The sequence below is a fragment of the Bradyrhizobium sp. I1.14.4 genome, assembly GCF_050435825.1.
In the GTDB taxonomy this organism is placed as follows: domain Bacteria; phylum Pseudomonadota; class Alphaproteobacteria; order Rhizobiales; family Xanthobacteraceae; genus Bradyrhizobium.
Map to the genome: position 1 here is coordinate 56,157 of NZ_JBNDLA010000026.1, position 42,291 is coordinate 98,447.

Sequence of the window (42,291 nt, forward strand, 5' to 3'; positions counted from 1 at the left end):
GTGGAAACAGAACCGGCGCAATCCGCGCGGGTTCCCGCCGCGGCATTACGTTTCGGCAAGCATTACATTTCAGCAATATGACTACGGTATCTCGTACACCACGAGCTTGTCGGCAATGCCGCGCAGCGCCGCTTCCTTTTGAATCGGCTTGATCGCCGCGCGATCGAGGATGCCCGCGACCTCCGCCGATTCCATCACCGGCTGGGTCAAATGGATTTCCTGTGACGTCGACAGGCTCTGCACCCGCGCCGCGATATTCACGGTCTGGCCGAAATAATCCTGCCGCTCGTTCAACGTCACCGCGAGGCACGGCCCTTCATGGATGCCGATCTTGACGATCAGGTCCTCCTTGCCGCGCTCGGTGTTGAGTTGCTTCATCGCGGCCCGCATGCGCAGGCCCGCCGACAATGCATGCTCGGGCCGGACGAAGGTCGCCATTACCGCGTCGCCAATCGTCTTCACGACTGCGCCGTGCTCGGAGGCGATGATCTCAAGCAAAGCGTGGAAATGCGCACGCACCAGATCGAATGCGACGAGATCGCCGACCCGCTCATAGAGCGCGGTCGATCCCTTCAGATCGGTGAACAGGAAGGTCAGCGCGGTGATCTTCAGCCGCTGGTCGACGGTGAGGTTGTCGGCCTTGAACACATCGCGGAAGGTCTGATTCGACAGCATCCGCTTCGCGGTGAGGATCGGCTTGCGCTTGCCGAGCAGCTCATGCAGCGCATCGGCTGCAACCCACACCGCTGGCAGCACGCGGGTGTCGGTCTGGTTGTCGAGCGACAGCCGGAGCGGCCCCGGCCGCAATACGGTGGTGCCGGTCGGCGCCTGCAGCTTGTTGAACACGATCGAGAACTGCTGACGTTCGGTGGTCGGCTCGCCCTGCACATCGAAGAAATGCGCCGAATGCGTCACCGGCTCGAACACGATCAAGAACTGCTTCGGCAATTGCAGCGATAGCAACGCCTTTTCACCGGCCGGCAACTCCAGCGATTCCAGCGTCACCTCTTTGAGCAGGCGCTCCAGCGAGCCTTCGTTGAGCTCGATGCCCGAGCTCCAGAACATCTGTCGGACATATTCCCAGATTGGCAGCGTGTTCGGATCGTGCGCGCCAATGCGGCGCACGCGCGGACTGACGGTGAAGGCGACCTCAACGAGGTCGTCGACGGAAGCCTCATAGCCGGCTGCGCAGAGTGCGCAGTTGTAATCGTCATGGCGCAGCGACTTCAGCGTCGAATGCGCATCGAGCACGCCGCCGCAGCCCGGACACAGCACGTTCCAGCTCATGTCGAACAGACCGAGCCGGGAGGCATGCAGGAAGCCGGAGATCACCTTCTCCTGATCGAGACCAGTACGGCTCGAGAAGTCCAGCAGGTTGATGCGGTTGAGATCCCGATCATGACCATCGACGATCAGCTGCTGCATGGCATCGACGACGTCCGGATCGGTCGTCTGCCTGAGGACTGCGAAATGGGCCTGCGTATCGCTCATGGTGAGCCCCTAGATGAGCATTGGGACACTGCCGCGCAAGGTCAGCGCGGCTTGATCGTAAACACCGGGGAGCGGTTCGGCTGGGTCGTCACCACGCCGATCGGCAGCACCGGATCCTTGTCCGCCAGCGCGACGCGGAACGCGCCGATGATCTTCGCAAGCGCGAGCGTCGCCTCAACCAGCGCAAAGTGTGCTCCGATGCAGACCCGCGCGCCGACCCCGAACGGCAGGTAAGCGAAGCGATCGGGCGGCGTCTCCGTCATGAAGCGCGCCGGCACGAACGCATTCGGATCGCGCCACAGCCTCTCATGCCGGTGCAGCAGCCACGGCGCGATCAGGATTACGTCATGCTTCCTGACCGGACGGCCCACGATGGTGTCGGGACCGCCCGCCGCACGCACGATCAGGAACGCCGGAGGATAAAGCCGCATGGTTTCGTCGATTACGGCGCGGGTGAACTTCAGCCGCTCGATGTCGAGCGGGCCTGATGTCGCCGCGCTGCTGACTTCTGCCGCCAGTTGTTCCTGGGTGTCGGGATCCAGCGCCAGCAGATAGAGCGCCCAGAACAACGCGGTCGCAGTCGTCTCATGGCCCGCCAGGATCATAGTCGCGATCTGGTCGCCGAACTGGGCATCGGTGAAGGCATCGCCGGTTTCAGGATCGCGCGCGGCGCCCATCAGATCGAACAGGTCGCGGGCCGGCGCGTTGTCATCCTTGCCGGCGGCGCGGCGCTCGGCCATCAGCATGCCGACGAATGCGGTCCAGCGTTTGCGGAAGCGAGCACGCCGGAAATCCTGCGGAGTAGGCCAACTCAAGGGCAGCAGCAGGTCCAGCATATGCGGCCGCGCCAGCGTGTCGCCATACTCCATCACGAACTCACGCAGCGCGGCGCCATGGCGATCCATGCCGAACGAGAACATGGTGCGGCCGGCGATCTCCAGCGTCATGCGCTGCATCACCTCGCGCAGATCGACCGGGCAGCTGCTCGCGGACTTCAGCTTGGCGATGGTCTCGTCGACAGCCTCGATCATGTAAGGCACCAGCGTCGTCACCGCGCGCGGCGTGAACGCCGGCGCCAGCGTGCGGCGCTGATGCTTCCATGCGCGGCCTTCGGCGATCAGCAGTCCCTCCCCCAGCATCGGGCGCAGCACGCGAAGGCCGGCCGGCGTACGGGTGTAGTTCTCGTAATTGTCGACCAGCACATGGCGGATCGCATCCGGCGTGTTGAGGATGAAGCTCGAGCGGCCGAGAAAGCGGCCCTGAACGATGTCGTCCTCATAGGCGCGCTGCCCCCAGGTCTCGATCGGCGAGTTGCGCATCACCCGCATGCGCTGGAGCCCGGTCATATCGTCGGGCGCGCGCGGCGGGGCCGGCGGGACCAGGGGCCGCCGCGTGATCGGGATATCGTGGACTTCGGCTATGCTCATGGTCCTCGCTTCCTGCCTCACGCAACGGCCGATCCGGCCATGCGATCCCGGCGCCATGAAGGCGCGCGGACCCGTTACCAGACCTAATAAGTCAGCTCGGCGACCGCAATCCGATTCTCCGACGCCGGCCAGGTCCGCATCACAATGCGTTCCCCGTTGAAGATCGCCGCGACCGGGCGGCCGGCCTCGGCCGCAGCGAACCGCAATGTCGTCACCGCATCGGTCGGCACGCCGGATTTGACATCGGTGGGCTCCTTGCCGTCGAACAGTACGATATCGCGCGGCAGCCCGAAATAGCCGCGCGGCCGCGACATCAGCACAATGGCGCCCGCACCGGAATCGGCGGGCGAAAGCGGCCGCGCCGCGCGCAGATGCACGATCCCGGACGAGCGTCGAAACGGCGAGCGATAGATGTGCGTCGTCACCGCACCTGGCGAAGTCAGCACGAATTCGAGCGGCCAGGACGGATCGACCTGCGCCGGACCCCAGCGGCCGTCGGCGCCGGTCTGCGAGCTGTGCAGCGGGCCGCCGATGCGCTCGCCGGTTTCCGCCGAGACATGATAGATATCGACCGTGGCACCCGGCACCGGCCGGTTGGTCGGCACGCCGCCGGGCATGCCGGTGACGAGGCCACTGAGCTTCACCGCCGCCTCCGGCACGATCTCGATCCGCGACGGCTCATGCCCCGCGATGAACCTGTAGATCTCGCGAAAAGCGCGCGGATGAAATCCGGTCTCGCGGTGATCGAGCGCACCGAGCACCAGATTGGTCGCGCCTTTCAGCGCCGGACCTTCGGTCGTGACATTGGTCGGCGTGCCCGGCTTGCCGACAAAGCGGCCGTCGGCTTGCGCATATTTGTCGAGACCATCGCTGCGCAAGGTCAGGAATGCGGTGCCAACAGTCACTTCACTGTCGCCGTCGTTCAACCCGCGCAGGAACGCACCGCGCCCGTTGAACTCGTTGCCGAGCCCGTCGTCCCACGCATACACACCGTGGTTGGGCGTGCCGCACAGCACCGCGTGGCTTGTGTCGCCGCCGCCACCATTCTTGACGTAGTTGCGGATCGCATTGCCGCCACGGGAATTCCCGACCAATGCAATACGTGCGGCACCGCTGCTTTGCTTGAGCTGCCTGACCGCCTCGGCGAGCTCGCGCCGCTGGTCCTCGGTCGAGGAGCGGCTGGCCTGCTCGACCTTGTCATCCGTGCGCGCCAGGGGATCGGTGAAATTGATCGCGGCCATGCGCTCGCGCGGCACGCCGTTGGATTCCATCCGCCACAGCGTCGTCATCCAGAGCGCTGCGTGATCGCCATTGCCGTGCACGAACAGGATCGGCGGGATGTCGCCGGCCTGCGCCGGCTGCGCCAAGGCCGATTGAGCCAGGGCCGACTGAGCCAAGGCCGGGGCGGCGAGCCGGCCGGCCAACAGGGCGAGAGCACCGGCCCCTTGCAAGATTCTCCGCCGCGACAGCGCCATTGGTCCCCTTCCCCAGGCCTTCCTCAGGTCTTTCAGTGCTTTAGCTGTGTCCTGGATCCGCCAAACATAGCGTAATCGCTGGACAGGACACGCGTTTCGCGGGCATCAGTTGATGCAGCCGGAATCATTCAACTAGCCATAACAGGCCAACCGGAACCGGATATGACCGAACCGCGCAAGCGCTCCGACAGTATCACTGCACCCTTGCGGCATTCAATCTTCCGGCGAATCTGGCTCGCCAGCCTGCTCTCCAATCTCGGCATCCTGATCCAGGGCGTCGGCGCCGCCTGGGCGATGACCCAGATGACCTCGGAAGCCGACAAGGTCGCGCTGGTGCAGACCGCGCTGATGCTGCCGGTGATGCTGATTTCGATGCCGGCCGGCGCCATCGCCGACATGCATGACCGCCGCATCGTGGCGCTGGTGTCGCTGGCGATCGCGCTCTCCGGCGCCACCACGCTGACGGTGCTGGCCTGGCTCAATCTGGTGACGCCGAACATCCTGCTCGCGCTGTGCTTCGTCGTCGGCAGCGGCATGGCGCTGTTCGGCCCGGCCTGGCAATCCTCGGTCAGCGAGCAGGTGCCGTCGGAGACGCTGCCCGCTGCGGTCGCGCTCAACGGCATCAGCTACAACATCGCGCGCAGCTTCGGCCCGGCGATCGGCGGCATCGTGGTCGCGTCCGCAGGCGCTGTGGCAGCCTTCGCCGCCAATGCCGTGCTGTATCTGCCGTTGCTCGCCGTGCTGTTCCTGTGGAATCGGGTCAGCGAGCCATCGCGGCTGCCGCGCGAGCGGCTGAACCGCGCCATCGTCTCGGGCGTGCGCTACATCACCAATTCGCCGTCGATCAGGATCGTGCTGACCCGCACCATGGTGACCGGCATCATCGGCGGCTCGGTCTCGGCGCTGATGCCGCTGGTGGCGCGCGATCTGCTGCATGGCGGCGCGCAGACCTACGGCATCATGCTCGGCGCCTTCGGCATGGGTGCCGTGATCGGCGCGCTCAACATCAGCGAGATCCGCAGCCGGCTCAGCGGCGAGGCCGCAGTGCGCACCTGCGCGCTCCTGATGGGCGTCGCGATCGCGATCGTCGCGGTGAGCAAGCAGCCGGTCATCACCGCGGCCGCGCTGGTGGTTGCCGGCGCGGTGTGGATGCTCGCGATCGCGCTGTTCAATATCGGCGTGCAGCTCTCGGCGCCGCGCTGGGTCGCGGGCCGTTCGCTTGCGGCCTTCCAGGCCTCGATCGCCGGCGGCATCGCGATCGGAAGCTGGTGCTGGGGCCGCATCACCGACGTGGGCGGCGTCGAGATGGCGCTGTTGATTTCTGCCGGTCTGATGCTGCTGTCGCCAGTGCTCGGGATCTGGCTCAGGATGCCGCCGGTCGGCGCGCGCAACGAGGACGCAACCGATACCCTGGCCGATCCCGAGGTGCGGCTGCAACTGACCGGGCGCAGCGGGCCGCTGGTGGTCGAGATCGAATACCGGGTGGCGCAGGACAATGCCCGCGCCTTCCATAATGTGATGCAGGACGTGCAGCTCAGCCGGCAGCGCAACGGCGCCTATGGCTGGTCGATCGCGCGCGACATCGCCGATCCCGAATTGTGGACCGAGCGCTATCATTGCCCGACCTGGCTCGATTTCCTGCGCCAGCGCAGCCGCGCCACCCAGATCGAGCGCGAACTGCATCAGAAGGCGGCCGACTTCCACATCGGCGCCGATCCGATCCGCGTGCGCCGCATGCTGGAGCGGCCGTTCGGCTCGGTGCGCTGGAAGGACGAGACCCCGGATCGCGCCGCCAAGGAAGTGATCCCGGTGGTCGCCACCGCGGCGGGCAGCAGTACGTAGTCTCGATCGTCATTCCGGGGCATCGCGCAGCGATGAACCCGGAATCTCGAGGTATTAGCGCGCGATTCCGGGTTCGATGCTTTCGCATCGCCCCGGAATGACAGTTGGTGGGTTTATTGCCCGTGATCGGCGAGTGTCTGCTGGCAGGCCTTGCTGAGACGGCTGCGGTGCTCCCTCAGGCAGGCCAGCACGGCCTGATCGCCCTCGCCGAGATGGGCGCGGCAGAACCGGGAGGCGTCGCGTGAGCAGGCATCACGCCCCTGCTGCTGTGCCGAGGCGGCCGACGTCAACAGAACCAGTGCAACGACGGCGAACAGAAATCGGGTCATCTCTCAAAGCCTCTAAGGAATGCGACGCTGATTCTATAGCGTTTCAGTGCCGCGAAGAAGCTTGAAACGGAGGAGCGAGCCGGCCGGGTTCGCCCCGCACGGGTGCGAGCCCGCGCACTGTGACGGTCATCACGCCGGTATAAGGCCCGCTTTTTGTTGTCGTTCCGGCGCCTTGTTGGGATCGCGTTAAGACCTTGTTGGCATTAATCGCTCGTTACGGCTGTGGCGTATCCTTGAGTTCCGAGAGAGTGTGTAGCGATGCGTAGTGCGTTGGGCCTGATGCTGGCCAGTGTTGTGGCGGCGATCGTGATCGCCGGTGTGTGGTTCTGGACCTCCTCCCCGCGTGCCGACGCGGCTCCTCCGCAGACAACCGCCGCCGCCAAGGCCGAGCCGCTTCCTGCGGCAGCGGCCAGGCAGGCTGCCAGGGACGATGTCGAGACGACCGCCGCGCTGTCGAAGCGCGCCGATGCCACCCAGGCGGCAGCCCCGGCCGCGGCACCCGCAGCGGCGCCGATGCCGGCCCCCGTCGCGGCCGCGCCCAAATGCGCCAATCCCGATGCGCTCGGCATCAGCCGCACCGTCGTGGTCGACACCACTGGCGGCCCGGGCTTCGGCTTCCTGCAGTACAAGCAGTATGACTTCCTGACCGACAAGGAGGTCGTGCTGACCTTCGACGACGGTCCATGGCCGACCACGCCCGCCGTGCTCAAGGCGCTGGCGGACGAGTGCACCAAGGCGGTGTTCTTCCCGATCGGCCTGCACACCACCTATCACCCGGACATCCTGCGCCAGGTCGCCGCCGCCGGCCACACCATCGGCGCCCACACCTGGTCGCACGCGCACCTGGCGAGCAAGAAGCTCACCGAGCAGCAGGCCAAGGACGAGATCGAGAAGGGTTTTAGCGCGGTGAAGCTGGCGCTGGGTGCGAACCCCGCGCCGTTCTTCCGCTTCCCGGCGCTGGCGCATACGCCGGCGACGACCGCCTATCTCGGCAGCCGCAACATCGCGATGTTCTCGGTCGACGTCGATTCCAACGACTTCAAGTCCAAGAGCTCGGACGAGGTCATCAACAACGTGATGACCAAGCTCGACAAGGAGCACAAGGGCATCATCCTGATGCACGATCTGCAGAAGCACACCGCCCAGGCGCTGCCGACGCTGCTGCGCCGGCTGAAGGCGGGCGGCTACAAGGTGGTCTGGATGAAGGCCAAGACCCAGCTCGAGACGCTGCCGGAATACGACGCGATGATGGCGAAGACCGAGAAGCCGATCGCATCGGGCCGGCCCGTGGGCAACGTCGTGCAGACGGTCGCCGAGTAAGCGCGCGAAGCATCAGGCCGAAAGCGTTTGAAACGTCGTCATGGCCGGGCTCGTCCCGGCCATCCACGTTTTTGCGGCAACGACTCAAGACATGGATGCTCGGGCCAAGCTAGGCCAAGCCCGAGCATGACGAGCCACGGAACGTGGGGCGATAGCCGCCTTCGCATGGGCGCATGCCAAAATATCGAAAACAACCCCATGCAAAGTAGCCGGCGGCTGCCGGCGTTCGACACGGCAACTTGACACGTCGGGCAAGTCAGCGGCACAATTCCATTATTCCGAAATCGTGCAAGCGCCCCTCGCCCCGGCTATCGCATGTGGCGTTTGCGGACTTCTGCAGCCGACATTTCCACGTCGTCGTGCCCGGGGCCATGGGACGTGGCCGTAGCCATATACGGTTGCCCTGCCCGCAAGCGGGAGAGGGAGCACAGTCCTTTTCGGCGTTACCAATAAATCCCGTGACGATGCAGCTCGCCGATGATGCGGCCCTCGGTCCAGCGCCCGGCGTAACGACCACGGCTGGATTTTGTACGTGTAGCTAGGCTTGTCGTCGTAATATTCGTCATTTCGCGCCGACGATGACGGCTGCACGTTGGACTGTTGCGCACTCGGCTGCGGAGCCGGTGCCGGTGCCGGCGTCGTTGCAGCCGCCGGCGCAGCAACCGCCGAAGGCCGGCGCCACCGGCAGATCAGCAACCTTGCCCGCTGTAGTGACCGAGTTCGATGCTGCTGCCGGCAGCGACTGTGCTCCGCCCAACGACAGGCTTCGTTCGCCGGCCTGCGCGGCAGCGGAAGCCAAAATCATCGCCGTGATTAGGATGAGTTCGCGCATTGTTGTGCTCCCGTTGGTGGCCGGAAGACTAGCCACGCCGCAAGAGCGGCTATGTGAGCTGCTTCACGCGGCCCGGCCTCGTTCAGCGATCCCCGATCCTCGACCGCCTCTCCGGCAGTTGAATATGTAGTTGATTTCAGCCTAAGGTGGATATCACCGTTATAAAGCAGCGGGGGATGCAATGCTGATGTTGGAGTCTGAGGCTCTCACGAAGGATGCCTGGCAATGGTTCGGAGCAGGGCTAGGAGTAGCCTTCCTCGTCACAATAGCATTGATTGTCCTATTCTTCTGGTACAGCGCCTACCATGCCGAAACTGAACAAGATGCACTCGATCTTGGCGTTTTAGGATTGATCTTGCTTCTGGTGACGATCTTCTATCTCGTGGCGTTTTCGTTCCTCGTGGCCGCTTCGACGAAGGGCCTAGACGTCAAACTGCTCGTGGCCGCGGTTGATGCATTTGTTTTGATCGGAAGTAAGCTACTTGCGCCAGAGTTTTTACGTTACTTGAACGAGGAGCCAATCGGGGGGCCGACGAAGAAGTAACCGAACAGACGCTCACGACTTCGCTGATTTTGGTCAACGATTGATCGTCGCGCGCAAGGCTCTCGTAAATGGATCGAATTGGTTAGGTCGAATTCTGCGGGAGGCACCGGATGGCTAATGAGAACCAAATGTGGGGAATTCATGGGGGGCGTACAGGCGATGCCAATACTCTCTTCCTCAAAGAGGGCTGCGTTGCGCTCGGATGGCACAAGGTCGGTGATCTGAGTAAGCTTGCGCCGAACAGAGAGGCTTTTAAGGCAGAGCTCGCGAGCAAATTTCCGGATAAGAAGGCCGGTGCAATTCCAGTCGAGGCCGGTCAACTGTTTCGGTTTGCACATGAGGCGAGGGTGGGGGACATTGTCATCTATCCTTCTAAAGCCGATCGCCACATTCACGTTGGCCGTATCAGCGGTAACTACTTCTACAACGACGAGGGAAAGACGACCTATCCGCATAGGCGGCCGGTCGAGTGGCTAAAGGGGCAGATGGTGGCGTAGATATTTTGGCGCACAAAGACGAACTCGGGTTTGAGCCACCAATCATTAAGGTGCAGGTGAAGAGTAAGGAAGGGACGAGCGGTGACCCCGAGGTGTCTTCGCTTTATGGCAAGTGTGACAAGGACGAATATGCACTGTTCGTGACACTAGGCGATTTCTCGAATCAGGCTATTAGCTTCGCCAGAAGCAAACCAAACCTTCGGCTCGTGGCTGGTGACGAACTGGTCAATATTATTCTCCAGCATTATGAGCAGTTTGATAGCCGATACAAAGGGCTTCTACCGCTAAAGCGCGTTTATGTACCCGATCCTGAAGATACAGAAGAATAGTCTATCGCTAATGTTTCCGAACCTGAAAACGGACAAGTGTTACACGCTGTTTGGGCGCAGAAGTCTGCGGCGAGGTCCACACGCATTGAGATGCGTAGGGAATTGACGAACCCTGCAGCGCGGTCCGTTTTCGGATTTTGAGGTCGGCGGCCCAAGACGTGCCCAGAATAGTATGCCAAGCTGAGCCGCTGATCATGGAAGCACTAGCCAGCTTGTCAGCATTGCCACGCTGGAATGAAGATATTGCTCTCCATCCGCCACGAAGCGCCCAGCACGTGTTGCGAAGTCATTGAGCGATCGCCCGCTGCTTACCAACAAGGCGTCCTTAACACTCATTATCGCTGCCAATATGCAAGTCATCTGAAGTTGTGGTGCCGCAAGAGGGACTCGAACCCCCGACCCCGTCATTACGAATGACGTGCTCTACCAACTGAGCTATTGCGGCGAACCGTTCGGCAACGGCCTGACAACGCGCCACCTGATATCGGGCATGACCCCGATTGGCAAGGAAAACGCGGTTACTGAACCGCACAGCCGTTACCTAACCGCGAATCAGCTTCCCAAACGTGACAGAAATCCGCGCCAACCGCCCGTCTGGGCCTTGGCGGGGCCGATTTGTTCCGCAAATTCGTCCACGGCGCCGTCCTCGTCGATCCCGGGGTCGTCGGGGGCCCGGACGATCGGGATCACGGCCGGAATCGGCGCCGGTGCGGCCTTGGGCAGGTCGGTCCGGGAACGGAACAGGGGGGCCGCTGTGGGGGCTGCCGATTCGGCGGCTGGCGGCGGAGCCGGCTCCGGCGGGGCGGGCTCGGCCGGGGCCAGCTCGGCCTCGAGGGCTGCCGGCAGCGGGGCGTTGTCCTGCACGGTCGGTACGGCCGGCTCCAAGGGCTTGATCTCGACCGGCTTGGTCTCGACCGGCTTGGTCTCGACCGGATTGACCTCGACCGGCTCAGCCGGCCTGGCGTCCGCCGGCTCGCCGGCCACGTCCTTTGGCGGCTCGACCCGCCGCGGCGCCAGCATCGCCTCCTCGAACGGCGAGGGCTCGATCGCATGGCCCTTGTCGGACGGCAGTGCCGCGACCGGGGTCTGCCACTGGAAGGCATCGAGACGGCCGCTGACCGGCGACACCGGACGCCAGCGATCCGAGACATAGCCGTCCGCGGTCCACACCGGATCGTGCAGCGCCCGCACCGCGCGCAAGGTCCAGGCCCGCGCCCGGCCGCTGTCGCCATGCTCGGTGCGCTCGATCTCGGCCATCAACAGCGCGACGCGCTGCGTCGGCGCCGCTGTGAACGGCTCCAGCGCCGCACGCGCCTTGGCGAATTCGGCCGCATCGATCGCGGCGCGGGCGATCGCCAGCGCGCCTTCGATGTGGCCGGGTGTTTTCGCCGCCAGCGTCTCGACGCGCACCAGGCGCTGGCGCGCGGAATCGCCGAGCCGCACATGCGAATAGGCATCGGCGAGATCGGGATGCGGCTGCGCCAGCCACGCGGTCTCGACGATGCGCATCGCGCGGCGCAGCTGATGCGCCTCGCTCTCGAATTTGGCCGCCAGCACCGCGGCCGGAATCAGCGTCGGCGCCAGCTTGAGCGCCTCCATCGCGCTCGAGCGCGACAAATCGCGGTCGATGGTCTCGAACTCCAGCGCACGCGCCGTCAGCAGCACGCCGCGTTGCCGCCGATAGGTCGCCTTGTCGATCAATCCGGCGGTCTGGTTGTTGTCGATGATCGACAGCGCGCCGGCCCAATCGCCCTTGGCGCAGCAGAAGCCGAGCACCGCATGAGAGGCCCATGACGAGGACGGCGACATTTTCAGCGCTTCTTCGGCAATCATCACGGCCGCCACCGGATCGTCGGCGCGCTGCGCCTCGATGAACAGACCACGCAGGCCGAGCAGCCGCGTGTCCGCGCGCTCGGCCATGGCGCGGAAGGCGCGTTGCGCGCCGTCGCGATCGCCGTCAAGCTGCGCCGATTGCGCATGCAGCAACAGCGCCAGCGGATCGCCTCCGGCATGGCGCCGCGCCATTTCGGCATGCGCGCGCGCCGCAGAAGAGTCTCCATGCCCGATCGCGAGCAGGCCTTGCGTGATGGCGTGACGTCCGCGCGCGTGACGCCGCTCGCGCCGGCTGCGGCGGATTTGGCCCGGGATCTTCCACAGCCCGCGCAGGATCACGCCGGCGATCATCGCAATGACGATGACGAGGCCGAGCAGGTACATCGGCTGCTTGGAGGTGAGGCGCAAACCGCCCCACGACAACACGAGATCGCCGGGCTGATCGGCCATCCAGGCGGCACCCGCTGCAGCGAGCGCGATCAGCAGCAGGAACAGAATGATCCGGATCATCAAGAACCTATTGCAAAGACTTACTGGTTGACCGTGGCGAGCGCCGCCATGGCGTTGTCGGCAAATTTACGCGACGCGTCGAGCGCGGCGCGGCGCGCGTCCACCTTGGCGAGCCAGGCTTGCGCCGCGGTGCGATCGGCCGGCGACAGCGACTTCAATTCACGCTCGGTCAATGCGAGATCATTATGCACGGCGGCCGATGTCACGCGCGCGACGATGCTGCCGCGATCGCTGCCGGTGCCGTCGGTCCGCTCGATGCGGATCAGATTGGAGGCGCCGGCCTTCAGACGATCGACCAGCCCGGCGCTGGCCGCCGCAGCTTCAGGCGCCGGCGGCGCAAGTCGCGGCACGATCTCGATCAGCTCGCGGCACAGCGCGTTCGGATTCGGCACGCCTGACGCAGCGAAGACTTCAAGCGGCTTCAGCACGTCAGGATTGTCGGCGATCGCCCTCGCGGCGTCGAGGGCGGAGCCATAGGGATCGCCGTGACGAACCGCGACATCGAGCAGCGATGCCGCAACCACGCGGCGCAGCGGCACATCGTCCGCCTTCGCCTCGGCCTTGCTGTCGGCGATCTTGCCGTCCTGTTTGGCGATCGCGGCGCCCTGCGCCTTCACCGCGCCCTCGACCCTGTCGATGCGCGCCGTGATGCCGGAGATGTCGGGCGGGGCCGCGCCATCGCGCGGCGCGGTCTTCGCGTCGTTGACGGCAGCGGCAAGCTTGTCGGACTGCGCCCGCGTTGCGGCGAGTTCGGTGCGCAGCGCGGCGATCGATTTGTCGAGCGCCTCCAGCCGTGCCGACGCCGCGGGATCGGCGGCCGCAGCGGCCGACCTGCCGGCTTTTGATTCAAGCGCGGTCAGGCGCATGCCGAGGTCGTCGACCATTGCGGCATTGGGCTGCGGCGCGGACACAGGCTGCACCGCGGGCCAGCCGAGCAGCCAGCCGACGCCGATCACCAGCGCCGCGGCGACCGCGCCTGACACCGGCGCCACCACCCAGGGCGATACCGGCCTCGACGGCTCGGCTTCCGGCGCGGCCGAGGCGGTCGCGGGCTGCGGCTCCGGTTGAGGTGCGGGGTCGCCTTGCGGCTCCGCCTCAGGCGCGGCTGCGTCCGCAGACGCCTTGGCAGCGTCATTGGCAGCATCCTTGACGCCTTCCTTGACACCTTCCCTGGCGGCTTCCTCGGTCCCTTCGGTCTTTGGCGGTTCGCTCGAGATCTTGGTCGCCTGAAGGTCGATGGTCGGCGGCGCGCGCTTGGGCCGGGAATCCGGCGAAGGTCCTGGGTCGTCGGGCCTATCTTCAGCCATCGCGAGGGTCCTCAAAACTACTGGCCGCACATCCTACCAGAATCGGCCCCAGTTCTTAGAGCACGATCCGAAAAACCGGGCATTGCCTAACATCATGGTGAGACGAAAGAATTATGCCGCCGATGGCCGCAAGGTGCGGCCGAGCGCCTCCAGCAGGGCGTTTTCGTCCGGCCGCGCCGCCACCACCACCTTGGTCGCGCCGGCGTCATGGAGCACCGAGGCGACCGCCGCCGAGATGCAGCATTGCGGCAAGGCCAGCGCCGAAATCTCTAGACCGTCGGCCCGTATTGCGCCCAGAAACGCCTGCGCGCTGCGGCGGGAATAATGCAGCACCGCGGTGATCCGGTTCGCCATGAAGGCGTCGCTGACCTCCCTTGGGAAGCCGGCCACCGGCGCCATCCGGTAGGTGGTGTGGGTGACGACGGTCAACCCCTTTTCGCTGAGTTCGCCGGCCAGATCGCGCGACAGGTCGGCGCCGGCCAGATAGAGCAGCGTGGCCGAAGCCGCCAGTTCGCCGGCCTTGACCCGCGCGAGCACGAGATCGCGCAAGCTCACCGCGTCACGCGCCACATCGCCCTTGGCCACGATCACCTTGTCGAAGCCCGCGGCGCGCGCGGCCTCGGCGGTGTGCGCCCCGACCGCGAACAGCGGCAACCGCAGCAGCCGGCTGCCGGCGAGATCGCGCGCGCGCAGCGCATTGGCGCTGGTCAGGATGACCGCGTCATAGTCCGCATCGTCGTCATCATGGAACGGCAACGGTTCGAAGCGCAGCACCGGCGCCGACAGGGCCTCGAAGCCGCGTTGGCGCAGCGTCGCGAGCGTCGCGTCATTGTCCGGATGCGGTCGTGTGACAAGGATGGTCACGCCTCAGGCCTCCAGCCCTGTAAATTCAACCTTGCCGACCGATTGCACTTTAAGACCTCGCAATGCTACCCCGGAGGGGACATTTTGATGAACATGATCTTGCCGGAAACCGGTTCCGGCCTGTCCGGATCATGCTGGTAGCACAAGGGCCGAAATTGGGACACGAACCACCGATGCTGGTGTTGGGGATCGAGACCACCTGCGATGAGACCGCAGCCGCCGTGGTCGAGCGCCAGGCTGACGGGCAGGCGAAAATCCTCTCCAACGTGGTGCGCTCGCAGACCGACGAGCACGCCCGCTTCGGCGGCGTGGTGCCGGAGATCGCGGCGCGCGCCCATGTCGACCTGCTCGACGGTATCGTCGCCTCCGCGATGAAAGAGGCCGGCGTCGGCTACGGACAATTGTCGGCGGTCGCGGCAGCCGCAGGCCCCGGCCTGATCGGCGGCGTGATCGTCGGTCTCACCACCGCGAAGGCGATCGCGATGGTACACGATACGCCGCTGATCGCGGTGAACCATCTCGAGGCGCACGCGCTGACGCCGCGGCTGACCTGCGCGTTGGCGTTTCCCTATTGCCTGTTCCTGGCGTCGGGCGGCCACACCCAAATCGTCGCCGTGGTCGGCGTCGGCGAATATGTGCGGCTCGGCACCACCGTCGACGATGCAATGGGCGAGGCGTTCGACAAGGTGGCCAAGATGCTGTCGCTGCCCTATCCGGGCGGGCCGGAGGTCGAGCGCGCGGCCGCCGGCGGCGACCCGACGCGGTTTGCCTTCCCGCGCCCCATGCTCGGCCGCCCCGATGCGAACTTCTCGCTGTCGGGATTGAAGACGGCGGTGCGCAATGAAGCGAGCCGGCTGGAGCCACTCGAGCCGCAGGACATCAGCGATCTCTGCGCAAGTTTTCAGGCCGCGGTGCTGGAATCGACCGCGGACCGCTTGAGCGTCGGACTGAGGTTGTTCCAGGAGCGGTTCGGCACGCCGCGCGCGCTGGTCGCGGCCGGCGGTGTGGCCGCCAACCATGCCATCCGCAGCGCGCTGCAGGATGTGGCGGCAAAAGCGCAGACCACGCTGATCATCCCGCCGCCGGCGCTCTGCACCGACAATGGCGCGATGATCGCCTGGGCCGGCGCCGAGCGGATGGCGCTCGGCCTCACCGACACGATGGAAGCGCCGCCGCGCGCACGCTGGCTGCTCGATGCCAACGCCAAGGCGCCGGCCGGCTACGCCAATAGCCGCGCCGGACATTGAACCGAGGGTTTTGATGCCCGCGCATAAGTCAGTCAGCGTGATCGGTGCCGGCGCCTGGGGCACGGCATTGGCCGATGTCGCGGCACGCGCCGGGCGCAAGGTGACGCTGTATGCGCGCAATGCCGAGCATGCCGCGCAGATCCAGGCGACGCGGGTCAATCCGAGGTTGGCTGGTGTTCAACTCCACCCCAGCATCATGGTGACGTCGGATATCGCCGCAGCGGCGCGCGCAGACATCATCCTCGCGGTGACCCCGGCGCAGCATTTGCGCGCCGCGGTCGGCCATCTGGCGCCGCATCTCAAATCTGACACGCCAGTGATCGCCTGCGCCAAGGGCATCGAGCACGGCACGCACAAATTCATGACCGAGGTGATCGCGGAAGCAGCACCTGGTGCCGTGCCCGCGATCCTGTCGGGACCGAGCTTTGCCGACGACGTCGCGCGCGGCTTGCCGACCGCGGTGACGTTGGCCACCAGGGATGAGACATTGGCGAGGGCGCTGGTGCAGGCGCTCGGCTCGGCGACCTTCCGGCCCTATCACACCACCGACGTGCGCGGCGTCGAGATCGGCGGCGCGGCCAAGAACGTGCTGGCGATCGCAGCCGGCATTGTCGCCGGCAAGAATCTCGGCGCATCCGCGCTCGCCGCGCTGACCACCCGCGGCTTCAGCGAGCTCGCGCGATTGGGCCGCGCCTGCGGCGCGCGCGCCGAAACCCTTTCTGGCCTGTCGGGACTGGGCGACCTCCTGCTCAGCTGCTCGACCGCGCAATCGCGCAACTTCGCGCTCGGCCTCGCGCTCGGGCGGGGTGAAGCAGCCCCGGTCGGCAAGCTCGCCGAGGGCGCGTTCACCGCACCGGTTCTGTGCGAACTCGCAGCCGCGCAAAAGGTCGATATGCCGGTGTCAAACGCGGTTGCCGCGATCCTGAGCGACCGGCTGACTGTCGATGCGGCGATCGAGGGCCTGCTGACACGGCCATTCAAGGCGGAGGAATGATCGTCACGCCGCCACGAAGGCGACGAGATCGCTCAATCCCGATCCCATTCCGTCGGGCACGACGCCAAGCTCCTCGACTGTCGCATCGGCGCGATTGATCCAAAAAGTTGGATAGCCGAACCACTTCGCCCCGGCGACATCCCAGCCCGCGAATGCCGCAAAGACGATCTCCTCTTTGCGCAGCCCGAACGCGTCGACACCCATCTGGTAGGCGCGGGCGTCGGGCTTGAACGCCTGAACCCTGTCGGTCGAGAGGTGGGCCTCGAACAGCCCCTCAAGCCCGGAATTCATGACCACTGCATCGAGCATCGGCACGGTGAGGTTCGACAGGAACGCCAGGCGCATGCCGGCCGCGCGGATTTGCCTGAGCGCCGGCAGAACATCGGGCCACGCCTTCAGCTCCAGATACGTCTGCATCAGACGGTCGCGTTGCTCCGACGACAATTCGATCTTCGCCGCCCTGGCCGCGAAGACCAGCGCATCCTCGGTGACGCGCCAGAAATCGGTGTAGCGTCCGCCAAGGGTCCTGAGCCAGCCATACTCGAACTGCCGGGCGCGCCAGGAGGCGCTCAACTCGGCGCCCTTGCCCGGAAACATCTCCTCCACGCGCGCGAATACCGGACGTGGATCGATGATCGGAAAACCGTCGAAGGCGATCGCCTTGAAGGGCGGGCGCCCTGCGGTGCGCGCCTGGTACGGCAGCACTGCCGCCGTCGCCACTGATGCTGCGGTTAAAACCGTGAACGTGCGGCGATTCATAAGCATGTGATCTCCTGCGAGACGAGCCAGCACCCGTTCACAGAAAAGGCGCCTCGGCACAATTGCCAGATTTCGCCAGAGATCATTCCAGATTTCAGAACAATCGACGCCTGCTGACGCGACCATTCAAGACGGCGCAGCGCACGTCACAGGCGAGCGAGGCGGAGCTTCACGATCCAGGCGCGCCGTAATAGCGTGGCGGCGAACCGTCGGATCCCGGTCGAACAAATCGAAAAACGGACCCCAAGGGAAAGACCCATGCGTCAACGGCATCGCGCCATCCTTCTGATCAGCCTTGCAGTCGCCCTCGCCGCCTCATCCACGGTAGCCCGCGCCCAGACCGCAGCCTCATACGATGACCTTGCCAGGATCGAGGCGGCCGCCAATGCCAGTGACGGCAAGCGGGTCGCCCCGCTCAAATCGATCGGCAATCCCACCAGCGACGTCTCCCCGGAGATGCAGGCGATGATCGGCGCGCCCTATCCGCCGCATTTCAACGCCGACCCGAAGACGCCTGCGGAATGGAAGGAGTTGATCGATCGCCGCGCCAAGCTCTTGATCGCGGGTATTCCGGCGATGAAGGCGAAGCTCGGCGTCAAGGTCGAGGAAACCAGGCTTGCCGGCGTGCACTGCTACATCGTGACGCCGAACAAGATCGCGCTCGAGAACCGGCGCCGCCTGCTGATCCACGTGCACGGCGGCGGCTACGTATTCGGCCCCGGCGAAGCCGCGTTGCCGGAAGCCATCATGATGGCCGGCTTTGGCGGCTTCAAGGTGATCTCGATCGACTACCGGATGCCGCCGGATTTCCCTTATCCGGCCGCGATGGACGACGCGATGGCGGTCTGGAAGGAGGTTCTGAAGTCGCACGAGCGCCACCGGCTGGCGATCTTCGGCACCTCGACAGGCGGCGCGATGACGCTCGCGATGGTGTTGCGGGCGAGGGATGAGAAGCTGCCGCTGCCGGCCGCCATCGCGCCGGGCACGCCATGGTCCGACATCGACAAGATCGGCGACAGCTACGCGAGCAATGAGTGGGTCGACAACGTGCTGGTGACCTGGGACGGCTGGCTCGGCCGCGCGGCCAAGCTTTATGCAAACGGGACCAGCCTGAAGAATCCCTACATTTCGCCGATCTACGGGGACTTCAAGGGTTTTCCGCCGACCATCCTGACATCGGGCACGCGCGATCTGTTCCTCAGCAACACGGTTCGCACCCATCGCAAATTGCGGCGCGCCGGCGTGATCGCCGATCTCAACGTCTATGAGGGGCAATCCCACGCGCAGTACCAGATGAACGTCGATGCGCCCGAGACGAAAGAGGCGTTCACCGACATTGCCAAATTCTTCGATCGATATTTGAAGCAGTGAGCGCAGGATCAGATGCCCGCGCTTGTCGCGGGCATCTGCGTGCCTGTAGATTGCGCGCAATCGGCGTTCAGGAACGGGGTAAGTTGCGATGAATTACTGGCTGGTGAAATCCGAACCGTCGGCCTGGTCGTGGGACCAGCAGGTCGCCAAGGGCGCGAAGGGCGAAGCCTGGACCGGCGTGCGCAACTTCACGGCGCGGCAGAACCTCGTCAACATGAAGAAGGGCGACAAGGCGTTCTTCTATCATTCCAACGAGGGCAAGGAGATCGTCGGCATCGCCGAGATCATCAAGGAGGCCTATCCCGATCCGACCGACAAGACCGGCAAGTTCGTCTGCGTCGACATCAAGGCCGACAAGCCGCTGAAGACGCCGGTGACGATGGCCGCGATCAAGGCCGACAAGAAACTCGCCGACATGGCGCTGGTGAAATATTCGCGGCTCTCGGTGCAGCCGGTGACCGCGGAAGAATGGAAGATGGTCTGCAAGATGGGCGGGCTGTAACGTCCCACGAACTCTACTGTCGTCCCTGCGAAAGCAGGGACTCATAACCACAACTCTCTCAGTCACACAGGGCTGTGGCCCCAGCGTTCTACATCTTGGACATTCGTGGTTGGGTTCCGGCTCGCGCTTCGCTTGGCCGGGACGACGATAGGGATGCGGTGACTTACGCCCCGGCCGCCATCACCACCTGCGCCAGCAATTGCTCGCGCTTGCTCTGGGTGCGGTAACCTCCCATCGTCGCGGCGAAGCGTTCGAGAATGCCGTCCTCGAAGGCGGTGACGATGGTGTCGTGGACATAGCTCTTGCGGCAGATCGCCGGCGTGTTGGAAAGCTGATCGGCGGCGGCGCGGATCGCGTCCAGCACCTGGCGCTTGCGGCCGCGCTGGCTGGTGGCCGGCGTGATCCGCGACAGCGATTCCACCACGACAGCCGACGCCATCAGGGTGCGGAAATCCTTCAGCGAGATCTTGATGCCGGCGATCTCGCGCAGGAACGCGTTCACCGCCGTGGTGGAGGCGGCCCGCACGACACCGGAGCGATCGTAATACTGGAACATGCGCTTGCCCGGAACACCGCGCAGAATCCCGATCGCACGCACCAGCTTGGCCGCGTCGCACTCCTTGCGCACGGCCTTGCCGCCCTTGGCCTTGAAGGTCAGCACCAGGCTATCGTCTTCCAGCGTGACATTGGACTTCAGCAGCGTGGTGGCGCCGCGGGTGCCGTTGAGGCGGGCATAGGATTCGTTGCCGGGCCGGATCGCGGTACGCGCGATCAGTTCGATCACCGCCGACAGCGCGAATTCGCGCGTCGGTTCATCGCCGGACAGAAACGCCGAGACCTTGCGCCGGATCTTCGGCAGCGCCGCCACGAGCTTGGCCAGGCGATGCGCCTTGCGCTGCTCGCGAACCTTCTCCCAGTCGGCATGATAACGGTACTGCAATCGGCCCGCGGCATCGCGGCCGACGGCCTGCAGATGCGAGCTCGGATCGCTGGAATAGCGCACCTGGCGATAGGCCGGCGGAACCGCCATCGCGTGCAGCCGGCGGATGGTGCGCGCGTCGCGGACGTGCGAACCGTTGGCGCGAACGAAAGAATAGTTTTTGCCGCGCTTGATGCGGCGAATGGTCAGCTCGTTCTGGTCGCCGAGCCGCAGGCCCAGGTCACGCGCCAAGTCCTCGACTGAAGTCTTGATGGCGGCGGGAGCATCGAGCTTGATCTTTGCGCGCGGCGGCTTGGACGGCCATTGGCCCAGCGCCTTAGCCAAGGTGATAGCGGGATCGGCGGAAACGGGCCGCACAGCCGCGATATTCTGCTGATCCATCATTCTCGCAAAACGCCTTGTTCCGCTGTTCTCCCGGTAATGCCGTTGCTTCGGGCTTCGTTCCGGCGGGCCATCCGGCCTCGGATTGGCGATTTAGGGCGTCGAGGCTGACATTGCGAGTCGCGAATCGGTTACCTACGGTCTCTAATTACCTTTCATGGGTGCTATTCGCCCGCTAACCTTGATTTTGGGCTGTCCGGCGTCGCTCAAATTGGCGCCGGCGCCGCCCGGGAACCGGTTTTGGGGCAGGCCCATCAGGCTGGGCTGGACACGCGCGGATCAGGCCAGAGATCGCGCCCATGGTGCGCAATGCCGCGATGGCGCGCTGCCCGATGCCGGCGGCCGCCGGCTGGCTGAACCGCTAGCCCGCCAACTGCATTGGCAAGTTTCTGGCTGGCCCGACCGTCAAGCCGCACGGATCGCCGGTGGAGCAATTGTTGACGCAGATCATCGCGGCCGCCTCCGACAATTCGTTCAATTGTGCCTGAAGCCGTCCATCCAAATCGGCATCAGGGTATCGTCATCGTACCCGACATTGCCGCGGTGACGCTCCTCGCGGCGTAGAGAACGATACCACTACGACCAAGAGACCAGTGACCCGGAGCAGACGATGGCGCATAGGTTTCTCTCACCGATGCGTTGCGGTAAGCCGTCCTGTCACAAGCGGAATCCGGCGGGATGCCCGGCGGTTTCCACGCGACGAAAGTGACAGTCCTTTTTCCTTGCCGGGCCGGAATGCGACAACGCATAATCGCCGCAATGATCAAGACGGCTTGAATTAAAAGGCTTGTCTGCGCGTTGTTTGCGATCGGCAAGGAGTGGAGGAAAACGATGTCCGAGAAGATCTATGACGTTTCGGCCGACTGGGCCAAGCGCGCCTATATCGATGACGCCAAATATCGCGAGATGTACGCGCACTCGGTCAAGGACCCGAACGGCTTCTGGGGCGAGCACGGCAAGCGGATCGACTGGATCAAGCCCTTCACCAAGGTCGAGAACGTCTCCTTCGCGCCCGGCAACGTCTCGATCAAATGGTTCGAGGACGGCGTGCTGAACGTCGCCTGGAACTGCATCGACCGCCATCTGGAGAAGCGCGGCGACCAGACCGCGATCATCTGGGAGGGCGACGACCCCTCCGAATCCAGGCACATCACCTACCGCCAGCTGCACGACGAAGTCTGCAAGATGGCCAACATCCTGCGCACCCGGAACGTCAAGAAGGGCGACCGCGTCACGATCTATCTGCCGATGATTCCGGAAGCCGCCTACGCCATGCTGGCCTGCGCGCGGATCGGCGCGATCCACTCGGTGGTGTTCGGCGGCTTCTCGCCGGACAGCCTCGCGCAGCGCATCAAGGACTGCGATTCGAAGGTGGTGATCACCGCCGATGAGGGCCTGCGCGGCGGCAGGAAGGTGCCGCTGAAGGCCAATGTCGATGCCGCGATCGCCAAGATCGACGCTAAGGAGTCCGGCGGCGTCGACTGGGTCGTGGTGGTGAAGCGCACCGGCGGCAAGATCGACATGAACCCGACGCGCGACCTCTGGTATCACGAGGCCGCCGCCATGGTGACGACGGAATGCCCGGCCGAGCACATGCATGCCGAGGATCCGCTGTTCATCCTCTACACTTCCGGCTCGACCGGAACGCCGAAGGGCGTGCTGCACACCTCGGCCGGCTATCTCGTGTTCGCGGCGATGACGCATCAATACGTGTTCGATTATCACGACGGCGACATCTACTGGTGCACCGCCGACGTCGGCTGGGTCACCGGCCACAGCTACATTCTCTACGGGCCGCTCGCCAACGGCGCGACCACGCTGATGTTCGAAGGCGTGCCGAACTACCCGGACAATTCGCGCTTCTGGAACGTGGTCGACAAGCACAAGGTCAACATCTTCTACACCGCGCCGACCGCGATCCGCGCGCTGATGCAGGGCGGCGACGAGCCGGTGAAGAAGACCTCGCGCAAATCGCTGCGCCTGCTTGGCTCGGTCGGCGAGCCGATCAATCCGGAAGCCTGGGAGTGGTATTACCGCGTGGTCGGCGACAGCAACTGCCCGATCGTCGACACCTGGTGGCAGACCGAGACCGGCGGCATTTTGATCACGCCGCTGCCCGGTGCGACCAAGCTGAAGCCGGGCTCGGCGACGCGGCCGTTCTTCGGCGTGGTACCGGAGATCGTCGACGCCGACGGCAAGACGCTGGACGGCGAGACCTCGGGCAATCTCTGCCTGGCCAAGTCATGGCCGGGTCAGATGCGCACGGTCTATGGCGACCATGCGCGGTTCGAGCAGACCTATTTCTCGACCTACAAGAACAAATATTTCACCGGCGACGGCTGCCGGCGCGACGCCGACGGCTACTACTGGATCACCGGCCGCGTCGACGACGTCATCAACGTCTCCGGCCACCGCATGGGCACCGCCGAGGTCGAGAGCTCGCTGGTCGCGCACGAAGCGGTGTCGGAGGCCGCGGTTGTCGGCTATCCGCACGACATCAAGGGCCAGGGCATCTACGCCTATGTCACGCTGATGAAGGGCACCGAGCCGAGCGAGGCGCTGCGCAAGGAGCTCGTCGCCTGGGTCCGCAAGGACATCGGCCCGATCGCCTCGCCGGACCTGATCCAGTTTGCGCCCAGTCTGCCGAAGACGCGCTCCGGCAAGATCATGCGCCGCATCCTGCGCAAGATCGCCGAGGACGAGCCGTCGAGCCTCGGCGACACCTCGACGCTCGCCGATCCGGCCGTGGTCGACGACCTCGTGCACAACCGCCAGAACAAGAAGGGCGCACCGGCCTGATCCGGCGGCGGCAATATCAGGAAACCAAGGAAGGGCCGCGCGCGATCACCGCCGCGGCCTTTCGCTTTTCCCATTTCGCTCGGAAATACTCCGGAATTGCCCGTTTCACGGGATTGTCAGACGCAAGGCGCCACTGCGGCGCGTTTGTGGCCAAGTGTTGTTTTCAGGTCATTTACTTTAATCCGAACTTTTCATTCTCTCCCACCATCGGGACGTGTCTCGCGGCCGGTGTGAAACCACCCGGTTAAGATACGCGGTTAATATTGCGCGCGTGAGACCGGCAGGCCCGGTTTTCAGGGCTCTGCACCTTCGTTTTTGGCTCCCTCGTGGGAGCTGTTGGTAAGTGGAGAGGTTGATGTCGATGAAGATTGCGGTGGCGTTGGCTGCCACGGCTGTTGTTACCCTTGGCGCGAGCGTTTTCGTGTCACAGCCGGCCGAAGCGCGGCCGGAAATGGTGGGAATGCACGGCGATGCCTATTCGCCCGGCACTATCGTGGTGAAGACCAACGAACGGCGGCTCTATCTCATCCTCGATTCCGGCCACGCGATGCGTTACCCGGTCGGCGTCGGCAGGTCCGGCAAGCAGTGGGCCGGCACCACGCAGATCGACGGCAAATATCGCAACCCGGCCTGGTCGCCGCCTGCCGAGGTCAGGCGCGACAAGCCGAGCACCCCGAACGTGATCGCCGGCGGCTCGCCGCATAACCCGATGGGCGTCGCTGCGATGACGCTGGCCGGCGGCGAATATGCGATCCACGGCACCAACGTGCCGGGTTCGGTCGGCGGCTTCGTCTCCTACGGTTGCATCCGCATGCTGAACACCGACATCACCGATCTCTATTCGCGCGTCGAGGTCGGCACGACGGTCGTCGTCACCCGCTGATCACGCGCAAAACTTCGCCGAAGAAAAGCCGCGCGGCCGCGCGGCTTTTTGTTGGCCCGTCCTGCGCCGTCGTGGCCATGACTTGCTGCTCAGCGCGTAAAATATCCGCACCAGCCGAAGCGGTGGCCGCCATTGTAGGCGCGCGCATGTCCGGCCGCGAGCAGCGCAGCCGAGACGTTGTCGGTTTTCTTCGTCGCGACGTCGGCGACGACGCGTCCCTGATATTTGTCGGGACCGACATTATAGATCGCAACATCGCCCTGGCCGAGCAGATCGCGTAGCGCCACCGTCGCTGCTTGCGCCATTTGCAGTTCGCGCGCGCAGGACGCCTTCAGCTCCGGCGCATCGATGCCGCGCAGCCGGACCCGCGTGTACAGGTCGGGGCCTGGCAACAGATGCACCCGGGCCTCGAAGGTGTCGCCGTCGATCGTCCTCACGACATCAACGCTATGTCGAACGTCGGGCGCGCCTGCCCGCTGCCAGACCATGTCGCTATCACGCGACCGGCTTAGCGACCAGTGCGACGGCCAGTGTACCCATTGACGGATCGGCAACGTGCTGCCGACGGCGATCCCGAGAACGAACACCCACGGCAGCGCCGCCGAGACGCGGCGGCCCCAAATCGACCGTGGAGCCGTCCTGCGGAAAGGCGGACGCCCCGTCCCACGATAAGCATTTATTCTCTCGTGTGGGGACATATTCCCAGATTGGCTTGAGTCGGGCCGTCAGGCAAGACACTCCAATAGACTGTCAGAAGTCCGAGGCGATGCCCTTAGTCTCCCAGTCACCGTAACGCGTCGGTTCCGGACCCTTCGGTCCCTGGAATTCCTTCGGCCGCTCGGCCGCGCTCTGCGCGGCGGCCTCCAAGGCCGCCTTGCGCCGTGCTTCGGCCTCGGCGAGCGCGCGCTGTGCCGCCGGCGTCAGCGGCTTGCGCGGCGCGGGTTCCGGCGGCGAGGGCGGTGGCGATTTCTCAGGCATGGCAAAACTTTCTGCCTACGCGTTTCGTATCTCTGTTCTGGCTCAGTGACGGCATCACGATCGCGAAATCCCGCAAGGCGATTCTTACATTTGGCATATTCGCATGCCAGAGGTGTTTTCGAGTTGATGGGCATGAGCCGAATGTAACTCAGCACCTTCGAGATATTTCCGCTTCATGCCCCCTTCAAGATTTGCAGTTCCTGCCGAAGTCCCCGGTCTCGCGGCGCGCCGGATCGCGGCCGACATCCTCGACGGCGTGCTGCACAAGCACCGCACGCTCGACGACCAGCTCGACGGCGCCGGCGCGCATCCCGGCCTGAAATCGCTCGCCGATCGCGACCGCGCGCTGATGCGCCGGCTGGTGTCGACCATCCTGCGCAAGCTCGGCACGCTCGGCCATTTGCTGTCGCGCCTGCTCGACCGCGGCATTCCGACCGATGCGCCGCGCGCGCAGAGCGCGCTCCTGATCGGTGCCGCGCAGATCCTCTGGATGGACGTGCCGGATCACGCCGCGGTCGATCTGTCGGTGCGGCTCGTGCAGTCCGACCGGCGCGCGGCGAAATATGCCGGGCTCGTCAACGCCGTGCTGCGCCGCTGCGCGCGCGAGGGCCAGGGCCTGATCGACGAGACCAGCATGCAGACGCTGGACCTGCCGCAATGGATGCTGGCGCGCTGGATTGCGCATTACGGCGAGGCCACCGCGCGCGACATGGCGCTTGCGCTCGGCCACGAGCCGTCGCTCGATCTCACGGTGAAGTCGGACGCCGCGCAATGGGCGAGCCGCCTGCACGGCGAGACGTTGCCGACAGGGACCGTGCGCACGCTGCTGCAGGGCTCCGTGACGATGCTGCCGGGCTTTGCCGAAGGCCAATGGTGGGTGCAGGACGCCGCCGCCGCACTGCCGGCGCGGCTGTTCGGCGACATCAGGGACAAGGCGGTCGCGGATCTCTGCGCTGCGCCTGGCGGCAAGACCGCCCAGCTCGCGCTGGCCGGCGCGCACGTCACCGCGGTCGACCGCTCGCCCGCGCGCGTCGCGCGGCTGCGCGACAATCTCACGCGACTGGCCTTGCAGGCCGAGAGCGTCGTCGCGGACGCCGCCGAATGGCCGGTGGAGGCCGAAAGCTTCGACGGTATTCTGGTCGATGCGCCCTGCACCTCGACGGGAACCATCCGCCGCCATCCCGACGTCGCCTGGCTGCGGCAGGAAGGCGACATCGCCGCACTGTCGGCCCTGCAGAAGCGGTTGCTGCAAAAGGCCGCCAATCTGCTGAAGCCCGGCGGCACGCTGATCTACTGCACCTGCTCGTTGGAGCCGGAGGAAGGTGAGCACGCGATTGCCGCGCTGCTGGCGAGCGAATCAGGCCTGCGCCGCGCGCCGGTCGAGAGGAGCGAGATCGCCGGCCTCGACGACATTATTACCGCCGATGGCGACCTGCGTACCCTGCCCTGCCATTTGCCCAACGCCGATCCGCGGCTGGGCGGGCTGGACGGATTTTACGCAGCCCGGCTGGTTAAATCCTGATTTTAAACTTCAGTCTTCTAAGCTCGAAGTGATTCGTGCGGTATCAAGAGGGTGTCTTGGCCGCGTTTCCGGATTAAATAAGGATTCGTTGAAAATTCCCTCCCCGCAAGGTTAGGCGTGTCGGTCGCTCAAAGCAGACGCATCTCGACGCTGATTGCTGGCCGCTTTGCCCGCAGCATGATCGCGCGCGCCAGCGGAAGCACGGTGGCGCTGTCGCGGCTCTGGCCCGGCCGCACCGACCGGCTGATCATCGCCCCGCATGACCTCCGGACCGCCGACGCCACCCGTGCCGCCGAGATCTATGCCGGACGGTTCGTTTTCGCCGGCAAGATCGTCACCTGCCACGGCCGCTCGATCTTCGATCTCGAGCCGCCGTCGGAGGATTGGGAAGCCGCCCTGCTCGGCTTCGGCTGGCTGCGCCATCTGCGCGCCGCCGACACCGCGCTGACCCGCGCCAACGCCCGCTCGCTGGTCGATGACTGGATCTCCAACCAGGCCCGCAGGCGGCCGCTGGAGCGCCGCGCCGATGTGCGCGCACGGCGGGTGATCTCGCTGTTGTCGCAGGCGCCGCTGGTGCTCGGCGACACCGACGGAAAATTCTACCGCAAATATCTGCGCGGGCTGGCGCGCGAGATCCGCTATCTGCGCCACTCCATGCACGACAATGACGGCGTTCCGCGCCTGCAGGTGCTGATCGCGCTGTGCTACGCATCGCTCTGCCTCGCCAATCAGGCGCGCAACATCAAATCGGCCACGCGCAGGCTTTCGGACGAATTGCAGCGCCAGATCCTGCCCGATGGCGGCCACATCTCGCGCAATCCCGGCGCGCTGGTCGAGCTGCTTAGCGACCTGCTGCCGCTGCGGCAGACCTTCGCCGCACGCAATATCGCGCCGCCGGCGGCGCTGCTCAACGCGATCGACCGCATGATGCCTATGGTGCGCTTCTTCCGCCACGGCGACGGCAGTTTCGCGCTGTTCAATGGCATGAGCACCGCGCCATCCGATCTGGTCGCGACGCTGCTCGCCTATGACGACACCCGCGGTGTGCCGATGGCGAGCATGCCGCATACCGGCTTCCAGCGCCTCGATGCCGGCAACATGACCCTGATTATCGATACCGGCCAGCCGCCGCCGGCAAGCGTCAGCCAGGACGCGCATGCCGGCTGCCTGTCGTTCGAGCTCTCCTCGGGTCCGAGCCGCATCGTCGTCAATTGCGGCATGCCGTCGACCGGCCGCGACAATTGGCGGCCGTTCGCGCGCTCCACCGCGGCGCATTCGACACTGACCTATCGCGACACCTCGTCGTGCCAGTTCGTCGAGCTGTCGGCGATGAAGCGCCTGTTGCGCGGCGCGCCGATCACCAGCGGCCCGAGCAATGTCGAGAGCTACCGCGAAGCCGTTCCCGACGGCGACGTGCTCACCGCCTCGCATGACGGCTATCTCTCGCGGTTCGGCGTGATCCACCGCCGCGTGCTGATGGTCTCCCAGGACGGCACGCGCCTCGAAGGCGAGGACCAGCTGTCGCCGGCACCGGGCGGCCGCATCAAGGGCAGCGAGGCCGATTTCGCGCTGCGCTTCCATTTGCACCCCTCGGTGAAGGCGAGCCGGCTGTCGGATGCCCGCGGCGTGATGCTGGTGCTGCCCAACCGCGACGTCTGGACCTTCGAGGCCATGGACGACAAGGTCGACCTCGAGGACAGCGTGTTCCTGGCCGGCAATGACGGCCCGCGCCGCACCTCCCAGATCGTGATCCGGCAGGACGCCCGGCAGGCCGCCACCATCCGCTGGAGCTTCGTACGCTCCTCGACCTCGGCCACCGCCACCAACGCGCGCCGCAACGCCCGCCGCGAGCCGGAACTGCCGCTGTAATTTTGTGGCCAAATCGGCCCTTCGCGGTTCCGAACCCTGCCAAACCATGCTACCCGGCTGCCTTAACAGCCAGGGATTTCCTAGATGACCGAACAGCTTCGCCGCGTGACCCGCGCTCTGTTGTCCGTTTCCGACAAGGCCGGACTGATCGATTTCGCCAAGGCGCTTGCCGACCACGGCGTCGAACTGGTCTCGACCGGCGGCACCGCCAAGGCGATCGCGGCGGTCGGGCTGAAGGTCAAGGACGTCTCCGAGCTCACCGGTTTCCCCGAGATGATGGACGGCCGGGTCAAGACGCTGCATCCGAAGGTGCATGGCGGCCTGCTCGCGATCCGCGACAACAAGGAACACACCTCTGCGATGGCCTCGCACGGCATCGCGCCGATCGACCTGCTGGTGGTAAACCTCTATCCGTTCGAGGCCACCGTCGACAAAGGCGCCGGCTTCGAGGAGTGCATCGAGAACATCGATATCGGCGGTCCCGCGATGATCCGCGCCGCGGCGAAGAACCATGACGACGTCGCCGTGGTGGTCGAGGCGCAGGACTATCAAGCCGTGCTCGACGAGCTCGCCGCGCACAAGGGCGCGACCTCGCTTGGCCTGCGCCGGCGGCTCGCCGCCAAGGCCTACGCGCGCACTGCGGCCTATGATGCCGCGATCTCGAACTGGTTTGCCGTGCAGCTCGACACCAAGGCGCCTGACTTCCGCGCCTTCGGCGGCAAGCTGATCCAGTCGCTGCGCTATGGCGAGAACCCGCACCAGACCGCGGCATTCTACGCCACGCCGGAAAAGCGGCCGGGCGTTGCGACCGCGCGGCAGCTGCAGGGCAAGGAACTGTCCTACAACAATATCAACGACACCGACGCCGCCTTTGAATGCGTCGGCGAGTTCGATCCGAAGCGCACCGCGGCCTGCGTGATCGTCAAGCACGCCAATCCCTGCGGCGTCGCCGAGGGTCCCGATCTCGCCACCGCCTATGCCCGCGCGCTCGCCTGTGATTCCACCTCGGCCTATGGCGGCATCATCGCGGTCAACCGCAAGCTCGATGCGGATGCGGCGCGCGCCATTATCGGCATTTTCACCGAGGTGATCATCGCACCCGACGCGACCGAGGAGGCGATCTCGATCATCGCCGGCCGGCGCAATCTGCGCCTGCTGCTCGCGGGCGCCCTGCCGAACCCGCGCGCGGTCGGCCTCACCGCCAAGACCGTTGCCGGCGGCCTCCTGGTGCAGAGCCGCGACAACGCGGTCGTCGAGGACATGAACCTGAAGGTCGCGACCAAGCGCGCGCCGACCGACGCCGAGTTGCGCGATCTCAAATTCGCCTTCCGCGTCGCCAAGCACGTCAAGTCGAACACCATCATCTATGCCAAGGATCTCGCCACCGTCGGCATCGGCGCCGGCCAGATGAGCCGGGTCGATTCCGCGCGAATCGCCGCGCGCAAGGCACTGGATGCGGCGGCCGAGTTGAAGCTCGCCGAGCCCCTGACCAAGGGGTCGGTGGTTGCCTCCGACGCGTTCTTCCCGTTCGCCGACGGCATGCTGGCCTGCATCGAGGCCGGCGCCACCGCGGTGATCCAGCCCGGCGGCTCGATGCGCGACGACGAGGTGATCAAGGCCGCCGACGAGCACGGCATCGCCATGGTGTTCACCGGCGTGCGGCACTTCCGGCACTGATGCATCAGTTGTCGTCCCTGCGAAAGCAGGGACCCATACCGCGCGATCTATCGAAGGCGCGCTGGGGTTAGTTGTCCCTCGCCAAGCATGGCCGGTGGTAATGGGTCCCGGGTCCCGGCCCCCGTGCGCAACTGCGCACTTGGCCGGGACGACAGCGGTGGTTTACTCCCGCACCTTCGCCAACAGCGCCAGCCCCACCACGAAGAACGCCACCAGCACCGCCATGCCGTACTTCTGGCTTGCGGTCGCAGCCGTGATCGCACCGATCAGGAGTGGGCCGATGAACGACGTTACCTTCCCGGTCAGCGCGAACAGGCCAAAATACTGCGCGATGCGATCCTTCGGCGCGAGCCGGATCAGGAGCGAGCGCGAGGCCGCCTGCAGCGGCGCGCCGGTGGCGCCGATCAGGCAGCCCAGCACGATGTAGGCGCGCTCGGCGGCGCCCGCGAACAATGGACCACCAGGTACCGGCGGCGCGACCGGGATGAACAGGATGGAATCCTTGTTCACGGTGAGGATCACGACGATCGCAAACAGCAGGATCACGAGGCTGCCGGTGATCACGCGCTTCGGACCGAACGCATCGTCGAGCTTGCCGCCGAGCCAGCCACCGAGCGTGCCGGCCATGGCCAGGATGATGCCGAAGGTGCCGATCCGGATCGTGTCCCAGCCGAACGTGCCGGCGGCATAAATGCCGCCGAAGGCGAACAGCGAGATCAGCCCGTCGGTGTAGATCATGTTCGCCAGCAGAAACCGCGCCAGCGATTTCCGCTTCGGCAGGCTCGCCAGGGATTCCCTGAGCTCGCGCAGGCCTTCGCCGAGCGCTTCCCGCATCGGGCGTTTCGTCGGATAGTCCGGCGTGAACAGGAACATCGGCGTCACGAAGATGATGAACCACAGCCCGGTCAGTGGCCCGGTGATGCGATCGCCTTCATGCATGACGGGATCGAGACCGAACAGCGGCGTGAAGCCGAACAGCGTGCGGCCGGTCTCAGAATTGGCGGCGAGGAAACCGAGCACCAGCACGAGGCTCAGGATGCCTCCGACATAGCCGGTGGCCCAGCCGGTGCCCGACAGACGCCCGATCCTGTCCGGCGGTACCAGCGTCGGCATCATCGCATTGTTGAAGACGGTCGCGAACTCGACGCCGACGCTCGCGATCGCATAGGCGAGCAGCAGCGCGGGGACGATGTCGGGATTGCCGGGCTTGCCGATCCACATCGCGCTCGAGCCAATCACCAGCAGCGCGCCGAAAACAGCGATCCACGGCTTGCGGCGGCCGCTGGCATCGGCGATCGCACCCAGCACCGGCGACAACAGCGCGATGGCAAGTCCCGCAGCCGCGGTGGCAAAGCCCCACAGCGCCTGCCCGCTCGCGGGATCTGACGCGACGAAGCTCGCGAAATAGGGCGCGAACACGAAGGTCGTGATCAGCGTGAAATAGGGCTGCGCGGCCCAGTCGAAGAAGATCCAGCTGATGACGGCGGCGCGGCCCGGATAGGCCTTCGTTTCATCAGTGGCCGTCTGCATTGTTGCCGTCATCGCGAAAGATATTCCTCAAGTCGAACCACAAGCAGGCTTTCGCCACTTCGATCCGCTCCCATATAGCATGGGCCGGTTTGCTGAGACGGCGATGAACAGGGCAGGACACTTCGATGGCGCTGACAGCAACGATGTCACGACGGCTGTTTGCCGCTCTTCTGGTTATTGGCATCGCTGCGCCGGCACTCGGTCAGGTGCAGCGTCGCGCCTACGAACCGCCGGTCGCTGATACGATTCGGAGCATTCGCGCCGAAAACGGCATGGTGGTGGCGCAGGAGAGGATCGCCGCGCGGGTTGGCACCGACATCCTGCGGCAGGGCGGCAATGCGGTCGACGCCGCGGTCGCCACCGGCTTTGCGATGGCGGTGACCTATCCACGCGCCGGCAATATCGGCGGCGGCGGCTTCATGGTGATCCACCTCGCCGGGCGCAATGAAGACGTCGCGATCGACTATCGCGAGATCGCGCCGCAGGCCGCAACGCGCGATATGTTCCTGAACGCCGACGGCAAGCCTGATCCGGACAAGTCGCGCAATTCCGCGCTCGCGATCGGCGTGCCGGGCACGGTCGCGGGCCTTGCGCTGGCGCTGGAGAAATACGGCTCCGGCAAGTTCACGCTGGCGCAGATCGTCAAGCCCGCCATCGATCTCGCCCGCGACGGCTTCACCGTCACCGACGATACATCGGACACGCTGCCGGACATGTATCGCCGCATGTCGCGTTGGGCGAATTCGGCCAAGACGTTCTCGCACGCCGACGGCACACCGCTGCATGAGGGCGACCGCCTGATCCAGGGCGATCTCGCTGGCGTACTGACGGCGATCGCCGAACAGGGACCGCGCGGCTTTTACGAGGGTGCGATCGCCGAAAAGCTCGTCAGCGGGATCAGGAATGCCGGCGGCATCTTCAGCCTCGAGGATCTGAAATCCTACCAGCCGATCATTCGCACGCCGATCCGCGGCAGCTATCGCGGCTACGACATCGTCTCGATGCCGCAGCCGTCTTCCGGCGGCGTCGTGCTGCTGGAGATCCTCAACATCCTCGAAGGCTTTCCGATGTCGGACATGAAGCAGGGCTCGGCCGCCTCGCTGCATGTCATGATCGAAGCAATGAAGCGGGCCTATGCCGATCGCGCACGCTATCTCGGCGATCCCGCCTTCGTCGACGCGCCGACGCAGCTACTGATCGGCAAGGATTATGCCGCCAGGCAGCGCGCGACCATCGACCTTGCCCGCGCCACGCCCTGGACCGATGTGCGGAACGCCAAGCAACCGCATGAGGGCGACAACACCACGCACTATTCCGTCGTTGATGCCAGCGGCAACGCTGTCAGCAACACCTACACGCTGAACTTCCCCTACGGCGTCGGCCTCGTCGCCGACGGCACCGGCGTGCTGCTCAACAACGAGCTCGACGATTTCACCGCGGCACCCGGCGCCTCCAACGCCTTCGGCCTGGTCGGCTTCGAGGCCAATCTGCCGGGACCTGGCAAGCGCCCGCTGTCGTCGATGTCGCCGACCATCGTGCTGAAGGACGGCAAGCCGGTGCTGGTGACCGGATCGCCCGGCGGCAGCCGCATCATCTCCGCGGTGACGCAGATCATCGTCGACGTGATCGACTACAGAATGGATATCGCGGCCGCGGTCGCCGCGCCCCGCATGCACCATCAATGGCTGCCCGACGAGGTCCGGATCGAGCGCGGCTTTCCCGACGAGGTGCTCGCCGAGCTGCGTGCCAAGGGCCACAAACTGCTCGAGCCGCTCGGCTACTCCTCCGCGAACTCGATCGTCGTCACGACCAACGGTCTGCTCGGCGCACCCGATCCGCGCACGCGCGGCGCGGAGGCCGCGGGATACTAGAGCATTTTCGGTTCTGGTTGAATCAGAACCGGAGCTCTAGCTTCTTGTTTGGACGTTTTCTTCACGCGAACCGGCATCCACTTCGCTCGAAAACGCTATAGAGGCGGGTAAACCCGCCTTTGCCCGGCCGGCAACATCGCGATAGATTGGCGGTCCGCGTAATTCCGGCCGCGGATCGCAAAGAGCCGGTGAAAGAGTTCTCCGGGGAACGCGCATGAGCACGGCCGAATCCAAATCGATCGAAGTCGCAGAGATCGAGGACACCAGCCTCCTCGCCTTCTATCGCGACATGAACCTGCAGGAGCGGCGCACGTTCTGGGCCTGCGCGTCGGGCTGGACGCTCGACGGCATGGATTTCATGATCTATCCGCTCGTGATCGGCACCATCATCACGCTGTGGAAGGTCGACCCCGGCACCGCCGGGCTCGCGGGCACCGTGACGTTGCTGGCCTCCGCCGTCGGCGGCTGGCTCGGCGGCTACCTCTCCGACCGGATCGGGCGGGTGAAGACGCTGCAGCTCACCATCATCTGGTTCTCGTTCTTCTCGCTGATCTGCGCCGTGGTGCAGAATTTCGACCAGTTGCTGATCGCCCGCGCGCTGCTCGGCCTCGGCTTCGGCGGCGAATGGGCGGCCGGCGCGGTGCTGATCGGGGAAGCGATCCGGCCGCAATATCGCGGGCGCGCGGTCGGCTCGGTGCAGTCGGGCTGGGCGATCGGCTGGGGCCTTGCGGTGCTGGCGCAGGCGATCCTGTTCTCGGTGCTGCCTCCGGAAAACGCCTGGCGCTGGATGTTCGCGATCGGCGCGCTGCCGGCACTGCTGGTGTTCTATCTGCGCCGTTACGTCACCGAACCCGAGATTTCCGCCGCGACATTGGCGCAGCAGCAGGCGTCCGGCACCGGACCGGCCGCTTTGTGGGAGATCTTTCACGGGCCGATCCTGAAGACCACGCTGCTGGCCTCCCTGGTCGGCACCGGCATGCAGGGCGGCTACTACGCGATCACTTTCTGGGTGCCGCGCTTCCTCACCACCGAGCGCAAGCTCTCGGTGGTCGGCTCGACCGGGTATCTCGCGACGCTGATCATCGGCTCCTTTATCGGCTATCTGGTCGGCGCCTGGCTTGCCGACCGGATCGGCCGGCGCAATCTGTTCCTGATCTTCTCGATCGGCGCCATCGCGATCGTACTGCTCTACACCCAGCTGCCGCTCTCCAACGAGGTGCTGTGGGTGCTCGGCTTTCCGCTCGGCTTCTTTGCCTCGGGCTATTTCTCCGGCATGGGGGCGTTCCTGACCGAATTGTATCCGACCCGGCTGCGCGGCTCCGGCCAGGGCTTCTGCTACAATTTCGGCCGCGGCGTCGGCGCGCTGTTTCCATTCCTGGTCGGCGCGCTCTCGACCACGACAACGCTCGCCAACGCGATCGCGATCTTCGCGGTGGCGGCCTATGGCGTGTTCTTCATCGCCGCCTACGCGCTGCCGGAAACCCGCGGCCGCGTGCTGCATGCGGATGGGTAGGCGGTGAGGTAGCGCAATGATGTCGCCGCTTGCTTCGCTTCGCCTCTCCCCTCTCCATGCAGTGCGCCGTATGGAGGGATACCCCTCTCCCACAAGGGGAACGGGAGTCTGACATGGTGCGTCCCTAACTGGAGGCCTTTCTCATGACATCGCTCAAAGGCAAGACGCTGTTCATCTCGGGTGCGAGCCGCGGCATCGGGCTTGCGATCGCGCTTCGCGCCGCGCGTGACGGCGCCAATGTCGCGATCGCGGCGAAGACAGCCGAGCCGCATCCGAAGCTGAAGGGCACGATCTACACCGCAGCCGACGAGGTCCGCGCCACCGGCGGCAAGGCGCTGCCGGTACTCTGCGACATCAGGGACGAGGCGCAGGTGATGGCAGCGATCGAGCAGACCGTCGCCGAGTTCGGCGGCATCGACGTCTGCATCAACAATGCCAGCGCCATCAGCCTGACCAACTCGCAGACGACCGACATGAAGCGGTACGACCTGATGATGGGCATCAACACCCGCGGCACCTTCATGGTGTCGAAATACTGCATTCCGCATCTGAGGAAGGCGGAGAATCCGCACATCCTGATGCTGTCGCCGCCGCTTGACATGAAGACGAAATGGTTCGAGCGCTCGACCGCCTACACGATGGCGAAGTTCGGCATGAGCATGTGCGCGCTCGGGCTGGCGGGCGAATTGAAATCCGCCGGCGTTGCCGTCAACGCGCTGTGGCCGCGCACCACGATCGCGACCGCCGCGGTCGGCAACCTGCTCGGCGGCGACGCCATGATGCGGGCGAGCCGCACGCCGGAGATCATGGGCGATGCGGCCTATGCCATCGTCACGCGGCCGTCGCGCGAATTCACCGGGCATTTCTGCATCGACGACAAGGTGCTCTATGCCAATGGCGTGCGCGAATTCGAGCACTATCGCGTCGATCCATCGGTGCCGTTGATGTCGGATTTCTTCGTGCCCGACGACGACGTGCCGCCGCCCGGCGTCACCGTGCAGCCGCTGCCGTCAGTCGGCGGCGCACAGACGTCGCGTTAATCTAGACTGCCGACGCGTTCAGCCGCGCGCGCCAATGCTGCACGCGCTCTTTCAGCAGCGTGTCGCGCACATAGGCAAGCTCCTCGTCCTCGATCCGCTCCAGCGTTTCGAGCGACAGATTGTCCGCGCCATGCGCTGACCACGCGCGCTGCAGCTCGGCATTGCGATGGCTGCCCATCCGCAGCGTGAACCAGATGCGGTTCTGGATTTTCTCCAGATCGAGCGCCTGCCCGACCCAGACCTCGCCGGTCGCGCGGCAGCGGATCGCAAACACGCCGGCGACAGCAGCGCGTTTCTTGTAGTCGGCAATGGCCAGCTTGCGGTCCTCGGTCTTCACGGCGGCTCCTGTCGGGTCGGTCGACGGTTTATACCCGGATATTATTGACAAAGCAATTACACCCGGATAAAACGTCGCCATCGGAGCCGAATGGGACGACCTGACATGGAGACCACCTGCTATCTGGAGCCGACCTGGAACGCCGGTCGCGACTTCGCCCAGCGCGCGATCGCGGGCGAGCTGGTGATGCTCAACCTGCTGCGCTTCCGCGCGATCGCCGACTATTCGCAAAGCCCGGAGCTGGCGCCGGCGCAGCCGGTCACGGGTGCGGAAGCCTACGACCGCTATGTCGCCCATACGCTGCCGCATCTGCGGAAGAGCGGCGGCGACATCCTGTTCATGGGTGAAGGCGGCTCGTTCCTGATCGGTCCCGAGGGCGAGCGCTGGGATCGCGCGATGCTGATCCGGCAGAAGAGCCGCGGCGCGTTCCTCGCCTTCGCGGTGGCGGAGGCCTACCTCGCCGGCATCGGCCACCGCACCGCGGCGCTGGCCGATTCACGGCTGCTGCCGCTGGTCGAGCTGCCGCGATGACCGAGATGCTAGCGGCCAACCTCGTACGGCCCACCCTTCTCGAGCGCCCGCGCATAGGCAGGCCGCGCGTGGATGCGCTCGAGGAAGGCGACACATTTCGGGTGCCCGTCCTCAAGCCCGCCGCGCGCGGCGGCAGCCTCGAGCGGAAAGCTCATCTGGATGTCGGCGCCGGAGAATTCGTTGCCGGCGAACCACTCGCTCTTGCCGAGTTCGCCTTCCCAATAGGCCATGTGCTGCTTGATCTGCGGATTGACCAGCGTGGACAGCGCCTGGTTCGAGACCTTGCGCACCAGCGGCCGCAGCAGCGCCGGCGCGCGCTTCGGCATCAGCGTGAACAGCAGCTTCAAGAGCAGCGGTGTCATCGCCGAGCCTTCGGCATAGTGCAGCCAATAGGTGTAGCGCAGCCGCTCCGGCGTATCGGCTTGCGGGATCAGGCGGCCATTGCCGTAGGTCGCGATGATGTATTCGAGGATCGCGCCGGATTCGGCGATGGTGTTGCCATTGTCGGTGACAACAGGCGACTTGCCGAGCGGATGGATCGCGCGCAGCTCCTTCGGCGCCCGCATGTCGGGCTGCCGCTGATAGCGGACGATCTCGTAAGGCACGCCCAATTCCTCGAGCAGCCACAGCACGCGCTGCGAGCGGGAATTGTTGAGATGATGAACCGTCAGCATGGGCGTCCCCTGAAATATCGGCGCAATCGGGCGGCGTTTGGTGCCAGCCGGGAACAAGAAAGTCGAGATCCACGGGCCGTGATTGCTGAGAATTATCCGGGCAATAGGTCGCGCAATCTGAGAGGTCTATCATGAATCCCGCCTATGTCGCCTTCGAAGGCGAGCATCGCATCGGGGCCGGTGACCTCCCGGAGGTTGCGCGCGCCGCCAAGCAACACCTCGACCGGCACAACGACGCTGCGATCCTGGTGTTCAACGGCCACACCTCGGCGCTGGTCGACATCGATTTCCGCGGCTCGGTCGACGATGTGCTGGCCCGCCTGCCGAAGCTCGCGTCTCCGCTCGACGTGGAGCCGAAGACACCGGCCGCGCCGCGCGGCCCGGGACGACCGAAGCTCGGCGTCGTCGCGCGCGAGATCACGCTGTTGCCGCGGCATTGGGACTGGCTCGCGCAGCAGAAAGGCGGCGCATCAGTTGCGATCCGAAAGCTGATCGACGAGGCGCGGCGCTCAAGCGGCGACAAGGACCGCACGCGCAGCGCGCAGGACGCCGCCTATCGCTTTATGACAGTGATGGCCGGCAACCGGCCAAACTACGAGGACGCGATCCGGGCGCTGTTCGCGCACGACCGGCGGCGCTTTGCGACGCTGATCGCGGACTGGCCGGCCGATATCCGTGATCACACGATCAAGCTCGCCTATGGCGATCAAGCGGACTGATTCATTTTGAATAGTGTGGACGAATAACCTCAAGCAGGATGTCGTCCCTGCGAAAGCAGGGACCCATAACCACTGAAGAGCATTGCAGCGCGTCGAACTAGCCGCGTGCCCTTAGCAAAGGCCGCGGAGTATGGGTCCCTGCTCCCGTGCGCAATTGCGCACTAGGCAGGGACGACAGCGGTGTGTGCTGCCTGACCTACCCAAGCTGCACAAGCTCGGTACCATTCCTGAAAGTTGAACGTGTCCAAGCCTCCCTCCCTACGCAAAACCTTCCTGTTCTTCCTCGCACCGATGCTGCTGAGCAACATGCTGCAGTCGCTGTTCGGCACCATCAATGGCGTCTATCTCGGCCAGATGATCGGCGTCGACGCGCTCGCCGCTGCGTCGGTGTTCTTTCCGGTGATGTTCTTCTTCATTTCCTTCGTGATCGGCCTGAGCGCGGGAGCCTCCGTCATGATCGGCCAGGCCTGGGGCGCGGGCGAGCCCGACCGGGTGAAAGCGGTTGCCGGCACGACCATGACCGTGACGCTGCTGCTCGCGCTCGCGATCGCGATCCTCGGCGGCCTGTTCGCCCGGCCGCTGCTGATCGCGCTCGCCACGCCATCGGACGTCCTCGACGCCGCGGCGTCCTATGCGCGGATCATGATGATCACGATGCCCATAACCTTCGCTTTCCTGCTGCTTGCGGCGATGATGCGCGGCGTCGGCGACACCGTGACGCCGCTGGTGGCGCTGACGGTCTCGACCGTCGTCGGCCTCGTGGTGACGCCCGCGCTGATCCGCGGCTGGCTCGGCCTGCCGATGCTGGGCGTCGCCAGTGCCGCCGTCGCCTCCGCGGTCTCGGGCGTGGTGACGCTGCTCTGGCTGCATGTCCACATGCTTCGGCACCGGCATCCGCTCGCCTTCGACGCCGCGTTCCTGCGCGCGATGCGGCCGAACGGCGCCTTGCTGCGCATCGTGCTGCGTCTCGGCATTCCGACCGCGATCGGCATGGTGGTGGTCTCGCTCGCCGAACTGGTGCTGCTCGGCCTCGTCAACGGCTTCGGCTCGGCCGCCACCGCCGCCTATGGCGCGGTCAACCAGGTGATCGGCTATGTGCAGTTTCCGGCGATCTCGATCGCAATATCGGTGTCGATCTTCGGTGCACAGGCGATCGGCCGCGGCGATTCCAACCGGGTCGGCGCCATCGTCAGGACCGGGATCGAGATGAATCTCGCGCTGACCGGCGGACTGGTCGTGCTCGGCTATCTCTTCGCGCGGCCGCTGATGGGCTTCTTCATCGTCGACGGTGCGGTGCTCGCGCTCGCGCAGGAGCTTCTGTACATCGTACTGTGGAGCATGGTGCTGTTCGGCATGGCGACGGTGTTCTCGGGCGCAATGCGCGCCGGCGGCACGGTGTGGATGCCGCTGTTCATCTCGATCCTGGCAATGGCGCTGGTCGAGGTGCCGGTCGCGATCCTGCTCAGCCGCGCCATCGGCATCAGCGGCATCTGGATCGCCTATCCCGTCACCTTCGCAACCATGTTCGTGCTGCAGATGGCCTATTACGCCCTGATATGGCGCAAGCAGACCATCAAGCGGCTGATTTGACATCACGCACCGCTGCTCACATGATGATTATCATATTCTACTGATGGCACCTGCGGCAGCAGGCCCATGCTAAAACAAGCCCATACGAGACAAGTCCAGGGGAGACACCGCCGTGAGCCAAAATCCGCAATTCCTGTTCGATTTCGGCAGCCCCAACGCTTTCCTCAGCCATGAGGCGATCCCAGCGATCGAGCAGCGCACCGGCATCAAATTCGAATATGTCCCGATCCTCCTCGGCGGCATCTTCAAGGCCACCAACAACAAGTCGCCGGCCGAGACGCTGGCCGGCGTCAAGAACAAGCCCGAGTTCCAGAAGATCGAGACCGAGCGCTTCCTCAAGCGCTTCAACGTCAAGCCCTACGTCTGGAACCCGTTCTTCCCGGTCAATACGCTGAACCTGATGCGCGCGGCGGTCGCCGCCCAGCTCGAAGGCGTGTTCGAGACATATATCGAGGCGGCCTTCCACCATATGTGGGTCGAGCCGAAGAAGATGGACGATCCGGAAGTGGCCGGCAAAGCCATCGCTTCCTCTGGCCTCGACGCCGCCAAACTGTTCGCCCGCGCGCAGGACGCCGACGTGAAGGCCAGGCTGATCGAATACACCCAGTCGGCCGTGGAGCGCGGCGCGTTCGGCTCGCCGACCTTCTTCGTCGGCAAGGAGATATTCTTCGGCAAGGAGCAGCTGCGCGAAGTCGAGGAATTGGTGTCGGGAAAGTGAGATGAGCAAATGGCCAATAGCGAGTAGCGAATAGTCGACCGGTATCCTTATCTATTCGCCACTCCCGTTCGCAATTCGCTCGCTTCCCGGGCAACAACAAAGAAGGACAAATTCCCATGCGTGTTCTCGTGGTCGGCGCCGGTGCGATCGGCGGTTACTTTGGCGGCCGGATGCTTGAGGCCGGCCGCGACGTCACCTTCCTGGTGCGGCCCCGCCGCGCCTCCGAGCTCGCCTCCGCCGGGCTTTTAATCAAGAGCCCGAACGGCGACGTCACGCTGAAGAATCCGCCGACCGTGCAGGCCGACAAGCTGTCGGACAAGTTCGACGTCGTGCTCCTGAGCTGCAAGGCATTCGACCTCGAGGATGCGATCAAGTCCTTTGCGCCCGCGGTCGGCGACAAGACCGCGATCATCCCGCTGCTAAACGGCATGCTGCATCTCGATGCGCTGGACAGGAAGTTCGGAGCTCAGCACGTGCTCGGCGGTCTGTGCGCGATCGCGGCGACGCTGAACGAGAAGCGCGAAGTGGTGCAGCTGCAGCCGATGCAGTCGCTGGGTTTTGGCGAACGCACGGGCGGGCTATCCGACCGGGTGCGCGCGATCGCCGAAACCTTCTCCGCGATCAACGGTGCCTGCGCCAGCGAGCACGTGATGCAGGACATGTGGGAGAAATGGGTGTTCCTGGCGTCGCTCGCCGCCTCCACCAGCCTGATGCGCACTTCCGTCGGCAACATCCTGGCCGCGCCCGGCGGCGAGGATTTTCTGCTCGGCATCCTCGACGAATGCAGCGCGATCGCCGCCGACGCCGGCCACGAGCCGGCCGGTCCGTTCTTCCAGCGCACCCGCGGGCTTCTGACCACCGAGGGCTCGCCGATGACCGCATCGATGTTCCGCGACATCAAGGCAGGGCTGCCGGTCGAAGCCGATCACGTGATCGGCGATCTGATCGTGCGCGCCGACGCGGCCAAGATCCCGGTGCCGAAGCTGCGCACGGCCTACACGCATCTCAAGGCGTATGAGAAGCAGCGGGGGTAACTCCGGTGTCGTCCCTGCCTAGTGCGCAATTGCGCACGGGAGCAGGGACCCATACGCCGCGGCCTTTCGATTTGAAGCGGTCGGGGTTGATATCCCTTCAAGACAATTGAGGTCGGCGGTTGATGGGGTGGACGGCCCCCTACGGCATCAGTTGTGCCAGAATGAGGTTGTTGCAAATCTCAGACAAGGGAGCCGTCCGTGAGAGAGATTAT

37 protein-coding genes and 1 tRNA gene are annotated in these 42,291 nt (G+C 65.2%); 22 read left to right on the forward strand and 16 right to left on the reverse strand.

The window, feature by feature from the left end; genetic code table 11:
- Positions 1-81: 81 nt before the first annotated feature.
- From ABIB78_RS32345 to ABIB78_RS32355, 3 genes are all read right to left on the reverse strand, one after another.
- Positions 82-1,491 (reverse strand): adenylate/guanylate cyclase domain-containing protein, encoded by a 1,410-nt coding sequence (locus tag ABIB78_RS32345; protein WP_429032115.1) that lies wholly within the window; start codon positions 1,489-1,491, stop codon positions 82-84.
- Between the two features lie 41 nt (positions 1,492-1,532).
- Positions 1,533-2,918, reverse strand: coding sequence for a cytochrome P450 (locus ABIB78_RS32350; protein WP_429032116.1), 1,386 nt, complete (start codon positions 2,916-2,918; stop codon positions 1,533-1,535).
- Between the two features lie 83 nt (positions 2,919-3,001).
- Complete coding sequence (locus tag ABIB78_RS32355; protein ID WP_429032119.1) at positions 3,002-4,393, reverse strand: hydrolase; 1,392 nt, start codon at positions 4,391-4,393, stop codon at positions 3,002-3,004.
- A 162-nt stretch (positions 4,394-4,555) separates the two neighbouring features.
- Here ABIB78_RS32355 and ABIB78_RS32360 point away from each other — a divergent pair, with 162 nt between their 5' ends.
- Entirely contained in the window at positions 4,556-6,235 is a 1,680-nt protein-coding gene (locus tag ABIB78_RS32360) for an MFS transporter (RefSeq protein WP_429032120.1), read from the forward strand.
- Between the two features lie 113 nt (positions 6,236-6,348).
- Here the strand turns inward: ABIB78_RS32360 and ABIB78_RS32365 are convergent, their stop codons facing one another.
- A complete protein-coding gene (locus ABIB78_RS32365) occupies positions 6,349-6,564 on the reverse strand; it encodes a hypothetical protein (RefSeq protein WP_429032122.1) in 216 nt (71 codons plus the stop codon).
- 258 nt (positions 6,565-6,822) lie between these two features.
- On the opposite strand from ABIB78_RS32365, the gene ABIB78_RS32370 reads away from it, so the two are divergent.
- Entirely contained in the window at positions 6,823-7,884 is a 1,062-nt protein-coding gene (locus ABIB78_RS32370; protein WP_429032123.1) for a polysaccharide deacetylase family protein, read from the forward strand.
- A gap of 562 nt (positions 7,885-8,446) precedes the next feature.
- Here the strand turns inward: ABIB78_RS32370 and ABIB78_RS32375 are convergent.
- Positions 8,447-8,716 carry a hypothetical protein gene (locus ABIB78_RS32375; RefSeq protein ID WP_429032125.1) on the reverse strand — a complete coding sequence of 90 codons (270 nt, stop codon included), beginning with the start codon at positions 8,714-8,716 and terminating at the stop codon, positions 8,447-8,449.
- Positions 8,717-8,897: 181 nt separating this feature from the next.
- On the opposite strand from ABIB78_RS32375, the gene ABIB78_RS32380 reads away from it, so the two are divergent.
- The 3 genes from ABIB78_RS32380 to ABIB78_RS32390 all read left to right on the forward strand — a co-directional run bounded on the left by ABIB78_RS32380 (position 8,898) and on the right by ABIB78_RS32390 (position 10,086).
- Complete coding sequence (locus ABIB78_RS32380; protein WP_429032127.1) at positions 8,898-9,260, forward strand: hypothetical protein; 363 nt, start codon at positions 8,898-8,900, stop codon at positions 9,258-9,260.
- 110 nt (positions 9,261-9,370) lie between these two features.
- Positions 9,371-9,757: a restriction endonuclease gene (locus ABIB78_RS32385; RefSeq protein ID WP_429032129.1), complete on the forward strand. Its 387-nt coding sequence runs from the start codon at positions 9,371-9,373 to the stop codon at positions 9,755-9,757.
- Positions 9,730-10,086 carry a restriction endonuclease gene (locus ABIB78_RS32390; RefSeq protein ID WP_429032131.1) on the forward strand — a complete coding sequence of 119 codons (357 nt, stop codon included), beginning with the start codon at positions 9,730-9,732 and terminating at the stop codon, positions 10,084-10,086. Before ABIB78_RS32385 ends, ABIB78_RS32390 begins: the two co-directional genes overlap by 28 nt.
- A gap of 369 nt (positions 10,087-10,455) precedes the next feature.
- Here ABIB78_RS32390 and ABIB78_RS32395 read toward each other — a convergent pair.
- From ABIB78_RS32395 to ABIB78_RS32410, 4 genes are all read right to left on the reverse strand, one after another.
- Positions 10,456-10,531, reverse strand: a tRNA-Thr gene (locus tag ABIB78_RS32395).
- Positions 10,532-10,638: 107 nt separating this feature from the next.
- Complete coding sequence (locus ABIB78_RS32400; RefSeq protein WP_429032133.1) at positions 10,639-12,429, reverse strand: heme biosynthesis protein HemY; 1,791 nt, start codon at positions 12,427-12,429, stop codon at positions 10,639-10,641.
- A gap of 20 nt (positions 12,430-12,449) precedes the next feature.
- Positions 12,450-13,736, reverse strand: a complete 1,287-nt coding sequence (locus tag ABIB78_RS32405; protein ID WP_429032134.1) for a COG4223 family protein — start codon at positions 13,734-13,736, stop codon at positions 12,450-12,452.
- Positions 13,737-13,847: 111 nt separating this feature from the next.
- Entirely contained in the window at positions 13,848-14,600 is a 753-nt protein-coding gene (locus tag ABIB78_RS32410; RefSeq protein ID WP_429032136.1) for a uroporphyrinogen-III synthase, read from the reverse strand.
- Positions 14,601-14,773: 173 nt separating this feature from the next.
- Between ABIB78_RS32410 and tsaD the strand changes: the two genes are divergently transcribed.
- Together tsaD and ABIB78_RS32420 are read left to right on the forward strand one after the other, a co-directional pair.
- A complete protein-coding gene (gene tsaD, locus ABIB78_RS32415; RefSeq protein ID WP_429032138.1) occupies positions 14,774-15,847 on the forward strand; it encodes a tRNA (adenosine(37)-N6)-threonylcarbamoyltransferase complex transferase subunit TsaD in 1,074 nt (357 codons plus the stop codon).
- 13 nt (positions 15,848-15,860) lie between these two features.
- The gene (locus ABIB78_RS32420; RefSeq protein WP_429032140.1) at positions 15,861-16,841 is read left to right on the forward strand and encodes an NAD(P)H-dependent glycerol-3-phosphate dehydrogenase; all 981 of its coding nucleotides are present in this window, start codon (positions 15,861-15,863) and stop codon (positions 16,839-16,841) included.
- Between the two features lie 3 nt (positions 16,842-16,844).
- Here the strand turns inward: ABIB78_RS32420 and ABIB78_RS32425 are convergent, their stop codons facing one another.
- Positions 16,845-17,606 (reverse strand): haloacid dehalogenase type II, encoded by a 762-nt coding sequence (locus ABIB78_RS32425; protein ID WP_429032141.1) that lies wholly within the window; start codon positions 17,604-17,606, stop codon positions 16,845-16,847.
- Between the two features lie 252 nt (positions 17,607-17,858).
- Between ABIB78_RS32425 and ABIB78_RS32430 the strand changes: the two genes are divergently transcribed.
- Both ABIB78_RS32430 and ABIB78_RS32435 read left to right on the forward strand, forming a co-directional pair.
- Entirely contained in the window at positions 17,859-18,971 is a 1,113-nt protein-coding gene (locus ABIB78_RS32430; protein ID WP_429032144.1) for an alpha/beta hydrolase, read from the forward strand.
- Positions 18,972-19,059: 88 nt separating this feature from the next.
- Positions 19,060-19,473 (forward strand): EVE domain-containing protein, encoded by a 414-nt coding sequence (locus ABIB78_RS32435; RefSeq protein ID WP_429032146.1) that lies wholly within the window; start codon positions 19,060-19,062, stop codon positions 19,471-19,473.
- Positions 19,474-19,636: 163 nt separating this feature from the next.
- Here the strand turns inward: ABIB78_RS32435 and ABIB78_RS32440 are convergent, their stop codons facing one another.
- Positions 19,637-20,797, reverse strand: a complete 1,161-nt coding sequence (locus ABIB78_RS32440) for a DNA topoisomerase IB (protein WP_429032148.1) — start codon at positions 20,795-20,797, stop codon at positions 19,637-19,639.
- A gap of 828 nt (positions 20,798-21,625) precedes the next feature.
- Between ABIB78_RS32440 and acs the strand changes: the two genes are divergently transcribed.
- Both acs and ABIB78_RS32450 read left to right on the forward strand, forming a co-directional pair.
- A complete protein-coding gene (acs, locus tag ABIB78_RS32445; protein WP_429032151.1) occupies positions 21,626-23,593 on the forward strand; it encodes an acetate--CoA ligase in 1,968 nt (655 codons plus the stop codon).
- Between the two features lie 355 nt (positions 23,594-23,948).
- Positions 23,949-24,476, forward strand: a complete 528-nt coding sequence (locus ABIB78_RS32450; protein ID WP_429032154.1) for a L,D-transpeptidase — start codon at positions 23,949-23,951, stop codon at positions 24,474-24,476.
- A gap of 89 nt (positions 24,477-24,565) precedes the next feature.
- Here ABIB78_RS32450 and ABIB78_RS32455 read toward each other — a convergent pair whose 3' ends face one another.
- Both ABIB78_RS32455 and ABIB78_RS32460 read right to left on the reverse strand, forming a co-directional pair.
- Positions 24,566-25,174 carry a thermonuclease family protein gene (locus tag ABIB78_RS32455; protein ID WP_429032156.1) on the reverse strand — a complete coding sequence of 203 codons (609 nt, stop codon included), beginning with the start codon at positions 25,172-25,174 and terminating at the stop codon, positions 24,566-24,568.
- 52 nt (positions 25,175-25,226) lie between these two features.
- Positions 25,227-25,454, reverse strand: a complete 228-nt coding sequence (locus ABIB78_RS32460; RefSeq protein ID WP_429032159.1) for a DUF1674 domain-containing protein — start codon at positions 25,452-25,454, stop codon at positions 25,227-25,229.
- A gap of 175 nt (positions 25,455-25,629) precedes the next feature.
- Between ABIB78_RS32460 and ABIB78_RS32465 the strand changes: the two genes are divergently transcribed.
- From ABIB78_RS32465 to purH, 3 genes are all read left to right on the forward strand, one after another.
- On the forward strand, positions 25,630-26,976 hold the full coding sequence (locus tag ABIB78_RS32465) for an RsmB/NOP family class I SAM-dependent RNA methyltransferase (protein ID WP_429032161.1): 1,347 nt from the start codon (positions 25,630-25,632) through the stop codon (positions 26,974-26,976).
- Positions 26,977-27,093: 117 nt separating this feature from the next.
- Positions 27,094-28,845, forward strand: a complete 1,752-nt coding sequence (locus ABIB78_RS32470) for a heparinase II/III family protein (protein ID WP_429032164.1) — start codon at positions 27,094-27,096, stop codon at positions 28,843-28,845.
- 84 nt (positions 28,846-28,929) lie between these two features.
- Positions 28,930-30,522: a bifunctional phosphoribosylaminoimidazolecarboxamide formyltransferase/IMP cyclohydrolase gene (gene purH / locus ABIB78_RS32475; RefSeq protein ID WP_429032167.1), complete on the forward strand. Its 1,593-nt coding sequence runs from the start codon at positions 28,930-28,932 to the stop codon at positions 30,520-30,522.
- Between the two features lie 162 nt (positions 30,523-30,684).
- Here purH and ABIB78_RS32480 read toward each other — a convergent pair whose 3' ends face one another.
- Positions 30,685-32,052 (reverse strand): MFS transporter, encoded by a 1,368-nt coding sequence (locus ABIB78_RS32480; protein ID WP_429032169.1) that lies wholly within the window; start codon positions 32,050-32,052, stop codon positions 30,685-30,687.
- A gap of 125 nt (positions 32,053-32,177) precedes the next feature.
- On the opposite strand from ABIB78_RS32480, the gene ggt reads away from it, so the two are divergent.
- The 3 genes from ggt to ABIB78_RS32495 all read left to right on the forward strand — a co-directional run bounded on the left by ggt (position 32,178) and on the right by ABIB78_RS32495 (position 36,476).
- Positions 32,178-33,923 (forward strand): gamma-glutamyltransferase, encoded by a 1,746-nt coding sequence (ggt, locus tag ABIB78_RS32485; protein WP_429032172.1) that lies wholly within the window; start codon positions 32,178-32,180, stop codon positions 33,921-33,923.
- A gap of 214 nt (positions 33,924-34,137) precedes the next feature.
- Complete coding sequence (locus tag ABIB78_RS32490) at positions 34,138-35,436, forward strand: MFS transporter (RefSeq protein ID WP_429032175.1); 1,299 nt, start codon at positions 34,138-34,140, stop codon at positions 35,434-35,436.
- A 143-nt stretch (positions 35,437-35,579) separates the two neighbouring features.
- Entirely contained in the window at positions 35,580-36,476 is an 897-nt protein-coding gene (locus tag ABIB78_RS32495) for an SDR family oxidoreductase (protein ID WP_429032177.1), read from the forward strand.
- A 1-nt stretch (position 36,477) separates the two neighbouring features.
- Here ABIB78_RS32495 and ABIB78_RS32500 read toward each other — a convergent pair whose 3' ends face one another.
- Positions 36,478-36,813, reverse strand: a complete 336-nt coding sequence (locus ABIB78_RS32500; RefSeq protein WP_429032179.1) for a GIY-YIG nuclease family protein — start codon at positions 36,811-36,813, stop codon at positions 36,478-36,480.
- 105 nt (positions 36,814-36,918) lie between these two features.
- Between ABIB78_RS32500 and ABIB78_RS32505 the strand changes: the two genes are divergently transcribed.
- Positions 36,919-37,344 carry a DUF1330 domain-containing protein gene (locus ABIB78_RS32505; RefSeq protein ID WP_429032181.1) on the forward strand — a complete coding sequence of 142 codons (426 nt, stop codon included), beginning with the start codon at positions 36,919-36,921 and terminating at the stop codon, positions 37,342-37,344.
- Positions 37,345-37,352: 8 nt separating this feature from the next.
- On the opposite strand, the gene ABIB78_RS32510 is transcribed toward ABIB78_RS32505, so the two are convergent.
- Positions 37,353-38,018, reverse strand: coding sequence for a glutathione S-transferase family protein (locus ABIB78_RS32510; RefSeq protein ID WP_429032184.1), 666 nt, complete (start codon positions 38,016-38,018; stop codon positions 37,353-37,355).
- A 131-nt stretch (positions 38,019-38,149) separates the two neighbouring features.
- Between ABIB78_RS32510 and ABIB78_RS32515 the strand changes: the two genes are divergently transcribed.
- The 4 genes from ABIB78_RS32515 to panE all read left to right on the forward strand — a co-directional run bounded on the left by ABIB78_RS32515 (position 38,150) and on the right by panE (position 42,079).
- Complete coding sequence (locus tag ABIB78_RS32515; RefSeq protein ID WP_429032187.1) at positions 38,150-38,737, forward strand: DUF2239 family protein; 588 nt, start codon at positions 38,150-38,152, stop codon at positions 38,735-38,737.
- Between the two features lie 234 nt (positions 38,738-38,971).
- The gene (locus ABIB78_RS32520; RefSeq protein ID WP_429032189.1) at positions 38,972-40,327 is read left to right on the forward strand and encodes an MATE family efflux transporter; all 1,356 of its coding nucleotides are present in this window, start codon (positions 38,972-38,974) and stop codon (positions 40,325-40,327) included.
- A 112-nt stretch (positions 40,328-40,439) separates the two neighbouring features.
- Positions 40,440-41,045, forward strand: coding sequence for a 2-hydroxychromene-2-carboxylate isomerase (locus ABIB78_RS32525; RefSeq protein ID WP_429032191.1), 606 nt, complete (start codon positions 40,440-40,442; stop codon positions 41,043-41,045).
- A 116-nt stretch (positions 41,046-41,161) separates the two neighbouring features.
- The gene (gene panE / locus ABIB78_RS32530; protein ID WP_429032193.1) at positions 41,162-42,079 is read left to right on the forward strand and encodes a 2-dehydropantoate 2-reductase; all 918 of its coding nucleotides are present in this window, start codon (positions 41,162-41,164) and stop codon (positions 42,077-42,079) included.
- Positions 42,080-42,291: the final 212 nt, after the last annotated feature.

Excerpts from the sequence above, each read along its gene's own strand:
- ABIB78_RS32360 (WP_429032120.1), top strand. The coding sequence starts at position 4,556 with ATGACCGAACCGCGCAAGCGCTCCGACAGTATCACTGCACCCTTGCGG.
- purH (WP_429032167.1), top strand. The coding sequence starts at position 28,930 with ATGACCGAACAGCTTCGCCGCGTGACCCGCGCTCTGTTGTCCGTTTCC.
- ABIB78_RS32380 (WP_429032127.1), top strand. The coding sequence starts at position 8,898 with ATGCTGATGTTGGAGTCTGAGGCTCTCACGAAGGATGCCTGGCAATGG.
- ABIB78_RS32355 (WP_429032119.1), bottom strand. The coding sequence starts at position 4,393 with ATGGCGCTGTCGCGGCGGAGAATCTTGCAAGGGGCCGGTGCTCTCGCC.
- ABIB78_RS32480 (WP_429032169.1), bottom strand. The coding sequence starts at position 32,052 with ATGCAGACGGCCACTGATGAAACGAAGGCCTATCCGGGCCGCGCCGCC.
- ABIB78_RS32365 (WP_429032122.1), bottom strand. The coding sequence starts at position 6,564 with ATGACCCGATTTCTGTTCGCCGTCGTTGCACTGGTTCTGTTGACGTCG.
- ABIB78_RS32490 (WP_429032175.1), top strand. The coding sequence starts at position 34,138 with ATGAGCACGGCCGAATCCAAATCGATCGAAGTCGCAGAGATCGAGGAC.
- ABIB78_RS32465 (WP_429032161.1), top strand. The coding sequence starts at position 25,630 with ATGCCCCCTTCAAGATTTGCAGTTCCTGCCGAAGTCCCCGGTCTCGCG.
- ABIB78_RS32350 (WP_429032116.1), bottom strand. The coding sequence starts at position 2,918 with ATGAGCATAGCCGAAGTCCACGATATCCCGATCACGCGGCGGCCCCTG.
- ABIB78_RS32460 (WP_429032159.1), bottom strand. The coding sequence starts at position 25,454 with ATGCCTGAGAAATCGCCACCGCCCTCGCCGCCGGAACCCGCGCCGCGC.
- ABIB78_RS32510 (WP_429032184.1), bottom strand. The coding sequence starts at position 38,018 with ATGCTGACGGTTCATCATCTCAACAATTCCCGCTCGCAGCGCGTGCTG.
- ABIB78_RS32440 (WP_429032148.1), bottom strand. The coding sequence starts at position 20,797 with ATGATGGATCAGCAGAATATCGCGGCTGTGCGGCCCGTTTCCGCCGAT.
- ABIB78_RS32515 (WP_429032187.1), top strand. The coding sequence starts at position 38,150 with ATGAATCCCGCCTATGTCGCCTTCGAAGGCGAGCATCGCATCGGGGCC.
- ABIB78_RS32375 (WP_429032125.1), bottom strand. The coding sequence starts at position 8,716 with ATGCGCGAACTCATCCTAATCACGGCGATGATTTTGGCTTCCGCTGCC.
- tsaD (WP_429032138.1), top strand. The coding sequence starts at position 14,774 with ATGCTGGTGTTGGGGATCGAGACCACCTGCGATGAGACCGCAGCCGCC.
- ABIB78_RS32345 (WP_429032115.1), bottom strand. The coding sequence starts at position 1,491 with ATGAGCGATACGCAGGCCCATTTCGCAGTCCTCAGGCAGACGACCGAT.
- ABIB78_RS32505 (WP_429032181.1), top strand. The coding sequence starts at position 36,919 with ATGGAGACCACCTGCTATCTGGAGCCGACCTGGAACGCCGGTCGCGAC.
- ABIB78_RS32425 (WP_429032141.1), bottom strand. The coding sequence starts at position 17,606 with ATGCTTATGAATCGCCGCACGTTCACGGTTTTAACCGCAGCATCAGTG.
- ggt (WP_429032172.1), top strand. The coding sequence starts at position 32,178 with ATGGCGCTGACAGCAACGATGTCACGACGGCTGTTTGCCGCTCTTCTG.
- ABIB78_RS32435 (WP_429032146.1), top strand. The coding sequence starts at position 19,060 with ATGAATTACTGGCTGGTGAAATCCGAACCGTCGGCCTGGTCGTGGGAC.
- acs (WP_429032151.1), top strand. The coding sequence starts at position 21,626 with ATGTCCGAGAAGATCTATGACGTTTCGGCCGACTGGGCCAAGCGCGCC.
- ABIB78_RS32370 (WP_429032123.1), top strand. The coding sequence starts at position 6,823 with ATGCGTAGTGCGTTGGGCCTGATGCTGGCCAGTGTTGTGGCGGCGATC.
- ABIB78_RS32405 (WP_429032134.1), bottom strand. The coding sequence starts at position 13,736 with ATGGCTGAAGATAGGCCCGACGACCCAGGACCTTCGCCGGATTCCCGG.
- ABIB78_RS32495 (WP_429032177.1), top strand. The coding sequence starts at position 35,580 with ATGACATCGCTCAAAGGCAAGACGCTGTTCATCTCGGGTGCGAGCCGC.
- ABIB78_RS32430 (WP_429032144.1), top strand. The coding sequence starts at position 17,859 with ATGCGTCAACGGCATCGCGCCATCCTTCTGATCAGCCTTGCAGTCGCC.
- ABIB78_RS32455 (WP_429032156.1), bottom strand. The coding sequence starts at position 25,174 with ATGTCCCCACACGAGAGAATAAATGCTTATCGTGGGACGGGGCGTCCG.
- panE (WP_429032193.1), top strand. The coding sequence starts at position 41,162 with ATGCGTGTTCTCGTGGTCGGCGCCGGTGCGATCGGCGGTTACTTTGGC.
- ABIB78_RS32420 (WP_429032140.1), top strand. The coding sequence starts at position 15,861 with ATGCCCGCGCATAAGTCAGTCAGCGTGATCGGTGCCGGCGCCTGGGGC.
- ABIB78_RS32450 (WP_429032154.1), top strand. The coding sequence starts at position 23,949 with ATGTCGATGAAGATTGCGGTGGCGTTGGCTGCCACGGCTGTTGTTACC.
- ABIB78_RS32400 (WP_429032133.1), bottom strand. The coding sequence starts at position 12,429 with ATGATCCGGATCATTCTGTTCCTGCTGCTGATCGCGCTCGCTGCAGCG.
- ABIB78_RS32385 (WP_429032129.1), top strand. The coding sequence starts at position 9,371 with ATGGCTAATGAGAACCAAATGTGGGGAATTCATGGGGGGCGTACAGGC.